Genomic DNA, 57,671 nt, shown 5'->3' with positions numbered 1-57,671 from the left:
CTTCACCCCTTCGTTGATAGTAACAAACCCAAAAATAGGATCACCAGGGATAGGATTGCAACATTTTGAAAAAGTATAGTCTAAAGATTCTTCTTCCTTACCAAACACAATGCTATCATAGTGAACGTTCGGCGAATAAACAGGTTCGTCGGTAGGTTTTTTAACTACTTTATTTTTGAATAAGCCAAAGAAAGACGTGCGATGAGATACAAACTCTTTCAGCATTTGGTTGCTGATTTCTCCCGTTCCTGCTTGATAGTAAATATCTAAACTAGTCTTTGTTTTGAAGTAACTCACTAGCTCATTCATTACTTCTTCATTAAGAGTAACCTTCAATTGCTTTAATTTTCGAACTAAAATCTCTTTTCCTTCAGCAGCAACAGCTTTTGTTTCTTCTTTTAAAGCATTTTTTATCTTACTACGTGCTTTAGCAGTTGTAGCATAGTTTAGCCAGTTCTTAGTGGGTTTTGCATTTTCAGCAGTGATAATTTCTACTGTTTCACCGCTCTTTAATACATAGTTTAAGGGCACTAATTTATTGTTTACTTTGGCTCCACGTGTTTTTAAACCCACTCCTGTATGTATTGAAAAAGCAAAATCAAGTGGTGTAGCACCTTTCGGGAGAGATTTTATCTCACCATTAGGGGTAAAGACGAAAATCTCTTTAGAATACAAGTTGAGTTTGAAATCTTCTACAAAGTCTACAGCATTTGCCTCGCTGTTTTCAAAGACTTCTTGCAACCTATTAAGCCACATTTCGATGCCTTCTTCTTTTTGGTCGCCGTGTTTATACTTAAAATGGGCTGCATAACCTTTTTCAGCGATTTCGTGCATACGTTCGCTGCGTATTTGCACCTCTACCCATTTGCCTTTTGGACCCATTACAGTAATATGTAAGGCTTCATAACCTGTAGATTTAGGTGAGGAAATCCAATCACGCAATCGGGTGGGATTAGGACGGAAGTGGTCGGTAACAATAGAGTATATTTTCCAAGCCAAAAACTTTTCTTCAGCTGGTTCACTTTTATAGATGATGCGAATTGCAAATTTATCGTAAACTTCTTCAAAACTCACACCTTGCGATTCCATTTTCCTATAAATAGAATAGATTGATTTGGGGCGCCCTTTGATGTAATAATCAATTTTTTGTTGTGTTAAAGAGGTTTCTACTATTTTGGTAAACGCCTCAATGTATTCCTGTTGTTCTTCTTTGGATTCCTCCATTTTGTTTAGGATACTATTGTAGCGTTCGGGGTCAGTGTATTTAAGTGCGAGGTCTTCTAATTCTGTTTTGATATTATACAAGCCAATGCGGTGAGCAATAGGCGCATAAATATAGAGTGTTTCCGAAGCTATTTTGGCTTGTTTGTATTCTGCCATCGAATCCATCGTTTGCATATTGTGGAGTCTGTCGGCAATTTTGATGAGAATCACGCGCACATCATCATTCATCGTAAGGAGAAGCTTTCGGAAGTTCTCAGCTTGTAAAGAGATGTCATTTTCACGACTCATACTCGAAATTTTGGTAAGTCCTTCCACAATATGTGCCACAGTGTTACCAAAAAGTCTTTCCATATCTTCAATCGTATAGTCGGTATCTTCTACTACATCGTGTAATAAAGCTGACGCAATGGCTATGGCATCTAATCCTATTTGTGAAGCGACAATTTTAGCTACAGCAATAGGGTGAAAAATATAAGGTTCCCCACTTTTTCGGCGTTGGTCTTTGTGCGCATCAACAGCGGTGTCAAACGCTAATCGAATGAGCTTTTTATCTTCATCGCTAAGGGTTTGATAACTGATACGCAAGAGTTCTTTATACTCGCGTGCAATGGATTTGTTTTCTTCTTCTAAGTCGGTGTTTGTTTCCATAAATAAAAATGAATGTAGAAAAATCTAACTTTAGCAAAATTTGGAACTTTGCTGAAGTTTTAGAGCTATTTTTTATTTAATAGTAGCCGATAATTTGCGGAGCTTGATAGCCGTAAGAATTTTTTTAGTATACAATGGGAAATCGGCACCGAGAAGCCAACCAAAATATCCTGGTTCTTCGTCAAAAATATCTTCTACACGTTTGCCTTTGTGTTTACCAAAAGTAAAGATTTCTTCGCCTTTTGCATTATATCCAATAAAACCAGCAAAGTCGGCTATTTGTTTGCGATAAGTAAACTCGCTGAGCTTTTTGATGTTGTTCTCTAAGCTGTCATAACGGTCAAGCTGGGCTTTGAGGATTTCATAAGTGGCATTGGTATCTGCTGAAGCAGTATGTGCATCAATAAGGTCTTTACCACAATAGAACTTATAAGCCGCCGAGAGAGTGCGCTGTTCCATTTTGTGAAAAATAGTTTGTACATCTACCGATACGCGGTTCCCCAAATCAAAATCTACTTCAGCACGCAACATTTCTTCAGCAAGTAATGGAATATCAAAGCGGTCGGAATTGTAGCCAGCAAGGTCAGAATCTTTTATCATATTGTGGATTTGCTTTGCAAGCTCTTTGAAAGTAGGTTCATTTGCAACGCGCTCATCAGTAATGCCGTGTACATCTGAGGCAGCTTTGGGGATAGGAATAGTAGGATTTACAAGCCACGTTTTACTTTCTTTATTGCCATTGGGGTAGACTTTTAAGATAGATATTTCAACGATGCGGTCTTTGATAATATCGATACCCGTAGTTTCAAGGTCAAAAAAACAAATAGGTTTTGATAGTTTTAGTTCCACGATTTTAGTGAATAGTTAAAAGTGAATAATTTTAAAAATAGTAATTATTAATTTTCTATTTGAGCAGAGAGTCCAGCATCAAGAAGCGCGGTGCAAAGAGGTTCTAGATATTCATAACTTCCTGTTTTTACATCGCATTTTCCCTTGAAATGCACAATAATAGCACATTGCTCGGCTTGCTCAAAAGTGTGATGACAAACCTCTACTAAAGTATCGATAACGTGATCAAAAGTATTGACATCATCATTGTATAAAATGAGATGACATTCATCATCTATAAGCTCCATCACGTCTTCCTCAGCAAAGGTTTCTTCTTGGTAATTATTTTGTAACATAATTTGCTTTTATAATGATACAAAAGTACAGTAAATAAATGAATTGCGCAAATGTTTATTTTAATTTTTCTTATTGTAAAGCATTTATTATCTAAAAGATACAACATTTGGTAATCGTTGAGAAAAACTATGCAATCTAAAATCCTCGTTAGTAATCCCTGTAAATTTAAAAATATTCTTACCCGTTCCAGGTATGTTAGGATAGTAGCCAAATGAAAACTCTATAGCTCCAAAAGGTAGATAGTCATTGGAAATATAAAACCCTAAAGATACTTTAGAATACATTTCAGTTTTAAAAAAAGCTGTATTATTTCTACCTATAAAACCTGTATCGGCTGATAGAAATGGACTAAACCTAAAACCAATTAGCTGAAAAGGCGCATAAACTTGTGTTTGAGAAGTAAAAATTAGTTTACGTGTACCATATACTTCACTACTATTGAAGCCTAAAATGCCATTAGAATCATTTAAATTGATATTATTGCGCTGGTATATACTTCCATTAAGTCCTATTACGAATGAGGAACGCAAAAACTGACGAAAATGCCAATCGCCTATTGTAAATAATTTAGTAAAATAGGTACCTTGACCTCGTAGGACAGTCTCTTTACCATTGCCTTTTTCAAAAAAAGAACCTACTTCAAAATTAATAGAATGATAGCCCTTCTTATTATAGTTTGCTGAGGCAAATCCAATCCCAAGATAAGGTAGCGTAGCCTTATTTTTCCATAAAATACCTGAAGTGAGAAATATAGAATGACCTATTCCCACATCCTCAATATCACCATTGCGAAAAATATAACGTTCTTTTATGAATCCTGTACTATTTAAGCTAAATTGAGTGAGATACAAATTTTCATTACTGTAATACTGTTGAGAATCCAAATCTAAAGAAGGTTTTTCATAATAGCTAATATTACGAAATCTTGCTGCTACAATAAAATTGTGAATAAGTTTAGTTTCTCCTTTCTTAATAGGTTTTACCCAACCACCAAAAGCATCGAAAGAACGTGTCATTAGAATAGGAGTATAAATAGAATCTCTATATCTAATACTCTCATCCTCAAATCTGTTTTCATAATAACCTAGGCGTCCAGACCAACGTGCCAAAGGTGAGTAGAGAGGTCGTTCTACTTGTATACTTTTTGAAAACTCATTCTCATAATCAGAATAATAGCCTGTTCGTACATTGATATAAGAATTTCTTATATTTCTTACTACATAACTAAAGCCCTTACCATTATTTCCAATCCCTGAGAAGTATTGTTGATAGGTAAGTGAAAGTTCGTGTCCTATCCCAAAGAGATTTTGTTCCGTAAGCCGAGTCCATCCTCTACTGTTAGTAAAGTCTCCATCAAAGTATATAGACCAACTATCAAGCACATTCACTTCTACATCTATGGAATCGGAAGCTCCCTCCACAGCCATAGCTTTAACTTGTGCTCTACGAATATACCGTTGATTACGCAATATACGTTCAGTTTCACTCAGAAGAAGGGTATCTAAAGTTTTATCTTTTTTAAATAAAAGCATCCTACGTACTGTACTCTCGCGGGTTTTTATATGTAGGGCATTGCCATAACGTTCTAAACGAGTACGAGGGGATTTACTCAAATCTCTTTCGTCAAAACCAAAAGGATCTAAGGTAGTAATAATAATATTTCTAATGATTTTCCCTTGATAAGAAGGTGTTTTTTTAGGGGTAATAGTTGTAGTAGTTGTAATACCTTCAGGTATTTTTTCTTCAACTACAATGAGGTTATTTAGGTTTTTAGTGAGTTTATATTTATTGAAAAATCTCTTTATTTTTTTATAAAACTCTCTATTTTTTACCTCTCTCTCTGGAGAAATACCTTGTAATAATGAATCTTTTACTCTTAAAGTATCTATAGGTTGGGAAAGAAGAGTGTTCATTCCCAAAAGAAATAACAATATAAGAGCAAAGTTTTTTTTCATTTTCTTTTCTGTTGAAAAAATTGTTTTAACAATGCTGTAGCCTCTTCTGATAAAACACCTGTAACTACCTCTGTCTTAGGGTGTAACTTACCACCTATTGCTTTGAAACCTCTATGGGTGTCATCAGCAGCATAAACTAATCGTGACAACTGGCTCCAATACAAAGCTCCAGCGCACATGGCGCAAGGTTCTAAAGTGATATACATAGTGCAATTTGTGAGATACTTACCACCTAAATAATGAGCTGCCATGGTAATAGCTTGCATTTCAGCATGAGCTGTCACATCGTTTAGACGCTCGGTAAGATTATGTGCCTTGGCTATAATTCTATTATCAATTGTGACAATAGCCCCTACAGGGATTTCATCTTCTTCAAAAGCGAGTTGGGCTTCTTCCAAAGCCTTTTGCATAAAGTATTCGTCAGTATTCATTTAAAATAAAAATTACTTTGCCAAAGCACAAAAACTTTGGCAAAGTAATAAGATTTTAGTGTATGAGAACTATTATTTATTTCCACCAAAGAGATTACCTATACCTCCCATTATATCATCCATCACATTACCATCTTTATTTTTGTCAAAAAAAGAAGTAATCATTTCACTAATATTTCCGCCTTTACCTGAGAAAAAATTGGAAATCATCGGAGTTAAATTCTCAAAAATTTTACTTACACCATCCAATGAAACACCTGTTTTTTCACTGATAGCATTCAAAGTAGATGATTGTCCGTCACCAGTAAGTTTGTTCAAGATATCACTACTTTCAGCATTGCCCAACATTGACTTGAGAGAATCTACTACTGAGCTTACTTTATCAGCTCCAATACCGGTTTTCTCGCTTAATCCTTTCACGAGTTGTTGGAGATTATCTCCTCCTAAGAAATCTAAAATTCCTGCCATAGTATAAATTATTTTAATAAGGTTACAATTTGTGAGGCTAATTCAAGGCCTATACGGTCTTGTGCTTCGTTGGTAGCTGCCCCTATATGTGGGGTGAGCGATATTTGTGGGTGCATAAGTACTTGTATAGCAGGATTAGGTTCGTTTTCAAATACATCTAAGCCTGCAAAAGCTACTTTGCCATGCTCCAAGGCTTCTATGAGTGCAACCTCGTTGAGAGCTCCTCCTCTTGCTAAGTTTATTACACCTACCCCATCTTTCATCAAATTGAACTCTGGGGTATCAAGCACATAGCCTCCTTGTGGGCTATTATTAAGAGTAATAAAGTCAGATTCTATCAGTAGTCGTTCTTTTTCAACTGTTTTGATAGTAAAAGGCAAGGTTTGCCCATCAAAAAACTCAAGTGTAATTACAGCTTCTTTTACTTTAGGATCATAAGCTAAAACATTCATTCCTAAACCTATAGCAATACGCGCCACGGCTTGTCCACTGCGTCCGAAACCTATAATACCTATTGTTTTACCTCGCAATTCTGCACCATTAGTATAGTTTTTTTTCAGTTCGTTAAACTGAGTATCTCCTTCTAAAGGCATATTACGATTAGCATCATACAAAAAACGCACTCCAGTAAAAAGATGAGCAAATACAAGTTCTGCTACAGAGTTAGCTGAAGAGGCTGGAGTATTGATTACTTGCAAATTTTTACTTTGAGCGTAGGCTACATCTATATTATCCATACCTACCCCTCCTCTACCGATAAGTTTCAGCGAAGGACAGCTATCAATGATATCTTTACGTACTTGAGTAGCTGAACGCACCAAAAGAATATCAATAGCATGTTTATTTATGTAGTCTATAAGTTGATTTTGAGCTACTTTTGTAGTAATAACTTCAAAGCCTTCTTTTTCTAACGCTTCTCTTCCTGAATCAGAAATACCATCGTTTGCTAATATTTTTATTGTCATTATTATCTATTTATTTTATTATATTTAATTATTAATAACTCTTCACTTATTACTCATTATTTACTCATTATTTACTCTTCTTTGTACTACTTCAAAAATACGTTCGCCATCGCATTTTAAAGTTTTAGAGGGAAATTTAAGAATGAGAGCATAGTCGTGAGTAGCCATTAGTATAGTACGTCCTGAAGCGTTAATTTCTTTAAGAACTTGCATTACTTCTACACTAGTTTCAGGATCTAAATTACCCGTAGGTTCATCTGCTAAAATGAGTTCTGGGTTGTTTAATAAAGCTCGTGCAATAGCTACTCTTTGTTGTTCTCCTCCTGATAGTTCGTGAGGAAATTTGAATCCTGCATTCTGCATTTTCACCTTAGAAAGCACTTCTTCTATGCGCTTTTCTATTTTCGTTTTTTCTGTCCAACCTGTAGCTTTCAGCACAAAAGCTAAGTTATTATACACATTTCTATCAGTGAGTAGTTTGAAATCTTGAAATACAACTCCTAACTTACGGCGAAGCAGAGGAATTTCATTTTCTGTAAGATTTTTAAGATTGAAGCCTACTACTTTCCCTTGTCCTTTAGTAAGAGGTAAATCACCATAAAGTAACTTGATTAAGCTACTTTTTCCTGATCCTGTCTTGCCTATAAGATATACTAATTCTCCCTTTCCAACTGTGAGATTCACATTGGATAGAATAAGATTATTCTTCTGATATACTGATACTTCTTTTAAATGTAATACTGGATTTTCCATTAATATAAATTAAGTAGTCTATTTAACCCTACAAAATTCCCGCAAAGATAGTAAATTATTTTAGATAACGGAAATATAAACTCGCTTTTTATTCATCAATAATTATAGTACGATCAGCTTGACTATATGCCCAAGGGGCTCCATTGTTCTCTATGTTAGTCATCATTACATTAAGTTCTGTAGGGGCTGCCGATTGTTCCATAACTAAATACTGCCTCATATCTATAATGATAGACAACGGACTAATTCCTACAGGGCAGACTTCTACACAAGCGTTACAAGTGGTGCAAGCCCATAGTTCTTCTGGGGTAATATAGTCACCTAACAATTGTTTACCATCAGGCTCAAAATCACCGTGCTTATCGATATTTCTACCTACTTCTTCTAATCGATCACGAGTTTTCATCATAATAGCACGAGGAGAAAGTTTTTTACCTGTAAGATTTGCTGGACACTCATCAGTACAACGCCCACACTCGGTGCAAGTATAAGCATTCATCAACTGTAACCAAGTGAGATCTGCTACATCTGAAGCTCCAAAATTATCGGTAGGGATATTATCTTGAGGTGTTGCAAATGAATCGGTATTAGGATCTAACATTAATTTCACCTCTCGTGTTACCACAGGGTTTACCTTAGAAGTGCCTAACGGACGTACAGAAGCGAAATAAGTATTAGGAAATGCTAATAGAATATGTAGGTGTTTAGAATAATATAAGTAGTTTAAAAAACACAATATCCCAATGATATGTAACCACCAACAACTGCGTTCTATGATAATAAGAGTTCCTACAGAAACATTTTGTAATAATGGGCGTAGCCATTGACTTATAGGAAAAGTTCCTGCTTGTATATAATGAGGTACTTGCAGTGCTTGTAATTGGGCATCGGCAGCATTCATCAGCAAGAAAAGGCTCATCATCATCATTTCGGCATAGAGGATATTACTTGCATCTTTTTTAGCCCAACCTTTGAGCTCTGATTTGTGAAATCGAGGTATTTTTAGGATATGTCGTCGTATCCAAAATACAGTTACTGAAACAATTACTAAAAGAGCTAATATCTCAAAAGAAGCTATCAGAGAATTATAAAATTTTCCTAAAGGAGCAAATACTCTATGAGTACCCAAAATACCATCTATAAGAATTTCTAATAACTCAATATTGATAATCAAAAAACCTGCATATACAACAATATGTAGTATTCCTACTATGGGACGTACTAACATTTTTTGTTGTCCTAAGGCAAGCCATAACATATTCTTGAGTCGCTCTTTGTGATTACCAGAGGTATTTTCAGCTTTTCCTAAACGGATATTCCTAATAAGTTTGCGTATATTATAAATAAAAAAGCCTCCTCCTATACAGAGAAGTATTAAAAATACTATGTTAGGAAGGAAGCTCATCAATATGTTTATTCAGCTTTTTCTTCGTCGTTTGGTTCGTATACTTTAGCTTTTTTACCAAAAACAGAGAAGTGAAGGTAACGTTTAGGATTCAAACGCAAATCTTGTAATAGTAGTTCAAGTTGTTTAGCCGATTTATCCAAATCTTTATAGAGAGCCTCATCTTTTAGTAGTTTACCAATAGTGCCTTTACCTCCTTCTACATCAGCCAAAAGAGTGTTGAGATTGGTAAGTGTAGTTTGAGCATTGGCAATTACTTTGTTGAGTTCAGCTTCTGAAAGCTGTCCTGATACTTTTGATAAATCAGTAGTGATTTTATTAGCATTGGTTAAAGTAGCATTCAAATTAGCTTGATTAGCAACCAACATCTTGTTTAGGGTTACTGAAGCTTGGTTAAGATTTCGCATTGTTGCTCCAAGTTCAGTAATAGCATTCTTCAAATCGTTAGTAGTTTTAGCATCCAAAACAGTATTTATCCCTGTAAGAGTGGTATCAGCTTGACCTAAAAGGTGATTAAGCTTGTCTTGTGTAGGTTTAATAGAAGATGATAGAGAGGCAAGCATATCTTCTTGCACACGTGCTTCTAATACATCGCCTGATACAGCTGCAGGAGCATTGTCAAAGGCAGGAATGATTTGTAATCCTGCTCCTCCAAGCAAACTATTGTAGAGTTCAGCTACACTATTCTTAGAGAATTTAAAATCATCTGAACACTCCATAGTAATTTTTATCTTAGCACTTTTTTCTTCTAAGTCCACAGCTTCTACGCTTCCCACTTTCACTCCATTCACAGTGATTTGTGTACCAGTTTTCAATCCACCTGAATGAGGAAAATAAGCGTAATAAGTATTTGTTTTATGAAATAATGATTTAGACTTCAAAAAGTTGAAGCCTACGTAGAAAGCGACAATACCCGCTACTACTATAATTGCTGTTTTTATTTCTCTAGATAGTTTCATCTGTTTCTATTTTCAATAAGTTTTACTTTTCTAATTGTTTGGCTTTCTCTATTGTAATACGTTTTTTCTGATAAAATGCTATAATATAAGCATCTTTATAGCCTTTTTTTTTTGCTTTATTCAATAAATCAATCGCGTCTCGGTGTTTAGAAGCATTTCCATAATAATACACATACACCTTTCCATCTTTTTCTGCAGATATAGGAGAGAGTCCTTTGAAATTAAAATCTTTAGTTTCTAATTTCTTAGGACTTGAAGATATCTGTATTTTATAACTCAACTCATTATTATTTGTTCTATTATTAGTGATTTGTTTTGAACCTCTTCCTCTTACTTGAGAAACACTATCATCTGGTGCAATATAAGAACTTTTACCTTGTACCCACTTTTTATAAGTAAGTATTGCTTCTGCTATATTTTCTGCAAACTCTTCTTGTCCCTTAGCAGAAATAAGAAATTTACGCTCTTCATTATTTGTAAGAAAAGCTGTTTCTATCAAAATACTAGGCATATAGGTTTGATGTAGTACAATGAACCCTGCTTGTCTCACACCTCTATTGGTGCGTTTCATAACTCTTGTTAGCTGGTTTTGTACTATTTTAGCCAATTGTATACTTTGCTCTAAGAACTCTTCTTGCATAATTGAAAGTCCTATCACCGATTCTGGGGAGTTGATATTATACTTAGCATATTTCTTTTTGTAATCTTCCTCTAAATAGATTACTGAGTTTTCAGCTTTTGCAACTTCAAAGTTCTGTTCATTAGCGTGTAACCCTAACACATAGGTCTCTGCTCCATCCACTTGTGTTTCATGGGCATTACAATGTACTGATACAAACACATCTGCTTTGTTCCTATTGGCAATAGCACCACGTTCATAAAGGTCAATCAACTCATCAGTCTTACGTGTATAAATAACCTTTATATCAGGATGAGCTTCTAGTTTTTTACCTACTAATAATACGATTTTCAGTACTACATCTTTTTCGTAAATGTTTTTGTTTACTACCTTACCAGGATCTTTACCTCCGTGTCCAGCATCCAAAACTACTTTAAATACGGTTTTTTTCTGAGATTGTCCTAACATTGGTAATGCACATAGCACTCCCAAGAAGATATAATGTAAAAATTTCATCAATTCTTATATTTTTCATTTTAATAGGCGGCAAAGGTAAGATTTTTACCTTAATACACCAAAATTAAACAGATATTTAACCGATTATTAACGATTGAAACTCTTCTTCACTAATCATTTTTACCCCCAATTGTTCTGCTTTCTCTTTCTTGCTAGGCCCCATATTGTCACCTACTATCACATAGTTAGTTTTTGATGAAATAGATGATCCTACTTTACCTCCATGTTGTTCAATCAAGGCTTTGAGTTCATCTCGAGAATACAAACTAAAAACTCCCGAAACTACAAAAGTAAGTCCTTTAAGGGTATCTGTCTGTCCTTCAGTAGATTCCTCTGAAAGAGCAAATTGTAATCCATAGCTTTTGAGTCTATCAATAAGTTTACGATTATAGTCATCTGCAAAGAAATTTACTACACTGGCAGCTATTTGGTTGCCTATCTCATCTACTTCTACTAATTGTTCTATTGTAGCATTTTCAAGTGCTTCAATATTTTTGTAGTGGCGTGCCAGCTTCTTGGCAACAGTCTCACCTACATATCTAATCCCCAAAGCAAAAAGTACGCGTTCAAAAGGTATTTCTTTTGATTTCTGAATACCTTTTACAATATTCTCAGCACTCTTTTGTGCCATACGCTCTAAGGGGAGCAATTTCTCTACGGTTACCTCATAGAGGTCAGCATAAGTATGGATAATACCAGCACGGAAGAGTTGTTCTACTGTTTCTTCTCCTAAGCCTTCTATATCCATTGCTTTACGTGAGATAAAATGTTGTATTTTACCCGTAATCTGGGGCGGACAGCTATAGGTATTAGGACAATAGTGTTGCGCTTCACCTTCGTTACGTATTAAATCAGTACCACATTCAGGACAATTGGTGATATATTGCACAGGTTGAGCATCAGCCTCACGCTTATCTAAGTTCACTCCTACAATTTTAGGGATAATTTCCCCCCCTTTTTCTACATATACCGAGTCACCTATACGAATATCGAGTTTTTCAATCTGGTCAGCATTATGTAATGAAGCACGCTTTACTACAGTTCCCGCTAATAACACGGGTTTGAGATTTGCCACTGGAGTAATAGCTCCTGTACGCCCCACTTGGTAGGAAATACTCTCTAAAACAGTGTCTACTTGTTCTGCTTTGAACTTGTAAGCCATTGCCCAACGCGGTGATTTTGAGGTATATCCTAACTCTTCTTGCTGGGCAATACTATCTACCTTTACCACTACCCCATCAGTTTCATAAGGCAAAGTGTAGCGTTTGGTATCCCATTCATTGATAAAGTCCATCACTTCGGCAGTAGAATGACACAATTTAGAAATATTAGGTACTTTAAAGCCCCATTCGCGCGCTTTTTTTAAACTCTCAAACTGACTTTTTACACCCGTGTTCCCTACCAAGAAGTAGAGCAAGCAATCTAAACCTCGTTTAGCGACCTCGGAAGTATCTTGCAATTTGAGGCTACCGCTAGCTGTGTTACGAGGATTCATAAAAGGGTCTTCACCAGCTGCTATACGTTCCTTATTGAGATTTTCAAAGGCTTTTTTAGGCATTACTATCTCTCCACGGATATAAAAATGTTCCGGATAATCGCCTTTGAGTTCCAAGGGTACTGAACGAATTGTACGTACATTAGCGGTAATATCGTCACCTTGAATACCATCACCACGAGTAGTAGCTTGTTTGAGTTTGCCGTTTTCGTACAATAAATCTATAGAAGCACCATCGTATTTCAGTTCACAAGTAAAATTAATTTGGTCACTGCCCAATGTTTTAATAATACGTTGTTCCCATTCCTCTAAATCTTCTTTAGAATAAGAGTTATCTAATGAGTACATACGATATTCGTGTACTACAGTGGGGAAACTTTTAGTTATAGTTCCACCCACACGTACAGTAGGAGAATTCTCATCGTAAAACTCAGGATGTGCTTGCTCTAAAGCTTGTAGCTCTTTAAGTTTTTGGTCAAACTCATAATCCGAAATTGTAGGATTATCTAACACATAGTAGTTATAATTGTGCTGATTAAGCTCTTCACGAAGTTGTTGTATCTTTTCTTTCATAACAAGGTGATTTTAGGTAAAAATATTAGACCTATCTTAGTGTACGATCTGGTTCTTTGTTTTTCTCCCACTTCAAATCTGAAAGCATTGACGCTTTGATACCAATGAAGAAATACCACGAACTACGATAACCAAAAGGAGTAAACTGAAAACTCATACGGAAACTATTCAAATCGCGTTCAAAACGTACTTGAGTGTAAGTGAATCCTTGATTTACAAAATCATAACCACTAGAAAGTCCTACTTGCCATTTAGGAGTGAGGGATACATTTCCAGAGAACATCAGTGAATTATTAGCAATCCTACTTTCACGTGCTTGATTACTGTAGGTAAGAGAGTGTGCAAGGGTTATATCCCAAGGAACAACTGCTTTGTAATAAGTTTTCTTCTCATCCTTATCTTCGTCTTCTTTACGATTTTTATCCATATCTTGAACTTCACTCAGCGGTTTAGAAGAACCAAAGAGATCATCAGTCCGTCCTCCAGCAACAGTGCCTGTCTGTTTATTTTTGTCTTTATTTTTATCCTTTTTATCTTTGTTTGAGAATGAATAATTAGTAGAAATATTGGCATTAGTAAGCCTAAAGAGACTACCTCCATTATTGATATTCCATTTCTCCATTTGTCGTCCATTGTTGTCTATTGCATAAGGATTTAAGGTAGCTCCAAAATTCACTCCGAGTTTATTATTAAAAAATGAAGTTCCTCCTGTAATATTTAGAGGACTAAATTGCTTTGTAATTACATTGTAATTAGAACTGAAGTTCAGACTATTCAAAAGCATTACCTTTTTAGGCTCTACATCAGTACTATCTTTTTGTCGTACTTTAGCTTCAAAGGTATTTGCAAGTGAGAACCCTATTGATTGTGACTCACCTAAACTTGGTGTACCATAGATGCCGCCTTCAAAACGGGTGTATTGTGAACGATTGCCATAAGCATCCGAAATGTAATAATCGTAATACTGATCAAAAGAAGGATTATAACCATAACTCACTGAAGGTCGCATCACGTGGCGAATTGCTTGTATTTTAGAGTTTTTACCAAATCGAAAAGTTCCATAAATAGTTGTACCAAGACTCGCCCCGAGGTTGTATGTCATAAAGCGGTCAAAACCACTAAGTGTATCAACTCCTATCTTTCCCGTAGTACTATTAAAGTCTTTGCGACGAATTGTTTTAAACTGCCACGTTTCGTTCAAAGAAGAATTTAACCCCAAGGTAACATACTTAAATAGTTTAGCTGTTGTGCTCATAGGTATAGAGTGTCGTACTCCATTCTTAGCATCATCAAACATCTTTTTGCTAAAAAATAAGCTGTCATAAGTTGCAAATCGATTGTCAGCTTGCATACTGTATTGAAAATTCAAACTCTTAATAAGTCCTTTCTTTGCTTGCCCTTCTCTTGCAAAAGGGTAAATGCGTTCCATACTTGCACGCATTGAAGGCAAGGTCATATCAATGCTTTTGGTATTTGTATTCTGAGAATGTGATGCCGATAGTGATAAGTTAATTGAAGGATAGGCAGGAAATGTTTTAGAATACGAAATAGACGACATCATCGTGTTGTTCAAAAAGTTTGATGTATTTACTTGATTGTATGATTCTTGATAATACCTACTATTACTCGATAAGTTTACTGAAGCTGAAAAATTAGAATTCGGGTTAGCCTTGCCGTCTTTGGAATGCGACCATTGTATGTTATACATACGACTACCTGAATAATCGGGTAACCCCTTCATACTATAGATGTTATTTTCAAAAGAAAGATTAAAACTTCCTGAATACTTATATCGTTTCACATAAGCCGATTGAGCCCTAAGACCATAGCTGCCATTAGTATAATAGTCACCTGTAAGTGAAAGATCAAAATTGTCACTAATCACAAAGTAATAACCTATGTTTTGTAAGAAATAACCACGGTTATTCACCTCACCAAAAGTAGGAAAAATAAGTCCAGATGAGCGTCCTGACACCATAGGATAATAAGCAAACGGAATAGCTAAAGGGGTAGGAATATCCACTATATACATATTGCTAAAACCTGCTATAATCTTTTTCTTAGGTACAAATTTAGCTTTGCGTACTTTGATGTAATAATCAGGATCGTCAAGGTCTTCAGCAGTAGTGATAATAGCATTTCTCATAAAGTAAGTAGAGTCATTCTCCTTCTTTATGATCTCGCCTTTTATATTATTCTCATCTTGCTTGGTATAAGCATTGCGGATAATCGCCTTCTGGTTACGATAGTTAAAACGAATAGAATCTGGCTCTATCACATCACTACCCTGCTTAAATACAGGGTGCTGACTGTATTCACCTAAACTGTCTTTCAAACGTCCTGCATATACCTCTCCTTTCTCATAATTAATCACATCTACGCCCGCTGTAATGTCAATATCAGTATATTGTACATTGGTCTCATTGTACAAGATGATTTCATTCTTTACCCTATTGAACACAATACTATCTTTAGCCTTGTATTTCACTATGTCTTCCAAAGCATTCTTAGGTTTCTTAATAGTATCGTTTTTAAGGGAATCTTTAGCCTTTCCTGAAGTCTTTTTGGGCTTGATACGTCGCCCACGACGATCGTTCTTAGGTTCTATAGTGTCTTTTTTAATAGTATCGCGTACTGCCCAAGAATAGGTATAGTTAAAACCAGCTGTCCTAAAGGCAAATGATTCAGCATACCAAAAGCAAGAGCTTACTACCAATAAGCTGACAATGAAAGTGAGTTGACGTTTATACTGTAACAAAGTTTTTCCGAATATAGTTTTATTGAGGCGACAAAAATACAACTTTTTTTTGAAATGCCAAGAACTACATCGCAACTTACTATTGGAAATGGCTCTACTAACCTCCTCAGCTACCATTTACTACCTTCTTTTACTTAAATTGTAATATTCATAACAAAACCGCCTTTTTCTTGCATTTTCCACAATAAGTCCAATAACAAACAATAAACGAAGAAAGAACGAATAATAAACGAAGAAAATATATACTTTACTTATTGATGAATACTTAACTAATTGAACAAAGCATTGAGAATAATGTAAAACTAAAAATATTTGAATACTACTTATCTTATTAGCTATCACCTAAAAAAATTCTCTCTCTTCATTCGTAATTTCTAATTATTTTGTACTTTTGCCTCTACTTTAACGAAGAAAATGATGATGACTCTCAAAAATATCAAAGTATTTATTAAAAAATCCCTTGTTTTCAAGATTTTAGCCTTTGTCATCGCCTTAGTGCTTATCTTGCAAGTATTCCCCGAAAAAGCGAAGTTTAAATATGAATTTCGCAAGGGTGAACTTTGGCAACACGACAATCTATATGCTCCTTTTGATTTCCCTCTAAAAAAAACAGAGCAACAAATAAACTCTGAAAAACAACAAATTACCAATCAATCTACCGTTTATTACAAACAAGATACAACTGCCTTTATAAGTGCGAAACAGAAGTTTGAACAGAAAAAAAATAGCTATTTCAATCAATTGTCTAAACACAAAAAAGAGCTTTTACTCCACAAAGCTGAAACATTTTTAACTGAAAGCTATCACAATGGGATAATGCTCAACCCTCCTGTGTTCAAAACTTCCGAAATCGCAATTATCAAGCAAAACAACCAAATTATTGAGGTCTCAGCCTCTCACGTATTATACCTTCAACAGCTAAATAATGCTATTAAAAACTATTTCAATACAGCTCCTTACAACGAACATCTCAAAAATTACTACGACCTTTTCTTTGATATCCTCACCCCTAATCTTGTAATCGACCAAAATTTTACCCAAAAAGCCCTAAATCAAAACCTCAAAGAGATTGTCTATACGCGTGGATGGGTGAACAAAGGAAAACTTATCATTGCCAAAGGTGAATTGGTAGAAGGTGAAAAACTAAACACTCTCTTATCTCTTAAAGAAGAATATGAGACTCAAACGTGGAGTCAAAATAACTATAATTGGTCGCTCTCAGGCTATTATACATTAGTAGCTATAGTATTGACACTAATGGTGTTATACTTAAAAATATACGAAAAGAAGATATACAAAAGCAACCTCAAATTGAGCGTTATCTTGCTCAATATGCTCACGATGATTCTTTTCGTCGGACTCATCTCTCGCTATTTTCCCGATTATATCTATATTGTCCCCGTAGGAATGATGGTGCTCATTCTCAAGTCGTTTTTCGATTTGCGTACTGTCCTCTTTGTGTATATCAGCACCATACTCATCACGGGCTTCATTGTGCCCAATAGCTTCCAGTTTGTGTTCATACAAATTGTAGCTGCTATGGCTATCATCCTCACTCCTAAGGGAATGCACTACCGATTGAGTAGTTTTGTATCAGCGGGACTCATCACGGCTGCCTATTTAATTATTTATATCGCTTTCCATACCATTACCGAAGGGACTCTCAAAGGGCTCGATATCTCTCTGCTTACTCTTTTCATTCTCAATGGTATAGGAATCCTATTTTCACAACCTTTTACCTATATCTATGAACGTACTTTTGGCTTAGTTTCCGATGTCTCTCTCTTGGAACTTTCCGACACGAACACCAAACTTTTGCGCCAACTCTCCGAAAAAGCTCCTGGTACTTTCCAACACTCTATGCAGGTGGCAAATCTTGCCGAAGCTGCTGCTGCCGAAATTGGCGCTAATACACTATTGGTACGTGTAGGAGCACTATATCACGACATAGGTAAGATGGAAAATCCTATTTATTTTACTGAAAACCAAAAAACAAGCCTCAACCCTCACGACCAGCTCACTCCTGAACAAAGTGCTAAGGTGATTATCAAACACGTTGCCGATGGTGTCGAACTCGCTCATAAAAACAAACTGCCTAAACGCATCATCGATTTCATCAAAACTCATCACGGACGCAGTCTTACCTATTATTTCTATCGCAAAGCCTTAGATCTAAATCCCGAAGGCACTAAAGAAGAAGATTTCCGCTACCCAGGTCCTATTCCTTTCTCCAAAGAAACAGCTATACTGATGATGGCTGATTCGGTGGAAGCCGCTACCAAAAGTCTTAAAAACCCTACTTTTGAAGCTCTCAATGAGTTCGTCGATCGTATCATCAAAAAACAATTAGATGACAATCAATTTGCTAATTCCGATATATCTTTCAAAGAAATTGAAGCTATCAAACGCATATTTAAAAACAAACTCACCAATATCTACCACGTGCGTATCGAATACCCCGAGTAATTGGCAGACTTATTAACATCCGATTCTCCTAGACTCTCCAAGTCTCTCCGAGATTCTCAAAATCTAAAATAAACATCAAAAAAATATGAAACACTACTTTGTATTATTTTCGCTAATATCAACAATGGCAATAGCACAAAACCAAACGCCTACCGTCGAAGTTGTAGGCGAAGGCATCGTATATGCAACCCCCGATATGGTAAATATCTCTATCAGTATCGAAAAAGAAGGGCTTGATTTGAAGAACCTTCGACAAAAGAACGGCGAAGCTGTGGCTCAAGTATTACAACTTTTGAGTAAGGAACTCCCTATGGAGAATTTCCAAACCAGCTATGTATCTCTTTATAAAGACGATTATAACAAACTGAATAAATATCGTGTCGTGCAAAATATCAATATCAAATTAGAAGATATCAGCAAGTACGACAACTTGATGAATGCTATTTTCGATGCAGGAGTAAACCGAATTGATGGTATCAGCTTTGGAGTAAAAAACAAAGAAAAACTCTTGCAAGAAGCCCGTGTAGCAGCTATCGATGATGCCCGTAAAAAAGCCCTACTCTATGCGGTAAGTTTAGACCAAAATATTGGTAAAGCTATCAAAATCAAGGAAGTAAACTCTCATTTCAACGATATACAACCCGTTGAAAGAATGAGCAAAATGAGTTTAGGAAGCCCTGCCAACGGAAATGATAATACTTTAGCCGTAGGTAAAATAGCTATCGAAGCTCAAGTAAATGTAGCATTCGAACTTTTAAAATAAATTCACTATGGGAACACAAGAAATTATAGCCTATATTTTAGTAGCAATAGCAGCTGTTTTCTTAGTAAAAAAATTGTTTTTTAACAAAAAGAAAGGCTGTTCTGGAGGCGCTAATTGCAACTGCGGACACTAAATAGTTAAAAAAAATGCTATTTCACAAATTTGCTAATTGACAAATTATTCGTACCTTTGCGCCCTCAATTTTAAAAAATATAAATTATATCTATGACCGCTATTAGAAATATAGCTATTATTGCCCACGTTGACCACGGAAAAACTACCCTCGTTGATAAAATCTTGCACCATTGTGCACTCTTTCGCGACAATCAAGATTCAGGCGAACTGATATTAGATAATAACGACCTCGAACGCGAACGCGGTATTACCATCCTCTCTAAAAACGTATCTGTTGTTTATAAAGACATCAAAATCAACATCATTGATACCCCTGGTCACGCCGACTTTGGTGGTGAGGTTGAACGTGTCCTCAATATGGCTGATGGCGTACTTCTATTAGTAGATGCTTTTGAAGGTCCTATGCCTCAAACGCGCTTTGTACTCCAAAAAGCTATCGAAATGAAGTTGAAACCTATTGTGGTAATCAACAAAGTCGATAAAGAAAACTGTACACCTGATGAGGTACACGAAGCTGTATTCGACCTGATGTTTGAACTCGGTGCCGAAGATTGGCAACTCGATTTCCCTACTGTCTATGGTTCAGCTAAACAAAACTGGATGTCTGAAGACTGGCACAAAAAAACAGATAGCATCGCTCCTCTACTCGATATGGTGGTAGAGCACATCCCTGCTCCTCAAATTGAAGAAGGTAGCTTGCAAATGCTCATCACTTCTCTTGATTATTCTACCTTTACAGGTCGTATCGCTATCGGTCGCTTGCACCGTGGTATCCTAAAAGCTGGTATGAATATTTCATTAGTGAAACGTGATGGAAGTATTGTAAAATCTAAAATTAAAGAACTACACTTATTTGATGGTTTAGGGCGTAAAAAAGTAGAGGAAGTACAAGCAGGCGACATTTGTGCGATTGCTGGCTTAGAAGGCTTTGAAATTGGTGACACCATCGCCGATTATGAAAATCCCGAAGCACTTCCTACTATCGCTATCGATGAACCTACAATGAGTATGCTCTTCACTATCAACGATTCTCCTTTCTTCGGTAAGGATGGTAAGTTCGTAACCTCTCGCCATATCAAAGAACGTTTGGAACGCGAATTAGAGAAAAACCTCGCTTTACGTGTAGAACCTACCGATAGTGCCGATAAGTTTATTGTTTATGGTCGTGGGGTATTACACCTCTCAGTGCTCATCGAAACAATGCGCCGTGAAGGTTACGAATTACAAATAGGTCAGCCTCAAGTAATTATCAAAGAAATCGATGGCGTAAAATGTGAACCTGTAGAAGAACTTACTATTGATTTACCTGAGAACGTAAGTGGTAAAGCTGTCGATTTGGTAACCCTTCGTAAAGGTGAAATGCTAAGTATGGAGCCTAAAGGCGAACGTATGATTATCAAGTTCATCATTCCTTCTCGCGGTATCATTGGCTTGCGTAACCAATTGCTCACGGCTACCGCTGGTGAGGCGATTATCCACCACCGTTTCTTGGAATTCCAACCTTTCAAAGGTGAAATCGCAGGGCGTATCAATGGGTCACTCATCTCTATGGAACAAGGAACTGCTATCCCCTACTCTCTCGATAAATTGCAAGACCGTGGTAAATTCTTCATCTTCCCAGGCGAAGACATCTATACAGGACAAGTAATTGGCGAAAACTCTCGTAGTGGAGATATCGTTGTGAATGTTACGAAGACTAAAAAACTTACAAACGTACGAGCTGCTGGTTCTGATGAAAAAGTGAAGTTAGCACCCCCTATTAAGTTTTCATTAGAAGAAGCTTTGGAATATATCCAAAAAGACGAATACGTTGAAGTAACACCAAAAAATATGCGCTTGCGTAAAATCTACTTAGATGAAAATGAACGCAAACGCCACGAAAAAGAGTTTAAATAATTAAGCAAATATTTTCTAAAAACAAAAGAGGTTGCCCAATATTGAGCAACCTCTTTTTAATTTTTAATTGTTAATTTTTAATTGTTTTATTGTTTCCTCCACAGTCTTGTCATAGTCAATCCCTAAACCTTCTTGTTGTGATACCAATTCACCTTTTTTGTTAAACACACTGATGATGTTAGAATGCGAGAAATCCACTGGTGATATTTGTTTGTAATTCACAGCAAGTACTGCAGCAAACTCTCGTGTTTGTTCTTCATTAGATCGAAGGAATAGCCACTGTTCGTCGTCCATTTGCCTTTCTTTGGCAAAGGCTTTTAAGTGCTCTGGCGTATCCGTCTCGGGATCTATACTCACCAAAAGATATTTCACTTGTTTGCGTTTATCTCCAGCTTGTTCATCTACGCGCTTGCGTATTTCGCGCATATCTTTAATAAGGATAGGACAAGCGGTCTTGCAAGAGGTGTAGATCATTACCACCACCAATACATTCCCTTTGAGGTCTTTAAGCTCTATGTTATCCCCATTCTGGGTCGTCCATACCGCTGGCAAGTGATATACTGATAAGTCCGAAAAACTATCAGTCGTCTTTGCAGTGGTACTATCTGCCACTGCTTTTGTATCTGTTGTAGCAGTGTTGCTATTGTGGTTATTACAATTGAGTAATAACAAACTCAATAAAATAAAATATAATGTTTTCATTAATAGTAATTTTTTCTAAGGTTTATCTTCATTTTATCATATTTTGCTTCTAAATCTTCTAAAAATTCCTCCAGAACATCGGCTACATCTTCATAATTCTCATAAAGATATTTATCGTCAATTCCTTGTTCCATAATCCTTTTTATTTCTTTCAATTTAGCTCTTATATATCTATACGAGCTTGTTGTCCCATCATAGTATAGAAATTCTTGTACATATTCTTTCAATATATCATAATCTGCATTAGCCTCTACAATCATAGCTTTGATATAGATATTCACCAATGCTATAATCGTCAGCTCAGCCGATTGTTTATACACCTCTACTATCACATAATTACAGATTTCGTCTATATCGTTATATGACATATTCTTTAAGTTGTCATTATCACCTAATAACAACTCGCAATCTTCTATAACAGCTCTATATTTTGTCTCAATATCTTTCATTATTAAAGCTACCTCCTCTGCATTTCCCAGAGATCCTCAGAGTTCCTCCTATTTTCTTAAAATCTCTCCAAAAATTCTGAAACTCATTTGTCAATTATTATGGTAAGTCAGAATTGGTTTGCAAAATTTTCATCACTACATTTTGCAAAAGTTTTAGGTTTTATCAAAAATGATTACCTGATAATCAATTATTTTTAAAGTATGTTATGTAGGAAAGCCAGCTATCGCTGGGTATATGCTGCAAACGCCCCTAAAAGAAAACTTTTTTATTCACAATCTATTTTTTGTTTAACTATAATTTCGTAAATTTGTATCTCGTCATTCATAATTCGTCATTTATCCCCATTAAGACAAATAGCAATCGCTTTTGTAGCTTGTCCCCCTTCGGGGGTTCGGGGGCTATCTCGTCATTCGTCCTTCGTATTTCGTAATTTATAAAGCACATCTAAACCCCATATTCAGCATCGTATAGTTCGCTTTGAGGCTACCTCTCAGGGCATACCGCATAAAAGCTCCATAGTTAGTAAGGTCGGAAGCATTGAGCGCACTCCCGCCACAAAAAAGAGCATCGTCTCCTTGCTTGTCTTTGCGCGAGTCCCCCGAGAGAAGCACACTGTTGAAGTCCGCCACCCATTCCCATACCAAGCCGTGCATATCATATACGCCCCAATAGTTCTTGGGCGTGCTCCCCACTTTCTGTAGGTAGGTCTTGGGCGTTTGCATGCTTCGCACTATATACTCTTGATAATGTTTCTTCTTCCGTGCATCTATACTTTGGGCATCGGCTTGGGCTACGTACTCCCACTCGTCGGTTGTTGGTAGTCGCTTTCCTTCACACTCACAATATTTCTTGGCAGCAAACCACGAAATGTGGGTTACAGGGGCTTGTGCTTCTAGCGGACTAAAATCTAAGTCGCTCTTCCAGTGCGAAAGATAACTCTTCTGCGCAAAGATTCCCTTCACTTGAGAGCGCCGCCACTCGGGATGTTTCTCCAAAAAAGCTTTGTATTGTGCATTGGTCACTGGGTATATATCTAGCTGAAAGCTCTTTACGTTTACGGGCTTTGTCACTTTATTCTCCCCTTTCACTCCATACAAAGGCACATAACTTCCTCCTTTAATCGTTACCATAGGAGTAGAAGTTTGTCCTAGTAGCCATCCACAAAAGCATAAAGTTATTATGTTAATTAGGTATTTTTTCATCATTATCACCCAATTAACGTTTATCTCTTACTTTCTTCACTCTTTCAGGGCTTACTACGGTTTTATTGTTCTCCCAGTTGTGATATACGTAGGTGAGCACATCGGCTATTTGCTCAGGGGTAAGTGGTTGAGGAGGCATCATACTGTTGTACTGTTTGCCATTCACAGTAATCCCTCCCGTATGCCCTTTCAGTACGGTCTCTATTGCTCTGTCTACATCAGCATTCAGGTAGTCAGCTTTTGCCAAAGGCGGAAAAGCTCCTTCCAACCCCTGCCCTTGTGCCTGATGACAAGCCACACAAGTACGCTGATACACTTTCTTCCCATCTTCCATCTGTTGTGCCAAAGTCTTATTCCCTGACTCCTGTCCCCTATCTACTGACACCTGTTCCCTGACACCTATCACCTGATAAGGCACTGCCTCTTGCTTGCCGTAGATAACTGGATTTTCTCTCCCTTGCGCGATGAGTTGCCCTAATGCACCTTTGTTGAAAGCGCGGAAAATAGCGTGGTCTACTAGCGTATATGAACCGGGCACTTCTACTTTGAATTCTACTATAGCTGCCCCTCCCGCAGGAATAACTGTCGTTTGCACATTTTCGTTTACGAGCTTGCCTCCTTCTACCTGTACTCGGTCAAAGATTTCTCCTATCACGTGGAAAGAAGAGATGAGGTTAGGACCTCCATTCCCTACAAAAAGGCGTACCGTTTCACCTGCATTCACCTTGAGGGCTTTATCGCCTGCAATAGCACCTACTTTTCCGTTGAAAAGCACATAATCAGGCTTTTCCGCAAGGGCTTTTTCTTGGCTGAAGGCTTGCAATCCTTGGGTTCCATAGTCTCCTTCGGTATAGAAATCGCCTTGCATCACATAGTATTCCATATCTACTGGGGGCAGACCGCCTTCGGGCTCTACCAATATAAGTCCATACATCCCATTGGCGATATGCAAAGGCACGGGCGCTTGAGCACAATGATATACAAAAAGCCCTGGGTTCAAACATTTAAAAGTGAAGGTGCGTTGTTGTCCTGGGGCTACCAACGATGCATCAGCACCTCCTCCTGTTCCCGTTACTGCGTGAAGGTCGATATTGTGTGCCAATTTGTTATCTGGGTGATTTTTAAGTGTAAACGAGACTTCATCGCCTACACGAGCTCGAATAAAACTCCCTGGCACAGTACCGCCAAATGTCCAAAAAAGATACTTAGTACCATCTGCCAATTCACCTTCTTTTTCTATGATTTCAAGTGTAACACTCAGTTTGGTAGCCTTCCGATTGCCTACTGGCGCTGGTACGAAAGGAGGTGAAGTAAGTTGGGCTACCATTTCCCCTTCTACGGAAATGTCAGTGGTAGAAGTATAAGTAGTTTGTTCATTACAAGCACTTAACAATAAAGAAGCACTCAACAGTAATAAATTGTATTTCATAAAATCTTTTCTTATCATTATATATTTAGTTATATAGAACCAATTAAAATACGAGGCAAATATAATACTTTTTCATCTAATAATCTCTATCCCAACTCCCATTATTCCCATTACTCCCATTAAAACTGCCCGTGCGGCTCGCACCCCTCTGTTCTCACCACTAAAGGTCAAACACAGAAGTCCGTTTCACAAAAAACACATCCTTAATTCTCAACAAAGAAGCCAATAATAGATAAACACCAAAACCAGCCCCTAAAGTAGCAAAAGTGCCATAAATGAAGAAAATACGCACATCTTTAGCGCGTACACCTAATTTCTCAGCCAATCGTGCCGATACTGCAAAGCCATATTTCTCTAAAAAAAATCTAAACTTTGAAATCATATCTAATTATTTGTTACCTGTTGCTTGTTTGTCTTAAAAAGTAAAATTATGCCAAGTCCGAAAAAAATAATCAATGAGACAGTCGCATTACGCATATTATTCGTAAATTGGTTAATGAGTCCATAGACCCCCATCCCTATCACGATTCCTATTTTTTCAGTCACATCGTAAAAACTGAAGAACGAAGTTGTATCTTTAGTATCAGGTAAATAAGCCGAATAAGTAGAGCGAGAAAGCGTTTGTATGCCCCCCATTACAAGTCCTACTAAAGTAGCAATGATGTAGAATTGCATTGGTTTGTACACGTAATATGAAAGTAAGCAAATCCCCACCCATATAGCATTGAGTGCTATCAACACCCCAATATTCCCCCATTTGCGTACAGCAATAACTGTGAGTCGTGCTCCAGCTATAGCCACTAATTGAATTATAAGTACACTCACTATCAATCCTATAGTACTTTCTTCAGCACTCGTCCATTGTATTTCTTGTTCTCCGAAATAGGTAGCTACCAGCATTACGGTTTGCACCCCCATACTATATACAAAAAAAGCAATGAGATACCATTTCAATCGTGGAGAAGTAGTGAGTTGCTGCCATACTTTGCGCAATTCCTTAAATCCATTAAAAAGAATATTTTTTGTAACTTTAGTTCCATTCTTCTTATGTGATGGAAGGTAGTAAAAAGGGATACTGCTAAACCCTATCCACCATATTCCCACAGTGATAAATGAAATTCGCATTGTAGTGAGTGTTGTTTTAGTATTAGTAGTAGTAAAACCTATCCATTCAGGCTTCATTACCATTATCAAATTGAAAATCAATAGCAACACACTCCCCGCATAGCCTAAACTATAACCTTTAGCACTTACTGCGTCATATTGTTCTGGCAAAGCGATATCTGGTAAATAGGAATTGTAGAATACAATACTTCCCCAAAAACCTAACACACCACAAAAGTAACAAAATAAGCTAAAATAGATATGCTCTAATGAAAACCAATACAAACCTATACTTGAAAGTGCTCCCATATAACAAAAGAAACGCATAAATGTTTTCTTGTTTCCTAAATAGTCAGCTATACCACTCAATATAGGCGAAAGTATTACCACCACAGCAAAAGCTAAAGCGGTTACAAAAGCAATTACCGAGGTACTTTTGATTATCATCCCAAAAAGTTCTATATGGGTAAGTCCTGCAGTCCGAAATAGCAAACCGTAAAAAATAGGGAAAATAGTAGATACAATTGTAAGTGAATACACTGAGTTTGCCCAGTCGTAAAATGCCCAAGCATTAAGTAATTTTTTATTACCCCTTTCTAATAGCTTCATAGTTTAGTGTTTTTTGCTTTGTTTGCTACTCCATTTCTCAAGTAGATAAATCACTAAAAAACCTGCTATTGCCAATAGTACAGCAATAAGTATTTGAGGCTCTGTATGGGTAATGTCCTTAAAAGTACAAGGCGAAATACTCTTTTCCCATACAGCTACAGCATTGCCTTTAGCATCGGTATCCCATTTCAAAACTTCTTTCCAAGGCCATACTTTGTTCAACGAACCGATAATAAAACCAGTAAGTCCTGCAAAGGTGAGATTGCGGTATTTGGCAAACAACCATTTCAACGCCTTAGAAAAACTTAAAATACCAGTAATTGCTCCTATCCCAAAAACACCTATGAGTTTAATATTCCACGAACTCAAAGCGTCTAAAACTGTGTGATAAGCACCTAATAGCACCAATATAAAAGCTCCTGAAATCCCAGGTAATATCATCGCGCAAATAGCCAATGCTCCACAGAAGAAAATAAATATCAATTCCTGATTACTACCACTTACTAAAGGGGGAATTACAGTGATAAAATAAGCTATCGCCCCTGCAATAAATAGTACAAGTATAGTTGCTAAATTCCAGCGCTTAATTTCTTTCATTAGAAACAATACACTGGCAATCATCAGTCCAAAAAAGAAAGACCATACCATTATGGGTTCATTCTCTAAAAGCCACTTCATTACTTTGGCAAGCGATATAATGCTAATGCCTATCCCTGCTAAAAGTGCTACAAAAAAGTTGCCATTAATATGTTTCCAAAAAGCTACAATTCCTTTGCTAAAAAGAAGTTTAAAAGCGTGCAAATTAACCTTACTGATGGAGCTTACAAGTTCTTCGTAAATACCCGATATAAAAGCTATAGTACCTCCAGAAACCCCTGGTACTACATCTGCAGCACCCATTGCAATTCCTCTCAAGGTTACAAATAAATAATCTAAAAAATTGCGTTTCATAACAATTTGTAGTGTCTCTTTCTAATTTAAACGGCGCAAAGATAATAATATTTTGCTAATTAATAGTCTATCAGTATTGATTTGTAAATTTTTAATTCTACACTTTGCCTAAGCTTTTGTCCTTCTAGTTTGCATCTTTTTCAAAGTTAATAACACTGATAATCAACTACTTTAATTTATATTATAGGAATATTCACAAAACATCTCACAAAAAATCACAAACTTCTTGTCTGAATTTTCCTATGCCTCTGAGTACTTCATAATTCATTTTCGTGTAAATCTGTAGAATCTGTGCTGGACTTTTGGAATAAAGCTACCTATTTGTGTAATTTATTTAGATTGTCTCCTTCAGGAAAAGTTTGTGATAAAATAGTGTGAAAGCTGCAATTTTTCTGATTATTAAATTTGCTAATTCGCTAATAACTTCGTATCTTTGCAGCATAAAAACAATTTCTTATGAAAACGGAACATCAATTACATATCAAATATAATATTTTTAATAAATTAACCGACCTTCCTGAAAAAGCTAAAAACTTAATGAAGCAAGCAATAGATATTCGCAAAAAAGCTTATGCTCCTTACTCCAATTTCAGAGTAGGAGCTGCTGTATTACTTAAAAATGGACAAATTTTTGTAGGATCTAATCAAGAAAATGCAGCCTACCCTTCTGGTTTGTGCGCCGAAAGAGTAGCTATCTATCAAGCTTCTACTCAATATCCCGATGAGGAAATCGAAATGATTGCTATTTCTGGCTCTGCCGAAGACCCAACCTCATATCCTGTATCTCCTTGTGGTGCTTGTCGCCAATCTCTCTCTGAATATGAAACCAAACAAAAAAAACTCATTCCTGTCTATTTTATGGGAGCAGAAGGTGAAATCGTTCAAACTGAATCTATTAAAGATCTCTTACCTTTCCTTTTCGATGGGAGCCTGATGTAATATACGAACAACTAAAAACTATAACGAATGAACTCAGAAGAAATTATTACCTCTGCCAAACAAACTATTACTGAAGAAGCTCAAGCTATTGCTAAACTAATTGATTATCTAGACGATGATTTTACTCAATCAGTACAATATATATTGCAATCCAAAGGTCGTGTAGTGATTACAGGTATAGGTAAAAGTGCCATTATCGCTAATAAAATAGTAGCTACAATGAACTCTACCGGCACTCCCGCTATCTTTATGCATGCCGCCGATGCAATCCATGGTGATTTAGGTATTATACAGCAAGATGATGTAGTAATATGCATCTCTAAAAGTGGTAACACCCCCGAAATAAAAGTGTTAGTACCTTTGCTCAAACGCGGTAATAACAAGTTGATAGCCATTACCTCTAATAAAAACTCTGTCTTAGCACAACAAGCTGATAGTGTGCTTTATGCTCACGTCGATAAAGAGGCTTGCCCTAACAATTTAGCTCCTACTACTAGTACTACGGCTCAATTAGTATTAGGTGATGCATTGGCAGTTTGTCTGTTGGAAATGAAACATTTTGGCAGTAGTGACTTTGCTAAATACCATCCTGGTGGTGCATTAGGAAAACGTTTATACCTAAAAGTGTCTGATATTGTATCTCATAACCAAAAACCTGAGGTCTCTCCTGATACCGATATTAAAAAGGTAATTGTAGAAATATCTGAAAAAATGCTCGGAGTTACTGCTGTGCTCAATAATCATCAGATAGTTGGAATAGTAACGGATGGCGATATCCGCCGAATGCTTAGTAAAACAGATAGTATCAAAGGGCTTACTGCTAAAGATATAATGAGTGTTAACCCAAAAACTATTGAGGTCGATTGTTTAGCAATTGATGCCCTACACCTGATGGAGAAAAATAAAATCACACAACTGTTAGCAACTAAACAAGGTGAATATATGGGAATTATACACCTGCATAACCTTATTCAAGAAGGACTTATTTAAAAACTAAGAATATTAATTATTTAAAAAATGAGAGATCTATCCAAAATGACAAATATTGAGGACTTGCGCGTTGTTTGCAAACGCAATGTTCCTAAAATGTTCTACGAGTATGTAGACACCGGCTCTTGGACTGAAGCAACTTACAAACAGAATGTTTCAGACTTCAACCCTATCAAATTCCGTCAACGTATCTTAGTGGATATGGACAACCGCACCCTCGAAAGTACACTCCTTGGCAAGAAAGTTAAATTCCCTGCAATGACGGCTCCTGTCGGATTTATGGGAATGATGTGGGCTGACGGTGAAATCCACATGGCTAAAGCTGCCCAAAAATTCGGTATCCCCTTCACCCTATCTACTATGTCTATCTGCTCTATCGAGGATTTAGTAGAAGCTGGTGTCGAACCTTTCTGGTTTCAGCTTTATGTAATGCGTGACCGCGAGTTTATGAAGGACCTTATCCGTCGTGCTAAAGAAGCTAAATGTTCTGCTTTGATGATTACTGTCGATTTACAAGTGTTAGGTAATCGCCACCGCGACATCAAAAACGGACTTTCTACTCCTCCTAAGTTCACCATTCCTAATATGTTGAACCTTTCTACTAAAATTCCTTGGGGATTGCGCTATGTCTTCGGTAACCGCCGATGGACTTTCCGCAATATTGCTGGACACGCTAAAAATGTATCCGACCTTTCTTCTCTATCTTCTTGGACAAAAGAACAATTCGACCCTAGCCTTAGCTGGAAAGATATTGCTGAAATCAAAGAACTTTGGGGAGGACCCATCATCTTAAAAGGAATTATGACCCCTGAAGATGCTATAGAAGCAGTAAAATACGGTGCTGATGCTATCATCGTCTCTAACCATGGTGGTCGCCAGATGGATGATACTATTTCCACTATAAAAGCCCTTCCCGATATCGTAAGTGCTGTAGGTAGCCAAACTGAAGTATGGATAGACTCTGGTTTCTATACAGGTCAAAACATGCTCAAGGCTTGGGCATTAGGAGCTAAAGGTATTATGCTCGGTCGTGCTCCTGTATATGGACTCGGCGCTTATGGTGAAGAAGGGGTAACCCGTGCTTTGCAAATACTCTATGACGAAATGGATACTACTATGGCTTTCGCTGGTCATCGTAACCTCCAAGATGTAGATAGCAGTATCTTAGTAGAAGGTACTTATCCTCTGCCAAGTAACCGATAATTCAAAAAAATAATGTACCTTTGCCCCCGCAATGAGTAAAAAGAAAAATATAACCATAGAAAATGTTATCGTTACCGATGCGGGGGCTAAAGGCAAAAGCGTTGCCAAAGCTCCTGATGGTCGCGTTATTTTTATCAACAATGCTATCCCTGGCGATGTAGTCGATGTACAAACTACTAAAAAAAAATCGGCTTATTACGAGGGATTTGCTACTAAATTCCACGAGTATTCTAATCGCCGTGTAACTCCCGTATGTGCCCATTTTGGCTATTGCGGTGGATGCAAATGGCAAGATATGAACTACGAAAGTCAGCTGTTCTACAAACAAAAAGAAGTCGAAAACAACTTAGTGCGTTTAGGAAAAATAACAATCCCTGAACTGATGCCTATTGTAGCTTCCGAGAATATCTATTTCTATCGCAATAAAATGGAATTCTCTTTCTCCGATATGCGCTGGCTTACTCCCGAAGAAATTCAAAATGCCGATACAATTGAACAACGCAATGGTCTAGGTTTCCATATCGCTGGTGCTTGGGATAAAATCCTCGACATTGATAAATGTTACTTACAAGAAGACCCTTCTAACGCTATACGTTTGGAAATCAAACGTTTTGCTTTAGAGAATAACATAGCTTTCTATAGCCCACGTCAGCAAACAGGCGTCTTGCGTTCTATGATGATACGTATCTCTTCTACAGGCGAAATAATGCTGGTAATACAATTCTTTAGTGATAGTAAAAAATGTAATTTGCTATTAGAACATATAGTTCAAACATTCCCTCAAATCACTTCTTTGCAGTATTGTATTAATAGCAAAGGGAACGATGCTATCTACGATCAAGATTTAAAAATCTATAAAGGTACCGATTGTATTTATGAAGAAATGGAAGGTTTGCGCTTCAAAATCAATGCAAAATCTTTCTATCAAACGAACTCTAAACAAGCTCACAAACTATATCAAGTAACCCGTGACTTCGCCGATTTAAAAGGTGATGAATTGGTATATGACCTCTATACTGGTACAGGTACTATCGCTCAGTTTGTAGCAAGAAAAGCTAAAAAAGTAGTTGGTGTCGAAGCTGTACCCGAAGCCATTGCCGATGCCAAAGCCAATGCCAAAGCTAATGGTATTGAGAATGTGAGTTTTTATGTAGGGGATATGAAAAACGTTTTCAACGATACGTTTATCAAAGCCAATGGTACTCCCGATGTAATCATCACCGATCCTCCTCGTGATGGAATGCATAAAGATGTAATAGAGCAAATTCTGCAAATTGCCCCCCCTAAAATAGTATATGTAAGCTGTAACAGTGCTACTCAAGCACGTGATTTAGCTTTGTTAGACGAAATGTATAAGGTGACAAAAGTACAACCCGTCGATATGTTCCCTCAAACTTACCACGTTGAAAATGTTGTACTTTTAGAAAAAAGAAATCTCTCCTAAAATCTGTAAAACAAAAGTTTTTAGTTACATTTTGCAGCTAATTAAAAATAATGTTGTACTTTCGCGCCATTATGAATATATACGATATAGAAGCTACCAAAATATTATTGGAAAAGCAACCTAAAATAAGTATTATACCCCACAAAAACCCCGATGGTGATGCCATAGGTAGTTGCTTGGGGCTTTACCATTATCTCAAGTTGCATCACTGTGATGTAACAGTGGTTTCTCCTAATGATTTTCCTGACTTTCTCAAATGGTTACCTGCCGCAGATCAGATTCTTATCTACGACAACAATCCCAAAAAAGCAACAGAGCAGATAGAAGCCTCTAAACTTATTTTCACACTCGATTTCAACGCTCTTAAAAGAGCGGATTCCCTTACCCCTTTGCTAGAAAACTCTAAAGCAACTTTTGTGATGATTGATCATCATCAAGAGCCTGATGACTATGCCAAAGTTACTTTTTCTAATCCTAAAGCGAGTTCTACTTGTGAAATGATTTATGCTTTTATTGATGCAATGGGCAATAAAAATCAAATTGATAAAGATATAGCTACTTGTTTGTATACGGGGATTATGACGGATACCGGTAATTTCAAATACCCTATCACTACTAGCAACACACTCAAAATCGGTGCTTTTTTAATAGAAAAAGGAGCTAATAATAGCCAAATCAATAGCAATGTATTTGATAACAATTCTTATAATAAATTGCAATTGCTTAGTACCGCTCTCAAAAATTTAGTGTATATCAAAGAGTTTGACACCGCTTATATAACACTTTCTTCCGAAGAATTACAAAAATACGATCATCAAAAAGGAGATACTGAAGGATTTGTAAACTATGGGCTCACTATTAAAAACACTAAATTAGCTGTCATCTTTATCCAAGAAGGTGATTTCGTAAAAATGTCTTTGCGTTCTAAAGGTAATAATGATGTGAATCTATTTGCTCGAAAATGTTTCAATGGAGGCGGACACGTAAATGCAGCTGGAGGAAGATTTGATGGGTCTATAGAAGAAGCGGTAGCTTATTTCAAACAAGTGTTACCTGATTTTATCCACAAAAATATGTAAAACGATACAATGAATATACTCAAAAAAATAATAGCTCTAAGTGCCATTGGCATAGTATTGACAAGTTGTGCCGATAGGCAAGCGCGTCATCCTATAACTAAAAAAACAAGTACTTTTTTGAAAGAATCAGCTATGAAAAACAAAGCACTATTAGCCTCCGAAGAAGCGCTGATAGATTCTATTATCAAAAAAGATACAATACATAATTTTATAGATTCGCAACACGGATTTAAGTTCTACTATCTAAATCAAAATCCTGAAGCTCATTATACTGCTCAGTTTGGCGATATTGTAACTTATGATTACAGCCTTTCCGATTTGCAGGGTAACCAGCTTTATCAAGAAAAACCCGATGGTGAATACAAATATTATGTAGATAAAGAAGAAGTATTCCAAGGCTTGCGTTCTGCATTAAAATTGCTAAAAGAAAAAGAAAGTGGAGTTTTCTATTTCCCCTCAAGTGTAGCTTATGGCTATCGTGGCGATAAAGATAAAATCTCTTTCAATCAACCTATTATAGCTAAAATCGAAGTCTTCAAGATTGAAAAAAATCAAGAAGATGTAAAACCTCGACCCGAATAAATAAACATTTTTAATTAATTATTATATTATGAGACGACTCAATTTAGTAGCATTGCTCTCTGCAATGTTTGTATTTTTCAGTTGTAATTCGCAAAAAAAAGCCTACAAAGATTTAGGTGATGGCTTATTTGCCGATATCGAAACTACTCAAGGAAATATCATTGTAAAACTCAACTACAAAGAAACTCCTATAACAGTAGCCAACTTTGTTACTTTAGCCGAAGGTAAAAACTCTTTCGTAAAAGCCGAATACAAAGGTAAACCTTTCTACAACGGAACGATCTTCCATCGTGTGATCAAAGATTTTATGATTCAAGGGGGTGACCCTACTGGTACAGGTATGGGAGATCCTGGATATCGTTTTGAAGATGAATTTGTTCCTACTTTACAACACGATAAAAAAGGAATTTTATCAATGGCTAATGCAGGTCCTGGCACAAATGGCAGCCAGTTTTTCATCACTCAAGTACCTACTCCTCACCTCAATGGTCGTCATACTGTTTTCGGTGAAACTGTGAAAGGTTTAGAAGTAATCGATGCAATTGCTAATACTAAAACTGTAGCTAATGATAAACCTGAAAAAGATATCAAAATCAATAAAATTACAATCATTGCTAATGGTAAAGACGCTAAAAACTTCAATGCTGTAAAAGTTTTTGAAAACTATTTCAAAGATATCGCTAAAAGAGAACAAGAAAAAGAAGCTAAAACCAAAGCTGCAGCTGCTAAATTCTTAGAAGAGGTTAAAACTCAAGAACCTCAAGCTAAAGCACTTCCTTCTGGAGTAAAAATGTTTACTTTAGTAGAAGGTAAAGGCAAACAGCCTAACCACACTCAACAAGTAATGGTAAACTATGCTGGATATTTGGCAAATGGTACTCTCTTCGATTCTAATGTAAAAGAAATAGAAGAAACTTATGGCAAATACAATGCAATGCGTGAGCAACAAGGCGGCTACCAAGCATTCCCTATGGAATATAATTCCAATGCTCCTCTTATCCCTGGTTTCAAAGAAGCTCTTCTTAAAATGAAAGTAGGTGATAAAGTGCGTGTATTTATCCCTGCTGCCTTAGGTTATGGCGAAAGAGGTGCTGGTGAGGTAATCCCACCTAATAGCGACCTTATTTTCGATATTGAAATCACCGACATAGCAAAATAGAAAAAATACACTTTGCAGTACAAACTTTGTCAAAGTCATATAGCTCCTATTGCGATACAACCTTTGACAAAGTTTTTTTTAACCCCTAAAAACTAAAAAATGGTATACAAATTCAGAGTAATACTCGACGTTAAAGAAGACGTTTTTAGAGATATCGCAATCCAAGGGGAAGCTACCTTGGAAGATTTACACAATGTGATTAACCAATCATTTGGCTTTGCAGGTAATGAAATGGCTTCTTTCTACCTTACTGACGATGATTGGAATCAAGGCGAGGAAATCACCCTTTTTGACGTATCCGAAAGTGGTGAAATACGCTTAATGGAAGAAACTATTATCGAATCTGTCGTAAGTGAAGATGAACCTAAATTATTATATGTATACGACTTTATGTCAATGTGGACATTCTTCGTGGAATTAGTAGAAATTGATGAGGAAGAGACAAGAGCTTCCTACCCTGCTTTGATACACGCTCACGGCTCTATCCCTGCCGAAGCTCCAGAAAAATCATTCGTAGCCGATGATTTTGATGAGTTTGAAGATGAGTTCAACGACTTCGACTTAGATGAAGATGATTATGGTAGTTTCAGTGAAGAAGAATACTATTAATTTCGCTAATAACTATGCTAAATTTATATACAACAAATATCGAAGCGCTCTCTATTCACAAAGTAGGTAATTTGAGTAAAGGTGAACCTCTATTCTTTTCTGAAAAACCTTATGCACTAAATGATGAAATTATAGGCTTATTAAAAGAATATTTTTTCAAACCTTTCCGTGAAAAAGAAGAGAACTATTTTCATTTTGTACACGATGCTGACGTAGAATTTAATACACTCTATCAATTAGTTACCCCTATTTTTGAAGACGAAAGTACAATTCACGAACAGTCAGGAAAAATTGCACAACACTTGTACAATCAATCTAACCATCCACATATTAAAAGTGGAGAAGTATACATTGCTCTTTTGCACGATACTTATTTGGATAACGAAAAGGTAAAAGCTATTGGTATTTTCAAATCTGAGGTAAAAAATAGTTTCCTACAATTTGAAGAACAAGGTAATCAGTTGGAAATGATTATCCAAGAAGGTGTAAACATCCATCGTTTGGATAAAGGTTGTATCATTTTCAATGTAAATAAAGAAGATGGCTACAAAATACTTTCCATTGATAGCAATCGCTACGACACTAAGTATTGGTTAGAAAATTTCCTAAATGTGGATGCTTTGGTCGATGACAATTTCTACACCAAAAAGTACTTAAAATTCAGCCAAGATTTCGCAAAAGATGTTATCTTACCTGCTGAAGATAAAAAAGAAGAAGTGCTATTTATGAACCGTGCAATCAACTACTTTGCTAAGAATGATGACTTTGAGGAAACCTCATTTATGAATGAAGTGTTTGAGAACCCTGACCTGATTCCTGAGTTTAAACACTACAAAGTAGAAAAAGGGCCTAAGTACCAAATAGAAGATGTATCAACCTTCCCAATTGCTAACAAAGCTGTTTCTGATGTACGCAAAAAAATTAAAAATGTAATCGATTTAGATACTAATATTCAAATACGTATGGACTTCATCAATCCCGAATCCGCCGATAAGTTCATCGAAAAAGGTTGGGATGAAGAAAAACAAATGTACTACTATTTAGTGTATTTCAACAAAGAACAAAAGGGTTCATAAAAATAACCTCATCAAAAATAAAACGGCATATAGTTTTTTATATGCCTTTTTTTTTATACTTTTGCGTCTTAAAATCATAAATCTATGATAGACGCAAATAAACTATCAATAGGAATCCTTTTGCCTATTGAATCGTACGAAGGGGCTATCCCTAAAATGGAGAACCAAGTGCAACTTATTCAGCGTGCCGAAGCCTTAGGATATGATACTATATGGGTTCGTGATATCCCCCTCAACAACCCCGATTTTAAAGAAGTAGGTCAAATGTTTGACCCTTGGATTTATTTAGCTCATATAGCTTCTCTCACTCTTTCTATCAAAATAGGTATAGCAAGTGTGATTTTACCTTTGCGTCACCCTTTGCACGTTGCCAAAGCCTCTGCAAGTCTTGATGTATTGTTCCCTAACCGTTTTGTTATGGGAATAGCTTCAGGAGACCGTCCTATAGAGTATCCTGCATTCAACAAACCTTTTGAACTCCGTAGTGCACACCTAGCTGAACATATTGAAATGCTTAAAAATTTATGGAGTACAGAATTCCCTACTTATAACAACGATTATGGCACTCTAATGGAAAAAGTAGGTGATGTACTTCCTAAACCTATTCACAAAAACATACCAATGTACGCCACAGGGCACATAGGTGGTGTAAATTTAGATTGGATAGCAAAACACACCGATGGTTGGATTTACTATCCTCGCGACTTTGCTTTTACTAAAAAAATAGTAGAAGATTGGCACGAAGCTCTTAAAAAAGAAGGCGAACCTGCTAAACCTTATATACAACCTATATATATAGACCTTATGGAAGACCCTGACTTCGAACCTCAAAAAATGGATTTAGGTTTTCGTCTTGGTCGTAATTATCTCGTAGATATGTTTCACGAACTCGGAAAAATAGGGGTCAACCATATTATGTTAGTACTCAAGTATTGTAGTCGCCCTGCTGGTGAAGTACTTGAAGAAATCGGAAAAGAAGTATTGCCACAACTCAGATAGTACTATGAGAAATTTTATATTACTCTACTTTTTAGTTTTTTGCATTGGTGTATATGCCAATGATGGTGCTTTCTATATGGCAGGTAACCAACTTGTTCCCATTAATGAAACAGATATTTCAGTAAAGAAAGAAATTTTGTATATCAAAAAAACACAAGAATTTGCGGAAGTATCAGTGTATTACGAGTTTTTCAATCCTAAAGAAACAAAAGAAATCATAGTTGGTTTTGAGGCTGGACGCCCCAGTGGAGATGTGGATGGAGCTCCTATCAATGGACATCATCCTTATATGTTTGATTTTACGGTATCGCTTAACGGTAACTTTTTGCCTTATCAAATAGCTTATGTAGCGGATTCTCTTTATGCTAAAAATGGAAAAGTGGAGAGTATAGACTTGAAAACTTTCAAAGGAGAAACCGATGGTAATTATATTGATTTTATGTATGTTTATCATTTCAAGGCAAAATTTAAAAAAGGAAAAAACATTGTAAAGCACACCTATAGATACAAACTATCAGGAGGAGTATGTAATTACTATGATTTCGATTATGTGCTTACCGCTGCCAAACGCTGGGCTAACAAGCAAATCGATGATTTTACCCTGATCTTGGATATGGGAAGTATACAAACAGCTTCTATCCGTAAGACTTTCTTTAAAAATGGTAATGATTGGATTTTCAATGGGGTTGGAAAAGTAACTGAAAAGCAAGATTACACTAATTTTTATATTCAACAAGGTATTTTGACCTTTGAGAGAAAGAACTTTGCTCCTAAAGATGAATTGTATGTTACGGAGATGCGCCCGTGGGGTTGTCAAGAGAAAGAAAGTGGACAAAAATTTCTTTTTTCATTAGGAAAAAACCAAGAATTAGGAGACCCCAATGAAAAAACTCCCGAAGAAAAACGCCTCATCCGCAACCTGCCATTTGCACGACGTGGGTATATATTTAAGGATAAAACTTTGCAAGATGCTTTTAAAACAGAAGATTGGTATCAACCTAATCCTTCTTATACCCCCGAAGTTGAAGCCCTTACTGAAGAGGAAAAACAACTCATTTATACATTTAAATAATACCCTTTTTTATTATGACCATTACTCAATACCAATATGTGCTAGCAGTAGCCAAATATAAAAACTTTACTACTGCCGCCGAACACAGCTTTGTTACCCAGCCTACCTTGAGTATGCAAGTGCAGAAATTGGAAGAAGAGTTGGGCGTAACTATTTTCGACAGAAGTAAAAAACCTCTACAAGTTACTGAAATAGGTGAACAAATTATCAAACAAGCCCAAATAATAGTAAACGAAGCTGGGCGAATGAACGATATTGTCGCTCAACAAAAAGGCTATATAGGTGGTGAGTTCCGCGTAGGGATTATCCCTACCGTCTCCCCTACCCTGCTGCCTATGTTCCTTACCAATTTCATTAACAAATATCCTAAAGTTTGCCTAAAAATCGAGGAACAAACCACTGAAAATATCTTGAAGAAAATTGAAGATGGTAGTTATGATGCAGGTATTTTAGCAACTCCCTTACACAATTCATCAATTGTAGAACGCCCGTTGTACTATGAACCTTTTGTTGCTTATATTCCTGTAAATCACCGCCTACAAAATTCTAAAACTATCTACTCTGAAGATTTAGATATCAACGATATTTTAATGCTTGAGGATGGTCATTGCTTTAAAGATAGCGTACTCAATATCTGCAACCAAGATGTAATCGACTCTAAAGAACATTTCCAACTAAAAAGTGGAAGTTTTGAAACTTTAGTGCGATTAGCTAACGAAGGCTTAGGAATGACCCTCTTACCCTATCTACACTCTTTGGAACTGAAAGAGGAAGAAAAGAAACGCATTCACTATTTTGCCGAACCCTATCCCGCTCGCGAAATTAGCTTAGTTTATCACAAAAATGAACTAAAATTGCAAATTATCAAAGCTTTACACGATACTATTGCAGGGGTAATTCGTGGAGCTATTGTATTTCAAAATGTAAAAATTGTCAGTCCTATAAGAGATAGGCACAAAATTTGATAGAAACAAAAAATTAAAAAAACAGGATATATGAAAAATGTTAGCTAATTAGCTAACTACTATTTTCCATCCTAATAAAAACAAATAACATTTTATGATGAAGAATATTTCAGCAGCATTATTTTTATTATTTATCTCATTTGCTTCTTGTAGCTTTACAAGTAAAAAGTTCGACAATCCTAATAAGGATAAGGACACTGTACTATTAGAAATTATTGAGCACGTGCTCGAAAATGCTCATTTTAGTCCCGTGAAAATGGATGATGCTTTCTCTAAGAAAGTATTTGAAAGTTATCTAAAAAATATCGATGGACAAAAACGCTATTTACTCCAATCTGATATCAATGAGTTAAAAAAATACGAAACTCGTTTAGATGATGATTTGAAAAAAGGCGATATCTCTTTTTTCAATCTTTCTTACAATCGCCTTAAACAACGTATGAAAGAAGCTGAAGCCATTACTAAAGCTATTTTTGCTAAACCTATCAATCTCAACACCAATGAGACCATCAATACTGATTATGATAAATTGCCTTTTGTAAAAAATAAAGCTGAATTACAAAATCGATGGAAACAAGTTATCATTTTCACTACACTTTCTACTTACATCACTAAACAAAAAGAAGAAGCAACTAAGAAGGAAAAAGATGCTAAATATCAGCCTAAAAGTGACGAGGTTCTGAAAAAAGAATCTGTAGAGTCTACCCAAAAAACATTGGCTGATATGTTCAGTATGTACAACGACATTACTCGTGAAGAGTGGTTCGCTATGTTCGTGAATGCTATAACTGAAACTTTTGACCCTCACTCTAACTATATGGCGCCCGACATCAAAGAAGGTTTCGACCGCGATATGTCTGGTAAATTTGAAGGGATAGGCGCTCAATTACAAAAGAAAACTGATGGTATAGCTATTACTAATGTAATTTTAGGAGGACCTGTTTGGAAAGGTAAACTCTTAGAAGTAGGTGACCAAATCCTAAAAGTAGGTCAAGGTGCTGCCGAACCTGTTGATGTAGTTGGTATGCGTTTAGATGATGCTGTAAAGCTCATTAAAGGTCCTAAAGGTACCGAAGTACGCCTAACTGTAAAACGTGTAGATGGTACCATCGAAGTGGTTCCTATCATCCGCGATGTAGTAGAAATCGAAGAAACTTATGCTAAATCAGCTGTGATTACCGCTAATGGTAAACGTTATGGACTCATCAATCTTCCTAAATTCTATATCGATTTTGAAGATGTAAACCGTCGCAATGCTGCCACCGATGTTGCTCTTGAAATAGAGAAACTTAAAAAAGAAAATATTGATGGCTTGATTGTAGACTTACGCACTAATGGTGGTGGATCTCTAAAAACAGTTGTTGATATAGGAGGTCTTTTCATTCCTAAAGGGCCTATAGTTCAAGTAAAATCATCACGTGGTAGTCGCGATGTCCTTTCTGATAACGACCCTAAAACTCAATGGGATGGTTCTTTAGTAATTCTTACCAATGAACTTTCTGCTTCAGCCTCCGAAATTTTAGCAGCAGCTATGCAAGACTACAAACGTGCTATTATCATAGGTGGTAAACAAACCTTTGGTAAAGGTACCGTACAAAGTTTTGTAGACCTGAATGAATTCCTACGACAAAACAATTACGGCGACCTTGGTGCTTTGAAAATCACTATTCAAAAATTCTACCGTATCAACGGAGGATCTACTCAACTTAAAGGCGTTGAAAGCGACATTGTTGTACCCGATAAATATAAATATATTGATATAGGTGAACGTGATATGCCTAACGCTATGCCTTGGGACAAAATAGAACCTGCTAAGTATACCCCTTGGACAAACAATGCTAATTTTGATATGGCTATCGAAAACAGCAAAAAGCGTATTAGTGAAAATGAATACTTAAAACTAATTGATGAAAATGCTCAATGGGTAAAACAACAACAAAAAGATAATGTTTTCCCTCTCAACTATGAAGCTTATAAAAAAGTAATAGAGAAAAACGAAGAACAAGCTAAAAAATTTAAAGCAATTAGCGACTACAAATCTAACTTGAAATTCACTTCTGTTGCTTCTGATGAGGCTAAAATTAAAAATAGTGAAGAGTTAAAACTTCGCCGTGATCGTTGGCACGAAAGTCTTGAAAAAGATGTGTATATAGACGAAGCGGTAAAAGTTTTAGACGATTTAAACAAATAAAACAATAACTAACAGATTATAAAAACATTGGCTTAAACACTTTGCCAATGTTTTTTATTTTGGGTATATGAGATTTTTGTTATACCTTTGCACTATAGTTTTTCCTCTTTGCTAAATAAAATGCATTTTAAAATCTTTGCTTTTATATATTTATTTTGCGTTGCGTACACACAAGCACTGCAACCAGATAGTCTTTCTCAACAAGAAATTTGCAAAGAGTTAGAGATTTTTAAACAATTTCATCAAAAAGATTCTGTACGTATTGCTTTGTTGATGAATGAAATTCAAGAAATACTTCACAATGAAAATAATCAAAACAAAACATCTATTAAAAACCTACACACGAAAATGCGTGGGAAACCTATTGTTTTTGAAAATGACGCGCTTTACTATCTCTATTCTTCTTATGGAGCTTATAATATTGATACACGTGTAAAGTATATTGAAGATAAACTCAAAGAACTCTATAACAACCCTTTATTTGTTACAGATTCTATTAAGATAAAACCTTTAGGCGACTATCTAGCTATAACCTACAAAGGAAAAACTATTGCAGGAATTACAGCTGTAGATGCTCTTTGGGAAAATAGCACTCAAGCTGAATTAGCTCAAAAATATGCTGATGTAATAAAAAATACAATTGCAAAATACAAAGATGAAAACAGCTTAAAAAGTATTTTAATTCGTTTAGGGGAGTTATTATTGGTGCTCTTCATTGCTTTTGTTGTAGTATGGGCTATCAACCGATTATTTGATTTCTTAAAAAAAATTGCCCTCAACTCCGAGCATCATTTTCTCAGAGGCATTCGTATCCGAAACTATGAACTTATCAAAAAACAACGGGTCGTAAAAGCTTTGTTAAGATTACTTGCTATATTTCGCATAGTATTCTTGCTCTTTTTACTAATAACTATTATTCCTCTAATTTTTGACATTTTCCCCTCCACTCAATATCTATCAAAAATCATAGTACAATGGATTTCTGATCCTATAAAAAATGTAGGAAAAGCAATCACTGGGTATTTACCACATTTATTCTATATTGTAATCATTGCAGTTATCACTCGCTATTTATTAAAAATATTGCGCTTTTTCGCCTTAGAAATAGAACGTGGCATTCTGAAAATTAGAGGTTTTCACCCTGAATGGGCTCATACTACTTATGTACTTATACGTATGATGTTATGGGTACTAGCTTTAGTAATAATGTTTCCTCACTTACCTGGATCAGGTAGTGATGCCTTCAAAGGTATTTCAGTGTTCTTAGGGGTGCTAATTTCATTAGGATCTTCTTCTGCAATTTCTAATGCTATTGCAGGAATAGTAATTAGTTATATGTGCCCGTTCCAAGTAGGTGATTGGATAAAATCTAGAGATTTCATTGGAGCTGTGATAGAGAAAAACGCCTTAGTAACAAGATTAAAAACTATCAACAACGAGGATATAACAATTCCTAATTCGGCTATTTTGAGTGGAGCAACAATGAACTTTACCTCTATAGGTAAAAAATTAGGTTTAGCGTTAAACGTACAAGTAAAAGTACGCTATGATTATTCTGACAATTTAGTAGAAGAACTCCTTATAGAAGCGGCTTTGAAAACCAATGGCATTTCGCCTAAACCACATCCTTACATTTTTCAAATTTCGCTTGACGAATTGAATGCTGTATATGAACTCAATGCTTATACTTTTCATCCTGAAAATATGTATTTTATAAAATCTGATCTAACTAAAAATATCCAAAGTACTTTTAGACAAGCTAATATAGAGATATTCTCAACACAATACGTAGAAATAAGAACTCCCTTTTCAAATACTAAAAAACAAAATTCATAATGAAGCAACGACTCATTTTTATAGACGTTATACGCGCTTATGCCATCTGTATGATGTTACAAGGGCACTTTATTACTGCCCTACTCGCTGAACAATATTGTGACGAAAGTAATCCTTACTATCATATTTGGCATTATTTCACAGGTATTACTGCTCCTGTGTTCCTTACCATCTCTGGATTTATTTTTACCTATTTACTCATTCGTGAAGGAGAACGCAGTGGTGTAGGCTTCAAGAATCCTCGTGTTTTAAAAGGAGCTAAACGTGGTTTAATGCTTATTGTGGTAGCTTGTATTTTGCGTAAAAGTATTTATTTTGTAGATATATTGCATTGTATAGGGTTAGCACTCATTATAATGGTGGGACTTTATTTGTTAGCTCGAAATCACGTGAGGCACTTCCTTCCTGCAATGCTCATTGCTATTACCCTAATACTCTTTACTTTCAACGAAACTTATAACAAATATGAGTACTCTTGGTTACCTCAAGTTGTAGCAAATTATTTCACTCCTAAATATGGTACTTTCTTTACTATTTTTCCGTGGTTAGGTTTCGTAACCTTAGGAGGCTTTATGGGGTCTCTTTTCTATTATTTTAGAAATGCCAAACATCTATATATAGTATATACCTTACTACTTATTATTTTTGGTGCTATTTTTCACTTCCAATACCACACCTTTCACTTCTTATATAGTATTACAGGATGGACTCATTTTGAAAGTTTAGCACGTAATGGTTTTCTTTTCTTAAGGATGGGTGATACTCTCTGGACATTTGCAGTATTTGTAATCTTGCGAAATGTGCTTACTGCTCAATTCTTACAGCGTATCGGGCAAAATACTCTTTCTATTTACATTATCCATAGTATTGCGCTCTATCACTTTATTCCATATTTCAACTTAGACCATTATTTTCATAAGAGCCTAAATCCTAAGCAAGCTGTAATAGGTGCTATTCTCTTTGTGATTACTATACTCATCGTATCGTTCTACTATCATAAATTCAGTAAATACATAAAAGAAAAATATCCTAAAAACAATTGATAGAAAAATTAAAAATTTTCTTACATAAATTACTTAAAACTAAATACAAATGAAAAAGCTTTACATTTTATTATTTACAATATTCTTGTTAGCTTGCAATAACAAAGAACAAGCTCAAGAACGCCCTGTTACCCCTCCTAATAATATTATAGTGCCTAAAGCACTACAAAACTATTACAAAGGAATTCATTTTGCTAAAAATGGAAAAGCTTTGTACGATGATTTAGCGGTACTTACTATCAGCAAACATACTAATTTTTTAAGTTATTATGATCGTCACAAATACCTATACAAAGCCGATGCTAGTCTTAAAAATCCTGAAAATGTAGTATTAGTCTACACTGGGGAAGAGCGTTATTGGAAGGAATATAAGAGTGGTAGCAATAATTATGAACCTCAAACTTTCAACACCGAACATATTTTCCCTCAATCAAAATACAGTAAAGGAGATGCTAAAGGTGATTTGCACCACCTAAAAGCTTGTGATAGCAAGCTCAATAGCAGTAGAGGAAATATACCTTTTACCAATGGCTCTGGAAAAGCTGGACGTATCAATAGCGCTTGGTATCCTGGCGACGAATGGAAAGGTGATGTCGCTCGAATGATTATGTATATCAATTTGCGTTATAACGATAAAATCGACAATAAAATTGTTATAGGGGGAATTGAAACACTCTTAAAATGGAATGATGAAGACCCCGTTTCCGACCTTGAGCGCCAACGTAATAATGTAATTGAACAAGCCCAAGGCAACCGCAATCCGTTTATAGATTTTCCTCAATTAGCACGCTCTGTTTATAAAAATTACTAAGAGTAATACTATGGAAAATGAACCTCTATACACACTAAAAAAATATTGGGGATACGATAATTTTCGCAACTCTCAAGAAGCTGTAATCAAATCAGTTTTAGAAAGTAATGATACCTTAGCCTTATTGCCTACAGGTGGAGGAAAATCTATTACTTTCCAAGTACCCGCTATGATGCGCAAAGGTATATGTATAGTGGTCTCTCCACTGATAGCCCTGATGACCGACCAAGTTGAAGCGCTTAAAAACAGAGAAATACGTGCATTATCATTAGCCGGAGGTCTACCCTACCCCGAGTTAGAACGCCTGCTAAACAACGCTCTCTATGGGCAATACAAATTCTTATACCTTTCTCCTGAACGTCTACAACAAGAAGTCGTGCGTAATTACCTCAAAGTAATGCCTATCAATCTAATAGTGATAGATGAAGCTCATTGCGTATCGCTCTGGGGCAAGGATTTCCGCCCTGCTTATTTACAGTGTAAATGGCTCAAAGAACAATTCCCTAATATACCTTTATTAGCTCTCACCGCTTCTGCTACCCCTCAAGTACAACAAGATATTTTACATCAATTAGGCATCGAAAAAGCAAATGTAATTAGTACTTCTTTAGCTCGCCCTAATATAGCCTACAAAGTATATAAAGTAAAAAGCAAATTTCACCACCTTTTGCAACTGCTAAGAACAACCGAAGGTACAGTCATTATATATTTGCGAAGTAGAAATGGTTGTGTACAGTTAGCTCATTTGTTAGAAAGTCACGATATTTCAGCTACTTATTTCCACGGTGGACTCCCAGCTGAAGAAAAAAATAACAAACTGAGTATGTGGTTACTAAACGATGTACGTGTAATGGTAGCTACAAATGCCTTTGGTATGGGAATTGATAAACCCGATGTCCGTTGGGTGATTCATTGGGATATCCCTCAAACCTTAGAAGATTATTTCCAAGAGGCAGGACGTGCTGGTAGAGATGGCAACCCTGCCGAGGCTATCGTTTTCTACAACGAGGTAGATATAAAAAATGCCGAAAAACTTCTAAATGAATATCTTATAGACATTCCTTATCTAAAAATTGTTTATAGTAAGCTCAATAGTTACTTTCAAATAGCCATAGGAGAAGGTACTGAAAACACCTATAGTTTTCTATTTCCTGAATTTTGCAAACGCTATAATCTATTACCTTTAAAAACTTATAACGCTTTGCAAGTATTAGATAGGTTTTCCATTATTTCCTTCAACCACCATTTCTACAACAAGGTTACTTTCCAAATGAAAGCTACTCCTGAACAATTAGTGAAGTATATAACTACTCATCGATATATCAAAAATATTACGATTTATCTTATGAGGTGTTACGAACTAATTTTTCACTTCCCTGTAGAGTTAGAAATGGCCAAACTGATGGAACGTACCGAAAAATCCCATAAAGAAATTATGGGATATTTAGAAACTCTGCATAATGATGGAATAGGTGTTTTAAAATGTGACACTGCCGACATACAACTTATTTTTAATGTGCCTCGTGATGATGATCGCACTATCAATAGCATTGGCAAACATATCAAAGAGTATAACTATACCAAACAATTATTGCAAAACAAAGTATATCAATACTTAAAAGATGAAAATACTTGTCGAAGTATATTTCTATTAGAATATTTTGGCGAAAAAAAAGAAAACCGTTGTGGAATATGTTCCAATTGTACCACTCAATCTATTTCATCCAAAATAGACAAACAAAAATTAGAGTCTGATATTCTTCAATTGCTATCTTCTAAACCTTTCAATTGCAACGATTTGATGAATACACTTCCCTACCCTAACGATCAAATTGATGCTGCATTAGACAAACTTTTTGCGATGAAAAAAATAACGTTCAATATTTTTAATGAATTGTGCTTAAAATAAAATATTTTCAATGAGATTTTGTTTTATCATATTTATTTACTACCTTTGCCGTGTTTTAGCCCTATTATGGGATTTTAATACAAAAGGAGAATTTTACTATGAACGATAACTTTTCACCAAGAGTTAAAAGAATATTTACATATAGCAAAGAAGAAGCAGTACGTTTAGGGCAATCTACTGTAGGCACTGAGCATTTCATATTAGCAATACTACAAGAAAATGAAGGTAGCGCCATAAACTTATTGAATAATCTCAATATTGATATGGAAAGGCTCAGACAAAATATCCATACCCTTACTTCTGCTCGCGGTCTCAATCCGCCTAATTTCAATGCTGTTCACTTCACTGTTCAAGCTGAAAGAGCTATGCAAGCTACTTATTTAGAAGCGAAAAGAATGCAATCGGATGTGATAAATACGGCACATTTATTATTGAGTATTTTGCGCAATGAAAATGACCCTACTACAAAGGTTTTTAACAAATTAGGTGTAAACTACGAAACAGCACGCGACAGATTTTATCCTGTACAAGACGATAATAACTCAGAAATTTCTACTCCTACAATGCCTACTAATGAAGTAGACGAATACGACAGAGACTATCGCTTACCCCACGAAAACAGAAACAATAGAACTCAACAAGGACAAGGACAATACAACCAAAGAAAAAATACTATATTAGATAATTTCGGAAGAGACCTAACCTCTCTTGCCGAACAAGGCCAGTTAGACCCCGTAGTAGGACGTGATAAAGAAATAGAACGTGTATCTCAAATATTAAGCCGACGTAAGAAGAACAACCCTATTCTTATAGGTGAACCTGGTGTAGGGAAAAGTGCTATCGCTGAAGGATTAGCTTTACGTATTGTTCAGAGAAAAGTGGCACGTGTATTGTATAACAAACGTGTTGTTACTCTCGATTTAGCTTCTTTAGTTGCTGGCACAAAGTATCGCGGACAATTCGAAGAACGCCTTAAAGCTATAATGAATGAACTCGAAAAAAACAGAGATATTATTCTTTTTATAGATGAAATTCATACTTTAGTAGGCGCAGGAGGAGCTTCAGGAAGTTTAGATGCTTCAAATATGTTCAAACCTGCCTTAGCAAGAGGCGAAATACAATGTATTGGGGCTACCACTTTAGACGAGTACCGACAATCTATCGAAAAAGATGGCGCTTTAGAACGTCGATTCCAAAAAGTACTAGTAGAACCTACTAGTGTAGACGAAACCATTCAGATTCTTCAAAATATCAAAGCTAAATACGAAGAACACCACAATGTAATTTATACCGAAGATGCTATCGAGGCGTGTGTAAAACTCACCAATCGCTACCTCACCGATCGCTATTTACCTGATAAAGCTCTTGATGCCTTAGACGAAGCTGGAGCGCGAATCCATATTATGCAGGTAAAAGTACCTCAGTATATTTTAGACGTAGAAGAACGATTAGAACAAGCTACACAAGCTAAAAATAGAGCCGTTTCTCGTCAACAGTTTGAAGAAGCTGCACGCTTGCGCGATAATGAAAAATACATCGAAAAATCATTAATAGATCTCAACAAACGATGGGATGAGGATTCTAAACTACATCGCGACACAGTAACAGCTGAACATATCGCCGATGTCGTCTCTATGATGAGTGGCATCCCCGTGAATAGAATCGCTCAAACTGAAATCAACAAACTCTCTGGCTTATCTACTGCTATGAAATCTAAAATCATAGGACAAGATGAAGCTGTGGAAAAAGTTGTAAAATCTATCAAACGCAATCGTACAGGACTTAAAGACCCTAATAAACCTATAGGTTCCTTTATTTTCTTAGGACAAACAGGTGTTGGAAAAACTCAACTTGCTAAAGTACTCTCTAAAGAACTTTTTGATTCTGAAGATGCTATGGTGCGTATTGATATGAGTGAGTATATGGAAAAATTCTCTATCTCTCGACTCATAGGAGCACCTCCAGGATATATTGGATATGAAGAAGGTGGACAACTTACTGAAAAAATACGCCGCAAACCTTACTCTGTACTGCTTTTAGACGAAATTGAGAAAGCTCACCCTGATGTTTTCAATATGCTCTTGCAAGTATTAGACGATGGCTTCCTAACTGATAGCTTAGGACGAAAAATCGACTTTAGAAATACCATCATCATTATGACGTCTAACATAGGCGCTCGCCAAGTAAAAGAATTCGGACAAGGTGTTGGCTTTGGTACTTCTGCACGATTGGCTCAATCTGAGGCTAATGAAAAATCAATCGTTGAAAATGCTTTGAAAAAAGTTTTTGCACCCGAGTTTCTCAATCGTATCGATGATGTCATCACTTTCAACCCACTTAGTAAAGAAGACATCTTCAAAATCATTGATATTGAACTCTCTAAACTTTATTCTCGTATCAACGATTTAGGTTACCACGTAGAACTGAGCGAAAAAGCTAAAAACTTTATAGCTGATAAAGGTTACGACAAACAGTATGGAGCACGCCCTCTAAAACGTGCTATACAAAAGTATGTGGAAGATCTTTTAGCTGAAGAAATCGTATCCGACCAAATACATGAGGGAGATAGTATTCTATTTGATTTAGATGAAAAAGGAGAGAGTCTCCTTATAGCAGAAAAGACACTAATTTAATAACTTTATAACCTTTCTATTTATGTACATTTTAAGACTTTTAGGCCTATTTACACTACTTTTTTGTTTGTCTTCTTTTACAGAAGGTATACAAAAAAACGAGAAAAGCACTACTGTAAAAGTAAGTGCTGAAAATACTATGATAGTAAGTAAGAAACCTAAAAAGAAAACTTATAGCCCTCCTAAAAAGGGAAAAACTAAAGTTGCTACAACTACCACCAAAGGAAAAAAGACACCTCCTAAACATAGGGTAGCTCAACAAAGTGCAAAAAAGAAATCCATTGGCAAAAGTAAAAAAACAGTTGCTGCTAAAGGAAAAGCTCCTATAAAAGGGCGTGCAGTAGCTTCAAGAAATAAAAACCAAAAGAAATACACTCCTAAAAAAGCAAACCAGCTGTATGCTGAAAACACAGCTATTGCACAAGAAAATTTAGACGATGATTTGGAAGATGAAGAAATTCTTGAAGAAGCAGAAATTATTGATAATACTGATATAGCACTCCCTTCTTTATCAAAAAGTAAAGTTGATACTAAACAGCAAAAAATATTGCTAGACACTGCTTTTTCTTACTTAGGAACACCTTATCGTCACGGAGGAGTTACTCGTAAAGGAATGGATTGTTCTGGTTTTGTAAGTACTACTTTCAAATCTATAGCAGTACCTCTTTCTCGTTCTTCACAAGAGATGGCTACCCAAGGGCGAAAAATAAGTTTGGAAAATGTACAAGTAGGAGATCTGCTATTTTTTAAAACTACTAAGAGAAATAGAATTTCTCACGTAGGTATGGTAGTAGACATAGATGGTGATGTGAAGTTCATTCATTCTTCCTCTAAAAGAGGGGTTGTAATATCTTCATTAAGTGATGCTTATTACAAAAAAGCCTTTCGTATGGCAAAACGTGTAATGTGAGATTCGTAAATATTCCCATATTAACCATATTATTAGGACTCATAGGAGGGATTGCTATTACTGATGTAATAGTTCCCTCTTTTTTGTTTGCTTTAAGTAGTACTCTATGTTTGCTTTTTACTTTAACAATACATCATTTATTAACTACTAAACGATATGTTTTCCGTCACGGAATTCTATTACACGTAGGCATCACTTCTATAGCTGTAGGTATGCTAATAACAAACCTTCATACTCCTACTCATACCCCTAAACATTATACACAAATACTAAATACCAATGAATATTACACCTTAGAAGCCGAGATAATAGAATTAACTTCTCAAACCAATTATGGTACTACCTTTAAAGCTGAACTTTTAACAGCAAATTATAACAGTACTGAAGGTAAAATCTTGTGTTTTTTTCCTTCTAAAGCAATTAGCGATGATGTAAAACAATTAGCTCCAACCGATAGATTAATTTTTGTAGGAAAATATACACTTATACCACCTCCTAAAAATCCATATCAGTTTAATTATAAACGATATATGGAACGAAAAGGAGTATTGGGTCGGGCGGAAGTAATAACATTTTCTATTGTTAAAAATAATACAGTAGGTTTTATGGGAAATATTGAAAAAATGCGTTCTCATCTAACTGCTGTAATCAATCAAAATTTCAATCGCGAGTCTGCTGCCCTCTTAAATACATTACTCTTAGGAAAGCGTAGTGATTTAGATGAAAATATTTATCAACAATATGTAGATGCTGGTGCAGTACATATTTTAGCTATTTCGGGCTTACACGTCGGAATTATCACGGCTATACTTCTATTACTGCTGCAAAAAATGCCTAATTTGGGATTTTATCGCCCATTGCGATACTTCATCTTGTTAGCAGGATTGTGGACTTTTGCTTTAATAGCTGGGGCTTCTCCTTCTGTATTGAGAGCAACTATAATGTTTAGTTTCGTAGGGTTGGGTACCCTTATACGCCGAAAACAAGGGCGATTCGATGCTTTAATGCTCTCAATGTTGTTTTTGTTGCTTATCAATCCTTATTATTTATATGATGTAGGCTTCCAGTTGAGTTATGCAGCTGTATTTTCTATAATGAAATTTTACCCTGTAATGCGGAAATGGTGGCTACCTAAAAATAAATACATCCGATGGATTTGGTCTTTATTTTTGGTAGGATTATCTGCTCAAATAGTTGTTTTGCCCATCAGTTTATACTATTTTCATCAATTTCCTATTTTGTTCTTTGTTTCTAACTTGGTAGTAGTACCTTTGTTACAACCTATACTTATAGGAGGTATCATTGCTCTATGTTTGGGAGGTTTAGATATTTTGCCTTACCCTATAATTTTTGTCTTAGAAAAATTAATAACTCTGATGAACATTTTAGTAGCTTTTATAGCACATCAAGAAATGTTTATCATACGCAATATACCTTTCACAACTCCCCTACTTCTTTCTTCTTTAGTAATAGTACTAGTACTCATCATCTTTGTACATTATAGGAAATATAAAGTATTGGTAGCTCTTCTCGTTTCTGTACTTTTGTTTCAAGGGGTACTTTTCTATCACAAATACCAATTAGAAACTACCGAAGAAATGTTAGTATTTAGTAAGTACAAAGATAAGATAATCACTATTAGGCAAGGTAATAAACTGAGTGTCTATCAGGTCGATACAACTTCTATCAATCCAATGGTAAACAACTACATTAAAAACAAAGGCATTAGTGATATTACACTTTACAAAATGCCCTATATATTGCGCTTCAAACAAAAAAACTACTTGCTAATGGATAGTTTAGGGGTATACCCAAAATCCAAGCAAGTAGTTATTGATAGTGTTATCTTCTTACAAAAACCTAAAATCAATTTAGATAGAATGAAGCGTGATTTATCGCTTAGGTAGTAAGGAAAGAATAATATACAATAAAATGATTATAGGAACAGCAATCATTTTTAAACTTACAAGTAGAATAACACAAAGTGCTAAAAATATATACTTCAATGCATTATTCTTAAATGAATAATCACTGAACTTCAATGCAAAGAGGGCTATTTCAGCATTCAGTAAATATGCACTCAACAATGTAATTCCTAATAAAACCCAACTATTATGCAATAAACTATCAAATAGTTCTGTTGATTGGTATTGCATTATAAGCGGTAGAGAAAGGATAAACATTGTATTAGCTGGAGTAGGAAGCCCTATAAAACCAGAAGTTTGCCGCGTATCTATGTTAAAATTCGCCAATCGATAGGCTGATGCTAAAGTGATAAGAAAACCTATATAAGGTAAGTAGGCTGCCCAAGTTGTTGGATTTTCTACTACGTAACTACTTTGGTTAAACAACTGAAACATCGCAACACCTGGTACTACTCCTGAGGTAACCATATCAGCTAAAGAATCTAACTGTAACCCCATTTCTGATTTCACGTGTAGCAAACGGGCAAAAAAACCGTCAAAAAAATCAAGGAAAATACCTATCGCTACAAAGAGAGCTGTCCAATCAAGAGCTCCTCTTACAGCAAAAACAACCGCTACAGTTCCGCAAAAGAGGTTTCCTAAAGTAATTAAATTAGGGATATGCTTTTTCATTTTACTTACAATCGGCATCTAAATAATCAGGAAGATTTGATTGGTCTTTCTTCTCATCGCAATCAGGATAAGTAACCACTCCATAGTTATCACGTACAATTTCATCTTTAGATGGTTTGCCGTCGTGATCGTGATCGGCGTGACGAGCAGCGATAAGTCTTACTGTAAAAATTAAAGGTGAATAAGCTGGTATTTTTGCCTGAGTATTATTAAAGTAACCTAAACCTGCAGGAATAAAGAATACCCCTACTCCTCCATCGGTAGGAGCGGTAAGTGTACCATCGGAATTTTGAATAAGCTTTGTTAATGAAGGTTTTAGTTTAGCCACACCTTCTCTAAAACCTCTGATTGTGCCTGAAGGACGATTTGTAACAATATTTCCCAGTAAATCCATCCAATTAGATGATGATTGAGTTGTAGTTTCATCAAATACAGTTAAGTTGAGTAACTGACCTTTATAGTTTACATATACTGAGTCGGCAATAGAAGTGGTATGGGTGCTTGTACCTTCTTGTAATACCATATAATACAAGGTATGACGAATGCGATTATTGTTGGCATCAAATACATCTAATTCCATTTTCTTTAGATTACTATTATTAAAAATCGATTGTGAAACATTAGTTGTACTTGTGAAGGTAACAGCATCCGATATAGCTGCCGTAGCTGAATATGTGTAAGTATGTGTTTTTAAAAATGTTTCAATAGCTTGATTGTTTTCATTCCTCACTTCTGTAACATCTCTTGGTGGTGTTACATTAGAACTGTCGTTTTTCTTACAACCTATAGTTAATAGCAGAACTATTACACTGATGCTAAATAGAATTTTGTTTATCATATAAAATATTGTCTTATTTTTGGGGCGCAAGATGCAAATTATTTCTTACTTTTGCACCTCATTGTTATTTTTAAAATTATAAAAGAATGCGAATTGATAAATATTTATGGTGTGTACGTTACTTCAAAACACGCAATATTGCTACTGAAGCTTGTAAAAAAGGTCACATCAAAGTAAATGGCGAAACAGTAAAACCTTCACGTGAGATTTATAAAAACGACCAAATAGTAGTACGTAAAAACCAAATCAACTACCAATTAGAGGTTTTAGACATCCCTGAAAGTCGTGTGGGAGCTAAGTTAGTAGACCTTTATCGTCAAGATAACACACCTCCTGAAGCTTTTGAGCAAGCCGAAATACAAAAACTTGCTCAGGACTATTACCGCGAAAAAGGAGAAGGTCGCCCTACTAAAAAAGATCGCCGTGCTATTGATAATCTCTTAAATGATTTTCAAGAAGATAACGATGACGATTAAAATTCACTTTGTCAAAGTCCTAAAACTTTGACAAAGTGAAAAATACAATACTACAACAATGTAGGATATTTTGTAGGATTAACTTCGTGCATTATACTGTATATCTTCTCAATGATGCTATCGGCATTAGGTTTAGAGAAATAATCACCATCAGTTGCATAAGCAGGACGGTGATTACCTGCCGCCAAGGTTTGTGGTGCACTATCTAAATACTGATAAGCATTTTGTTCTTCCAAAATTTTCTGCAAAATATATGCCGAAGTAGCTCCAGGCATATCTTCATCAACTACTAATAGTCTGTTGGTTTTCTGTATGCTCTTCACTATATCGTGACGCACATCAAATGGTGCTAATGATTGTACATCAATAATTTCAATATCAATACCCAAGGCAGCCAATTCATCAGCAACCTCACACACAATACGCAAAGTAGACCCGTAAGATACTACAGTAATATCTTTTCCTTCACGAAGTGTTTCTACTACTCCTATAGGAGTCTTAAACTCAGTGAGATTACTAGGCAACGCTTCTTTCAAGCGATAACCATTGAGGCATTCCACCACTACAGCTGGTTGATTACCCTCCAAGAGTGTATTGTAGAAGCCCGCTGCTTTCACCATATTACGTGGGGTGAGAATATACATTCCTCTTAAAGAAGCCAACAATACCCCCATAGGTGAACCCGCATGCCAAATACCTTGCAAACGATGTCCTCTCGTTCTGATAATAAGAGGTGCCATTTGCTTACCAAAAGTGCGATAGTGCAAACTGGCTAAATCATCACTTAGCGTTTGTAATCCATAAAGAATATAGTCTAAATACTGAATTTCAGCAATTGGGCGTAAACCTCGCATTGCCATACCTATACCTTGTCCCACTATAGCTGTTTCACGAATACTTGTATCAGCTACTCTTACAGCTCCGTATTTCTTTTGCAAACCTTCTAATCCTTGGTTTACATCACCTATATTACCTACATCCTCCCCAAATATCAAAAGATTAGGATATTTAGTAAGTAAAGCATCAAAATTCTCTCTCAATACAATACGCCCATCTACAAGTTCTTCTGATGCGTCATAAGTAGGAAGTACCTCTGCTATATGAATAGGATTTTGCTCATTCTCTGTGTGGAGAAATCGACTATATTTAGGCTCATTTTCCTTTATGTAGTTCTTTATCCATTCTTGTAAAGGAAGTATTTTATTTTCACCCTCTGGTAATAACAATCTCAAGGCTTTTCTCGCACTACTCAACACATCTTTGCGATTAGGTAAAGCTACTTCCAAAAGAGATTTTGATAAACTCTTTACTCTTTCTTTTATAGTATTATCGTTCGTATTGGTTAACAATGAGGAGAGAAGAGCTACAAGTTCTTTTCTTTCTTTTTCAATAGGTTTAATATAAGCTTCCCAAGCTCTTTTTTTACCTTCATTCACACGTTTCTTAGCTTGTTGTTCTATAGCTACCAATTCTTCTTGAGTAGCATATTTTTCAGCTAAAATCCATTCGCGCATTTTGGTAATACAGTCAAATTCTTTTTCCCACTGAAGTCGTTCAGCACTTTTGTAACGCTCGTGTGAGCCTGAAGTTGAGTGTCCTTGAGGTTGAGTAAGTTCTTTCACGTGTACTAATACGGGTATATGTTCCTCACGGGCTATTTTGGCTGCCTTTTGGTAAATGTCATACAAAGTAGGATAATCCCAACCATTAGCAACAAATAGTTCAAACCCTTTGTGTTTTTTATCACGCACAAAACCTTTTAAAGCTTCTGAAATACTTTGTTTAATAGTGTGAAATTCTTTAGGAACTGAAATGCCATACTCATCATCCCAAACCGACATTACTAAGGGTACTTGCATTACCCCCGCCGCATTAAGGATTTCAAAAAAGTGTCCTTCGCTAGTACTCGCATTACCAATAGTTCCCCAAGCTACTTCATTACCGTGATTTGAGAAACCTTTACTTTCTGCATTAGGTAAGTCGCGATACACTTTAGAAGCTTGTGCTAAACCTAACAATCGAGGCATTTGACCAGCAGTACACGATATATCACTACTGCTATTCTTTTGTTTTAATAAATCTTTCCAATGTCCTTCATCATCTAAACTATGGGTAGCAAAGTGCCCCCCCATTTGGCGTCCAGCACTGGTAGGGTCTGCCTCTATGTCAGCGTGTGCATATATCCCTGCAAAGAAATTCTCTACAGTATGTACGCCAAGAGCCATCATTAGTGTTTGATCGCGATAATAACCGCTCCTGAAATCACCATCTTGAAAAGCTCTTGCTAAAGCTACCTGAGGCACCTCTTTTCCTTCCCCAAAAATACCAAATTTAGCTTTACCTGTAAGCACTTCTTTTCTTCCCATCAAGCTGCATTCTCTACTGAGAACAGCGATGCCATAGTCTTCTAGAATATCTTCTTTTTTCATCGGTTTATCCTCTTTTAATAGTTTTAAAAAAAATTAATATAGAGTGGTTTATTTTGTTTGAATAAAAAATATTGGGCAAATGTAATACTTTTTTAAAAGTAAACAAAAGAAAAGTATTTTAATTTTCGATTTTAGTGATAGTTATATATACTAGTGTCTTGCTTCACAAAAAGAAAAATCTCAAAGAAACCATCATCTATCTATACAAAAGACACTGATA

48 protein-coding genes (1 of these 48 cut by a window edge) are annotated in these 57,671 nt (G+C 36.0%); 25 read left to right on the top strand and 23 right to left on the bottom strand.

Annotated features, from left to right (window positions below; all coding sequences use genetic code 11):
* From Q0162_RS03715 to Q0162_RS03655, 13 genes are all read right to left on the bottom strand, one after another.
* On the bottom strand, positions 1–1,872 hold the 5' portion of the coding sequence (locus tag Q0162_RS03715) for a bifunctional (p)ppGpp synthetase/guanosine-3',5'-bis(diphosphate) 3'-pyrophosphohydrolase (protein ID WP_297889268.1). 327 nt of this gene lie to the left of the window's left edge; the window shows 1,872 of its 2,199 coding nt (coding positions 1–1,872); it begins with the start codon at positions 1,870–1,872; the stop codon falls past the left edge of the window.
* 72 nt (positions 1,873–1,944) lie between these two features.
* Positions 1,945–2,721 carry a 3'-5' exonuclease gene (locus Q0162_RS03710; protein ID WP_297889265.1) on the bottom strand — a complete coding sequence of 259 codons (777 nt, stop codon included), beginning with the start codon at positions 2,719–2,721 and terminating at the stop codon, positions 1,945–1,947.
* Between the two features lie 47 nt (positions 2,722–2,768).
* Positions 2,769–3,056, bottom strand: a complete 288-nt coding sequence (locus Q0162_RS03705) for an ATP-dependent Clp protease adaptor ClpS (protein WP_009413122.1) — start codon at positions 3,054–3,056, stop codon at positions 2,769–2,771.
* Positions 3,057–3,143: 87 nt separating this feature from the next.
* Positions 3,144–5,012 (bottom strand): hypothetical protein, encoded by a 1,869-nt coding sequence (locus Q0162_RS03700; RefSeq protein WP_297889259.1) that lies wholly within the window; start codon positions 5,010–5,012, stop codon positions 3,144–3,146.
* Positions 5,009–5,443: a nucleoside deaminase gene (locus Q0162_RS03695; RefSeq protein ID WP_297889256.1), complete on the bottom strand. Its 435-nt coding sequence runs from the start codon at positions 5,441–5,443 to the stop codon at positions 5,009–5,011. Before Q0162_RS03695 ends, Q0162_RS03700 begins: the two co-directional genes overlap by 4 nt.
* A gap of 72 nt (positions 5,444–5,515) precedes the next feature.
* A complete protein-coding gene (locus Q0162_RS03690; RefSeq protein WP_297889253.1) occupies positions 5,516–5,911 on the bottom strand; it encodes a DUF937 domain-containing protein in 396 nt (131 codons plus the stop codon).
* A gap of 8 nt (positions 5,912–5,919) precedes the next feature.
* Positions 5,920–6,876, bottom strand: a complete 957-nt coding sequence (locus tag Q0162_RS03685) for a D-2-hydroxyacid dehydrogenase (RefSeq protein WP_297889249.1) — start codon at positions 6,874–6,876, stop codon at positions 5,920–5,922.
* Between the two features lie 60 nt (positions 6,877–6,936).
* Positions 6,937–7,629 carry a cell division ATP-binding protein FtsE gene (locus tag Q0162_RS03680; protein WP_297889246.1) on the bottom strand — a complete coding sequence of 231 codons (693 nt, stop codon included), beginning with the start codon at positions 7,627–7,629 and terminating at the stop codon, positions 6,937–6,939.
* 88 nt (positions 7,630–7,717) lie between these two features.
* The gene (locus Q0162_RS03675) at positions 7,718–9,034 is read right to left on the bottom strand and encodes a (Fe-S)-binding protein (protein ID WP_297889243.1); all 1,317 of its coding nucleotides are present in this window, start codon (positions 9,032–9,034) and stop codon (positions 7,718–7,720) included.
* A gap of 8 nt (positions 9,035–9,042) precedes the next feature.
* Positions 9,043–9,993 carry an MlaD family protein gene (locus Q0162_RS03670; protein ID WP_297889241.1) on the bottom strand — a complete coding sequence of 317 codons (951 nt, stop codon included), beginning with the start codon at positions 9,991–9,993 and terminating at the stop codon, positions 9,043–9,045.
* Between the two features lie 22 nt (positions 9,994–10,015).
* Positions 10,016–11,128: an N-acetylmuramoyl-L-alanine amidase gene (locus Q0162_RS03665; protein ID WP_297889239.1), complete on the bottom strand. Its 1,113-nt coding sequence runs from the start codon at positions 11,126–11,128 to the stop codon at positions 10,016–10,018.
* Positions 11,129–11,204: 76 nt separating this feature from the next.
* Complete coding sequence (gene ligA / locus Q0162_RS03660) at positions 11,205–13,196, bottom strand: NAD-dependent DNA ligase LigA (protein ID WP_297889237.1); 1,992 nt, start codon at positions 13,194–13,196, stop codon at positions 11,205–11,207.
* 31 nt (positions 13,197–13,227) lie between these two features.
* Complete coding sequence (locus Q0162_RS03655; protein ID WP_297889234.1) at positions 13,228–15,954, bottom strand: putative LPS assembly protein LptD; 2,727 nt, start codon at positions 15,952–15,954, stop codon at positions 13,228–13,230.
* A 417-nt stretch (positions 15,955–16,371) separates the two neighbouring features.
* Between Q0162_RS03655 and Q0162_RS03650 the strand changes: the two genes are divergently transcribed.
* From Q0162_RS03650 to typA, 4 genes are all read left to right on the top strand, one after another.
* Complete coding sequence (locus Q0162_RS03650) at positions 16,372–18,420, top strand: HDIG domain-containing metalloprotein (protein WP_297889287.1); 2,049 nt, start codon at positions 16,372–16,374, stop codon at positions 18,418–18,420.
* 85 nt (positions 18,421–18,505) lie between these two features.
* Positions 18,506–19,183, top strand: coding sequence for an SIMPL domain-containing protein (locus Q0162_RS03645; RefSeq protein ID WP_297889232.1), 678 nt, complete (start codon positions 18,506–18,508; stop codon positions 19,181–19,183).
* A 7-nt stretch (positions 19,184–19,190) separates the two neighbouring features.
* The gene (locus Q0162_RS03640) at positions 19,191–19,316 is read left to right on the top strand and encodes a FeoB-associated Cys-rich membrane protein (protein ID WP_002678112.1); all 126 of its coding nucleotides are present in this window, start codon (positions 19,191–19,193) and stop codon (positions 19,314–19,316) included.
* 92 nt (positions 19,317–19,408) lie between these two features.
* Positions 19,409–21,214 carry a translational GTPase TypA gene (typA, locus tag Q0162_RS03635; RefSeq protein ID WP_297889226.1) on the top strand — a complete coding sequence of 602 codons (1,806 nt, stop codon included), beginning with the start codon at positions 19,409–19,411 and terminating at the stop codon, positions 21,212–21,214.
* Between the two features lie 63 nt (positions 21,215–21,277).
* Here the strand turns inward: typA and Q0162_RS03630 are convergent, their stop codons facing one another.
* The 7 genes from Q0162_RS03630 to Q0162_RS03600 all read right to left on the bottom strand — a co-directional run bounded on the left by Q0162_RS03630 (position 21,278) and on the right by Q0162_RS03600 (position 27,661).
* Positions 21,278–21,916: an SCO family protein gene (locus tag Q0162_RS03630; protein ID WP_297889223.1), complete on the bottom strand. Its 639-nt coding sequence runs from the start codon at positions 21,914–21,916 to the stop codon at positions 21,278–21,280.
* Positions 21,916–22,284, bottom strand: coding sequence for a hypothetical protein (locus Q0162_RS03625; protein ID WP_297889220.1), 369 nt, complete (start codon positions 22,282–22,284; stop codon positions 21,916–21,918). The genes Q0162_RS03630 and Q0162_RS03625 overlap by 1 nt, the downstream gene beginning before the upstream one ends.
* Before the next feature lie 513 nt (positions 22,285–22,797).
* Positions 22,798–23,568: a formylglycine-generating enzyme family protein gene (locus Q0162_RS03620; protein WP_297889284.1), complete on the bottom strand. Its 771-nt coding sequence runs from the start codon at positions 23,566–23,568 to the stop codon at positions 22,798–22,800.
* A 13-nt stretch (positions 23,569–23,581) separates the two neighbouring features.
* The gene (gene nirK, locus Q0162_RS03615; protein WP_297889217.1) at positions 23,582–24,997 is read right to left on the bottom strand and encodes a copper-containing nitrite reductase; all 1,416 of its coding nucleotides are present in this window, start codon (positions 24,995–24,997) and stop codon (positions 23,582–23,584) included.
* Positions 24,998–25,157: 160 nt separating this feature from the next.
* Positions 25,158–25,379 carry a hypothetical protein gene (locus Q0162_RS03610; RefSeq protein WP_095897522.1) on the bottom strand — a complete coding sequence of 74 codons (222 nt, stop codon included), beginning with the start codon at positions 25,377–25,379 and terminating at the stop codon, positions 25,158–25,160.
* A gap of 2 nt (positions 25,380–25,381) precedes the next feature.
* On the bottom strand, positions 25,382–26,710 hold the full coding sequence (locus Q0162_RS03605) for an MFS transporter (protein WP_297889212.1): 1,329 nt from the start codon (positions 26,708–26,710) through the stop codon (positions 25,382–25,384).
* 3 nt (positions 26,711–26,713) lie between these two features.
* Positions 26,714–27,661, bottom strand: coding sequence for a DUF368 domain-containing protein (locus Q0162_RS03600; RefSeq protein WP_297889209.1), 948 nt, complete (start codon positions 27,659–27,661; stop codon positions 26,714–26,716).
* Between the two features lie 456 nt (positions 27,662–28,117).
* Between Q0162_RS03600 and cdd the strand changes: the two genes are divergently transcribed.
* The 20 genes from cdd (at position 28,118) to Q0162_RS03500 (ending at position 53,018) form a co-directional block, all read left to right on the top strand.
* Positions 28,118–28,600, top strand: a complete 483-nt coding sequence (gene cdd / locus Q0162_RS03595) for a cytidine deaminase (protein WP_297889206.1) — start codon at positions 28,118–28,120, stop codon at positions 28,598–28,600.
* A 27-nt stretch (positions 28,601–28,627) separates the two neighbouring features.
* The gene (locus tag Q0162_RS03590; protein WP_297889203.1) at positions 28,628–29,590 is read left to right on the top strand and encodes an SIS domain-containing protein; all 963 of its coding nucleotides are present in this window, start codon (positions 28,628–28,630) and stop codon (positions 29,588–29,590) included.
* 27 nt (positions 29,591–29,617) lie between these two features.
* The gene (locus Q0162_RS03585; protein ID WP_002678184.1) at positions 29,618–30,793 is read left to right on the top strand and encodes an alpha-hydroxy acid oxidase; all 1,176 of its coding nucleotides are present in this window, start codon (positions 29,618–29,620) and stop codon (positions 30,791–30,793) included.
* Between the two features lie 31 nt (positions 30,794–30,824).
* Positions 30,825–32,237: a 23S rRNA (uracil(1939)-C(5))-methyltransferase RlmD gene (gene rlmD, locus Q0162_RS03580; RefSeq protein ID WP_297889197.1), complete on the top strand. Its 1,413-nt coding sequence runs from the start codon at positions 30,825–30,827 to the stop codon at positions 32,235–32,237.
* Between the two features lie 71 nt (positions 32,238–32,308).
* On the top strand, positions 32,309–33,316 hold the full coding sequence (locus Q0162_RS03575; protein WP_278637180.1) for a bifunctional oligoribonuclease/PAP phosphatase NrnA: 1,008 nt from the start codon (positions 32,309–32,311) through the stop codon (positions 33,314–33,316).
* 9 nt (positions 33,317–33,325) lie between these two features.
* Positions 33,326–33,898 (top strand): gliding motility-associated peptidyl-prolyl isomerase GldI, encoded by a 573-nt coding sequence (gene gldI, locus Q0162_RS03570; protein WP_297889194.1) that lies wholly within the window; start codon positions 33,326–33,328, stop codon positions 33,896–33,898.
* Between the two features lie 28 nt (positions 33,899–33,926).
* Positions 33,927–35,057: a peptidylprolyl isomerase gene (locus tag Q0162_RS03565; protein WP_095897518.1), complete on the top strand. Its 1,131-nt coding sequence runs from the start codon at positions 33,927–33,929 to the stop codon at positions 35,055–35,057.
* Between the two features lie 99 nt (positions 35,058–35,156).
* Positions 35,157–35,666, top strand: a complete 510-nt coding sequence (locus Q0162_RS03560; protein ID WP_297889189.1) for a hypothetical protein — start codon at positions 35,157–35,159, stop codon at positions 35,664–35,666.
* Between the two features lie 14 nt (positions 35,667–35,680).
* Complete coding sequence (locus Q0162_RS03555; protein WP_297889187.1) at positions 35,681–36,742, top strand: nucleoid-associated protein; 1,062 nt, start codon at positions 35,681–35,683, stop codon at positions 36,740–36,742.
* An 84-nt stretch (positions 36,743–36,826) separates the two neighbouring features.
* On the top strand, positions 36,827–37,741 hold the full coding sequence (locus Q0162_RS03550) for an LLM class oxidoreductase (RefSeq protein ID WP_297889184.1): 915 nt from the start codon (positions 36,827–36,829) through the stop codon (positions 37,739–37,741).
* 4 nt (positions 37,742–37,745) lie between these two features.
* Positions 37,746–38,813, top strand: coding sequence for a YARHG domain-containing protein (locus tag Q0162_RS03545; protein WP_095900465.1), 1,068 nt, complete (start codon positions 37,746–37,748; stop codon positions 38,811–38,813).
* A gap of 14 nt (positions 38,814–38,827) precedes the next feature.
* Complete coding sequence (locus Q0162_RS03540) at positions 38,828–39,778, top strand: hydrogen peroxide-inducible genes activator (protein WP_297889179.1); 951 nt, start codon at positions 38,828–38,830, stop codon at positions 39,776–39,778.
* Between the two features lie 97 nt (positions 39,779–39,875).
* Positions 39,876–41,969: a carboxy terminal-processing peptidase gene (locus Q0162_RS03535; RefSeq protein ID WP_297889281.1), complete on the top strand. Its 2,094-nt coding sequence runs from the start codon at positions 39,876–39,878 to the stop codon at positions 41,967–41,969.
* A gap of 273 nt (positions 41,970–42,242) precedes the next feature.
* Positions 42,243–43,805 carry a mechanosensitive ion channel domain-containing protein gene (locus tag Q0162_RS03530; RefSeq protein ID WP_297889176.1) on the top strand — a complete coding sequence of 521 codons (1,563 nt, stop codon included), beginning with the start codon at positions 42,243–42,245 and terminating at the stop codon, positions 43,803–43,805.
* Positions 43,805–44,848 (top strand): heparan-alpha-glucosaminide N-acetyltransferase domain-containing protein, encoded by a 1,044-nt coding sequence (locus Q0162_RS03525; RefSeq protein ID WP_002678085.1) that lies wholly within the window; start codon positions 43,805–43,807, stop codon positions 44,846–44,848. Before Q0162_RS03530 ends, Q0162_RS03525 begins: the two co-directional genes overlap by 1 nt.
* Positions 44,849–44,897: 49 nt before the next feature.
* Positions 44,898–45,659: an endonuclease gene (locus Q0162_RS03520; protein WP_278637165.1), complete on the top strand. Its 762-nt coding sequence runs from the start codon at positions 44,898–44,900 to the stop codon at positions 45,657–45,659.
* Positions 45,660–45,669: 10 nt separating this feature from the next.
* On the top strand, positions 45,670–47,568 hold the full coding sequence (locus Q0162_RS03515) for an ATP-dependent DNA helicase RecQ (protein ID WP_297889169.1): 1,899 nt from the start codon (positions 45,670–45,672) through the stop codon (positions 47,566–47,568).
* A gap of 98 nt (positions 47,569–47,666) precedes the next feature.
* Positions 47,667–50,201 carry an ATP-dependent Clp protease ATP-binding subunit gene (locus tag Q0162_RS03510; RefSeq protein ID WP_297889166.1) on the top strand — a complete coding sequence of 845 codons (2,535 nt, stop codon included), beginning with the start codon at positions 47,667–47,669 and terminating at the stop codon, positions 50,199–50,201.
* A 22-nt stretch (positions 50,202–50,223) separates the two neighbouring features.
* Positions 50,224–51,111: an NlpC/P60 family protein gene (locus Q0162_RS03505; protein WP_314550971.1), complete on the top strand. Its 888-nt coding sequence runs from the start codon at positions 50,224–50,226 to the stop codon at positions 51,109–51,111.
* Entirely contained in the window at positions 51,108–53,018 is a 1,911-nt protein-coding gene (locus Q0162_RS03500; protein WP_297889161.1) for a ComEC/Rec2 family competence protein, read from the top strand. The genes Q0162_RS03505 and Q0162_RS03500 overlap by 4 nt, the downstream gene beginning before the upstream one ends.
* Here the strand turns inward: Q0162_RS03500 and Q0162_RS03495 are convergent.
* Entirely contained in the window at positions 53,004–53,708 is a 705-nt protein-coding gene (locus Q0162_RS03495) for a CDP-alcohol phosphatidyltransferase family protein (RefSeq protein WP_297889159.1), read from the bottom strand. The two genes, Q0162_RS03500 and Q0162_RS03495, sit on opposite strands and share 15 nt — an antisense overlap.
* 1 nt (position 53,709) lies before the next feature.
* The gene (locus tag Q0162_RS03490) at positions 53,710–54,546 is read right to left on the bottom strand and encodes an FKBP-type peptidyl-prolyl cis-trans isomerase (RefSeq protein ID WP_297889157.1); all 837 of its coding nucleotides are present in this window, start codon (positions 54,544–54,546) and stop codon (positions 53,710–53,712) included.
* 86 nt (positions 54,547–54,632) lie between these two features.
* Here Q0162_RS03490 and Q0162_RS03485 point away from each other — a divergent pair, with 86 nt between their 5' ends.
* Complete coding sequence (locus tag Q0162_RS03485) at positions 54,633–55,022, top strand: RNA-binding S4 domain-containing protein (RefSeq protein WP_095900459.1); 390 nt, start codon at positions 54,633–54,635, stop codon at positions 55,020–55,022.
* A 50-nt stretch (positions 55,023–55,072) separates the two neighbouring features.
* On the opposite strand, the gene Q0162_RS03480 is transcribed toward Q0162_RS03485, so the two are convergent.
* Positions 55,073–57,451: a thiamine pyrophosphate-dependent enzyme gene (locus Q0162_RS03480; RefSeq protein ID WP_297889155.1), complete on the bottom strand. Its 2,379-nt coding sequence runs from the start codon at positions 57,449–57,451 to the stop codon at positions 55,073–55,075.
* Positions 57,452–57,671: the final 220 nt, after the last annotated feature.

The sequence above is a fragment of the uncultured Capnocytophaga sp. genome, from assembly GCF_937936315.1.
Classification (GTDB): domain Bacteria; phylum Bacteroidota; class Bacteroidia; order Flavobacteriales; family Flavobacteriaceae; genus Capnocytophaga.
This window is presented reverse-complemented; position numbering and strand designations above follow the sequence as displayed.

Coding starts and splice junctions, on each gene's coding strand:
- Q0162_RS03705 (WP_009413122.1), bottom strand. CDS start 3,056: ATGTTACAAAATAATTACCAAGAAGAAACCTTTGCTGAGGAAGACGTG.
- Q0162_RS03700 (WP_297889259.1), bottom strand. CDS start 5,012: ATGAAAAAAAACTTTGCTCTTATATTGTTATTTCTTTTGGGAATGAAC.
- Q0162_RS03695 (WP_297889256.1), bottom strand. CDS start 5,443: ATGAATACTGACGAATACTTTATGCAAAAGGCTTTGGAAGAAGCCCAA.
- Q0162_RS03690 (WP_297889253.1), bottom strand. CDS start 5,911: ATGGCAGGAATTTTAGATTTCTTAGGAGGAGATAATCTCCAACAACTC.
- Q0162_RS03685 (WP_297889249.1), bottom strand. CDS start 6,876: ATGACAATAAAAATATTAGCAAACGATGGTATTTCTGATTCAGGAAGA.
- Q0162_RS03680 (WP_297889246.1), bottom strand. CDS start 7,629: ATGGAAAATCCAGTATTACATTTAAAAGAAGTATCAGTATATCAGAAG.
- Q0162_RS03675 (WP_297889243.1), bottom strand. CDS start 9,034: ATGAGCTTCCTTCCTAACATAGTATTTTTAATACTTCTCTGTATAGGA.
- Q0162_RS03670 (WP_297889241.1), bottom strand. CDS start 9,993: ATGAAACTATCTAGAGAAATAAAAACAGCAATTATAGTAGTAGCGGGT.
- Q0162_RS03665 (WP_297889239.1), bottom strand. CDS start 11,128: ATGAAATTTTTACATTATATCTTCTTGGGAGTGCTATGTGCATTACCA.
- ligA (WP_297889237.1), bottom strand. CDS start 13,196: ATGAAAGAAAAGATACAACAACTTCGTGAAGAGCTTAATCAGCACAAT.
- Q0162_RS03650 (WP_297889287.1), top strand. CDS start 16,372: ATGATGACTCTCAAAAATATCAAAGTATTTATTAAAAAATCCCTTGTT.
- Q0162_RS03645 (WP_297889232.1), top strand. CDS start 18,506: ATGAAACACTACTTTGTATTATTTTCGCTAATATCAACAATGGCAATA.
- Q0162_RS03640 (WP_002678112.1), top strand. CDS start 19,191: ATGGGAACACAAGAAATTATAGCCTATATTTTAGTAGCAATAGCAGCT.
- typA (WP_297889226.1), top strand. CDS start 19,409: ATGACCGCTATTAGAAATATAGCTATTATTGCCCACGTTGACCACGGA.
- Q0162_RS03630 (WP_297889223.1), bottom strand. CDS start 21,916: ATGAAAACATTATATTTTATTTTATTGAGTTTGTTATTACTCAATTGT.
- Q0162_RS03625 (WP_297889220.1), bottom strand. CDS start 22,284: ATGTCATATAACGATATAGACGAAATCTGTAATTATGTGATAGTAGAG.
- Q0162_RS03620 (WP_297889284.1), bottom strand. CDS start 23,568: ATGAAAAAATACCTAATTAACATAATAACTTTATGCTTTTGTGGATGG.
- nirK (WP_297889217.1), bottom strand. CDS start 24,997: ATGAAATACAATTTATTACTGTTGAGTGCTTCTTTATTGTTAAGTGCT.
- Q0162_RS03610 (WP_095897522.1), bottom strand. CDS start 25,379: ATGATTTCAAAGTTTAGATTTTTTTTAGAGAAATATGGCTTTGCAGTA.
- Q0162_RS03605 (WP_297889212.1), bottom strand. CDS start 26,710: ATGAAGCTATTAGAAAGGGGTAATAAAAAATTACTTAATGCTTGGGCA.
- Q0162_RS03600 (WP_297889209.1), bottom strand. CDS start 27,661: ATGAAACGCAATTTTTTAGATTATTTATTTGTAACCTTGAGAGGAATT.
- cdd (WP_297889206.1), top strand. CDS start 28,118: ATGAAAACGGAACATCAATTACATATCAAATATAATATTTTTAATAAA.
- Q0162_RS03590 (WP_297889203.1), top strand. CDS start 28,628: ATGAACTCAGAAGAAATTATTACCTCTGCCAAACAAACTATTACTGAA.
- Q0162_RS03585 (WP_002678184.1), top strand. CDS start 29,618: ATGAGAGATCTATCCAAAATGACAAATATTGAGGACTTGCGCGTTGTT.
- rlmD (WP_297889197.1), top strand. CDS start 30,825: ATGAGTAAAAAGAAAAATATAACCATAGAAAATGTTATCGTTACCGAT.
- Q0162_RS03575 (WP_278637180.1), top strand. CDS start 32,309: ATGAATATATACGATATAGAAGCTACCAAAATATTATTGGAAAAGCAA.
- gldI (WP_297889194.1), top strand. CDS start 33,326: ATGAATATACTCAAAAAAATAATAGCTCTAAGTGCCATTGGCATAGTA.
- Q0162_RS03565 (WP_095897518.1), top strand. CDS start 33,927: ATGAGACGACTCAATTTAGTAGCATTGCTCTCTGCAATGTTTGTATTT.
- Q0162_RS03560 (WP_297889189.1), top strand. CDS start 35,157: ATGGTATACAAATTCAGAGTAATACTCGACGTTAAAGAAGACGTTTTT.
- Q0162_RS03555 (WP_297889187.1), top strand. CDS start 35,681: ATGCTAAATTTATATACAACAAATATCGAAGCGCTCTCTATTCACAAA.
- Q0162_RS03550 (WP_297889184.1), top strand. CDS start 36,827: ATGATAGACGCAAATAAACTATCAATAGGAATCCTTTTGCCTATTGAA.
- Q0162_RS03545 (WP_095900465.1), top strand. CDS start 37,746: ATGAGAAATTTTATATTACTCTACTTTTTAGTTTTTTGCATTGGTGTA.
- Q0162_RS03540 (WP_297889179.1), top strand. CDS start 38,828: ATGACCATTACTCAATACCAATATGTGCTAGCAGTAGCCAAATATAAA.
- Q0162_RS03535 (WP_297889281.1), top strand. CDS start 39,876: ATGAAGAATATTTCAGCAGCATTATTTTTATTATTTATCTCATTTGCT.
- Q0162_RS03530 (WP_297889176.1), top strand. CDS start 42,243: ATGAATGAAATTCAAGAAATACTTCACAATGAAAATAATCAAAACAAA.
- Q0162_RS03525 (WP_002678085.1), top strand. CDS start 43,805: ATGAAGCAACGACTCATTTTTATAGACGTTATACGCGCTTATGCCATC.
- Q0162_RS03520 (WP_278637165.1), top strand. CDS start 44,898: ATGAAAAAGCTTTACATTTTATTATTTACAATATTCTTGTTAGCTTGC.
- Q0162_RS03515 (WP_297889169.1), top strand. CDS start 45,670: ATGGAAAATGAACCTCTATACACACTAAAAAAATATTGGGGATACGAT.
- Q0162_RS03510 (WP_297889166.1), top strand. CDS start 47,667: ATGAACGATAACTTTTCACCAAGAGTTAAAAGAATATTTACATATAGC.
- Q0162_RS03505 (WP_314550971.1), top strand. CDS start 50,224: ATGTACATTTTAAGACTTTTAGGCCTATTTACACTACTTTTTTGTTTG.
- Q0162_RS03495 (WP_297889159.1), bottom strand. CDS start 53,708: ATGAAAAAGCATATCCCTAATTTAATTACTTTAGGAAACCTCTTTTGC.
- Q0162_RS03490 (WP_297889157.1), bottom strand. CDS start 54,546: ATGATAAACAAAATTCTATTTAGCATCAGTGTAATAGTTCTGCTATTA.
- Q0162_RS03485 (WP_095900459.1), top strand. CDS start 54,633: ATGCGAATTGATAAATATTTATGGTGTGTACGTTACTTCAAAACACGC.
- Q0162_RS03480 (WP_297889155.1), bottom strand. CDS start 57,451: ATGAAAAAAGAAGATATTCTAGAAGACTATGGCATCGCTGTTCTCAGT.